Consider the following 56,578-nt stretch of genomic DNA (forward strand, 5'->3'; position numbering starts at 1 on the left):
CAGCGGCATTGCGATAGGTCTGATCGACGGGAAACTCGCAGATCACCGTCGTGCCCTTGCCGACAACCGAGTCGACATGGACCTTGCCGCCGTGCAGCTCGACGAACGAGCGGACCAGCGACAGGCCGAGCCCGGCGCCGCGATGGCGCGAGCCGTTGGCATGGCTTTCGAACCAGTCGAACACCTTGTCCCTGACCTCTTCGGGAATGCCGGGGCCAGAGTCGGAGACAGAGAAAACCACGCTTGAATCGTTGCGGCGGGCACGCAGCGTCACGGTGCTGTTCTGCGGCGAGAAGCCGACGGCGTTGGCAAGGAGATTGTAAAGCACTTGGACGATGCGGCGTTCGTCGGCAACGAAGTCACCGATCGCAGGATCGATCTCGACATCGAGGCGGATCTGTTCACGGGCGAGCCGGTCCTGAATGCCTGCGGTGGCATCCGAGACGGTCTTCTGCACATCCACCGGCCCCAGATTAAGCGTCATCGCGCCGGCGTCGATGGTGGCGAGATCGAGAATGTTGTTGATGATGGCGAGCAGGGCGTTGGTCGAGGTCGTGATGTAGCTGAGGTATTCGCTCTGTTTCAGCGTCATCGGTCCGGTCGACGGATCGCTGAGGAAATGCGCGAAGCCGATGATGGTGGTGAGCGGCGAACGCAGTTCGTAAGAGACGTGATGGACGAAATCGACCTTCATCTGGTCGGCGGCTTCCAGGGCTTCGTTGCGCTCGCGCAAGGCGCGCTCGACATTCACGGTGTCGGTGACGTCCTGGAACGTCAGCATGGTCGCACCATCGGGCAGCGGCATTGTGGTGCAATCGATCACGCTGCCGTCCTTGCGCTCGAGCTTGAGCGGAACGGAAATGCGGTCGTCGATGCCGGTAATCGCTGCGCGCAGCGTCTGCCAGGTCGCGTTATCGTCGAACAGCGGCCGGCACAATTTTTCGATGGTCTCGATATGCGGTTGCTGTGCCAGTGCTTCGGGGGACAGCTTCCACATCCGCGCGAACGGCGGATTGAACAGTTGCGCGCGGCCGTTGCTGCCGAACACCGCGACGGCCTCCGACAGGTTGTCCAGCGTTTCACGCTGGACCCGGATCAGGCCGTCGTTCTGCCGCGCCAGCTTCAGGCTTTCGGTGACATCGTCGAATAGATAGGTGACGCCGCCTTCCGGATTCGGCGTGGTGACGACGCTGAGGGCGCGTCCGTCCGGCAGATACCAGGTGTCTTTCGCCGGCTCGATGGCGCGGTAGGCTTCGAACAGCTTGTTCTTCCAGGCACGGAAGTCCGGCTGTTCGGGAATCTTGCGCGCGACGCGCAGTCGGTCGATGACGCTCGAATCGTCGGGATTGTCGTCGAGGAATGCGCGGTCGAAGTCCCAGAGCCGGCGGTATGAGTCGTTGTAGAAGGTCAGCCGCCGGGACGCGTCGAACACCGCGACGCCGGACGAGAGCTGATCGAGCATGCGGCGATGGGCTTCCGCCATCCGCTCAAGCGATGCGCGCAGATTGGCGGCTTCCGTTGCGTCGACAGCGATCCCGGCACTGCCGCCCGCAACGGTCAGCGCATGAATATCGAGGATACGGCGCTGACCGCCGGTCACGACCGGAACGCGCGCCTCGAACACGTTCTTCTCCGCGAGCGCACGCGCCATGGTGGCGCGGTCGTCATGGTCGAGCAGTTCGAGGCTGCGTTCGATGGCGTCAGGGACCGAAGCTGCATCGGTTGCCTGCGCATAGGCCGCGTTGGCGAAGCTGAGCGTGCCATTGCTCCGGCGCGCCCATACCGGCAGCGGAACAGCCGCAGCGAAGGCCCGAAGCGCCCCGGTTTCTTCCAGCAATTGATTGTGCCGGATGTTGACCTCGGCGAGTTCCATCCTCACGCCGGACAGTTCGCGAATCCGGACGATGGCCTGCCCGCCGATGGCGCGTCCCATCGCTTCGATGGTGCGGCCGGTTGCGGTGGTGAGATTGAGCTGGAAGCCTTCACCTGCCTCACGCAACTTGTCGACGGCATGATCCATCGTCAGCGCCTGCTCGGGCAGCAGCCAGCTTCCGAATGCAAGGATTCGCTGCGGACTGAAATGGTCCGCACCGTGCGGCATCAGCAGCGCGACATCGCCGCTGATGTCCGGACGATCTTCGCCCGCAGCCCACGAGATCAGAACCTGCGGCTCGGCGAACAGCAGCGCGCGGAAACGATCCGCCTCAAGCTGGAGCGCTTGGTTGTCCGACAGAAGACGGGATTCGATCCGCGCGGCGCGAAGGCGGGTGCGCATCAGCAGGATTGCCGAGACCACCGAAAATCCCAGCACCGCCGCTGCGACACTGAGCGCCGCAATTTCCTGCCGGTCGAGGGCCGGGAAGAGGGACAGTGCGCTGTCAATGAATCCGTCGCGCGCGAATGCAGGCGCAGCCCCGAACAGGGCCGTCGCGCCAAGACACGCGCCAAGGCCAATCGCCCCTCCGCGCACAATCGAAGTGCACGACAGCAAGGTCCGCCGCATCCCCTCGATCACGCCTGACATGATCTATCCCAACCGCCGCACACGAATCGAACGACAATATCCTCAAGAGGAGTCGCCGGGTAAGAGTCCAGACCGTGAACGTGAATCGCGCTGCAAAATAATGACTAGTTCAGCGATTGTGCGGTGCGATTCGCCTCTAACGAGGGATCGATTTACCGTCCGGTGGAACCAAACCCGCCGCTGCCCCGATCGGTGGACGACAGCGATGCGACAACCACCAGATTTGCCTGTGCCACCGCGGCGATGACAAGCTGGGCGATGCGTTCTCCGCGCCGGATCATGAATGGCTCGTCGCCATGATTGATCAAAAGCACTGAAACTTCGCCGCGATAGTCCGCGTCGACGGTTCCCGGCGCATTGAGAACCGTCACACCATGCTTGAATGCGAGACCGGACCGCGGCCGCACCTGTGCCTCATGGCCCGGCGGCACGGCGATCATGAGTCCGGTCGGCACGAGGGTGCGTTGCCCTGGCTGCATCGTCAGCGGCTGACTCTCGGGAACGGCCGCCAGCAGGTCGAGACCCGCGGCATGTGCTGTCTGATAGGCAGGTAGCGCCAGCCCTTCGGCATGAGGCAGGCGCTGGACCTCGACGGTGATGGCGGATGTCATTCGGGCTGATCTTTTCGTTTGGGCATGATCCTTTCCGAAAACCGGCGGCCACTTTTCGGGATCATGCCGTGGTGTCGGCGATTTTTGCCACGAGGGCGTCGGCGACTTCCTCTTTCGTCATCACCGGCCAGGAATCAACAGCAACATTCGCTTTGTCCAAGGTCAGAACGTGGACGGTGTTGCGGTCCCCGCCCATCACGCCGGAGGCGGGCGACACATCGTTGGCGACGATCCAGTCGCACCCCTTGCGCTTCAGCTTAGAGGTCGCGTTCTCGATCAGGTTTTGCGTTTCGGCCGCGAAGCCGATCACGAGGCTTGGCCGGTTTTGCTTGAGCTTCGATATGGTCGCCAGAATGTCGGGATTTTCGACCAGTTGCAGCGGCGGCATGCCCGCCGAGGTCTTCTTGATCTTCTGCGCGCCGGCGTTGGCAATGCGCCAGTCGGCCACGGCGGCGGCGAAAATCGCGATATCCGCCGGCAGCGCACGCTCCACTTCCGCCAGCATATCGCGCGCGGATTCCACGCGAATGACGCGCACGCCGGCGGGATCGTCGAGATCGACCGGGCCCGAAATGAGTGTCACCTCCGCGCCGGCCTCGGCGGCCGATACGGCAATGGCAAAGCCCTGCTTGCCGGAGGACCGGTTGGCGATATAGCGCACCGGATCGATCGGCTCATGGGTCGGGCCTGCGGTGATGAGAATCTTTTTCCCCGCGAGCGGTCCCGTGGCCGGCGGGCGCAGCATCGCATCTGCCGCGATGGCAATTTCGGTCGGCTCGGACATGCGCCCGACACCGGCCTCGTTGGCCTCGGCCATCTCGCCGGAATTCGGGCCGATGAAGGCGACGCCGTCGCGCGCAAGCTGCGCCACGTTGCGTTTGGTCGCGGCGTTGGCCCACATTAGCGGGTTCATCGCGGGCGCGACCAGAACCTGCCGGTTGGTCGCCAGCAGGATCGCAGTGGCGAGATCGTCGGCCTGGCCCTGCGCCATCTTGGCCATCAGGTCGGCGGTGGCGGGCGCGACAATAATCAGATCGGTATCGCGGGCGAGACGAATATGCCCGGCGTCGAATTCGCTCTGGGCATCGAACAAATCTGTGTAGCAGCGCTCGTCCGCCAGCGCCCCGGCGGTGAGCGGGGTCACGAACTGCTGCGCGGCGCGGGTCATCACGCAGCGGACATGGATGTCGCGTTCCTTGAGGCGGCGGATCAGGTCGAGCGCTTTGTAGGCGGCAATGCCGCCGCCGATGATGAGGGTAACGCGAGGAAGGCCTTTGACCTCCGGCGCCCGGCTGCGATGGGGCTGGTGGGTGCTGCGTACAGGACTTACGGCGGCCGCGACCGTGCCTTCTGTCGCCTCCCGCAAGATCATCCGCACCTCGTCCTCGACCGAGCGCCCGGCCTTTGCCGCGCGCAGCCGGAGGCTGGCCTTGAGGTCTTCATCGAGCTTGCGGACAGTCAGACTGGCCATGGCGGGGGTCCCTTGAGGCTGGGTGATCCTACCAAATGCTATCAATGCAATCAAATCATGACTGCAATGCAATCATTTTAGCGAATGGACCAGAGTATCCCGATAAAGGTCAGGGCAATCACCCACAGGGCCGCCGTCTGCCAGCGGTTGCGTTTGGCTTCGGCCTTGCCGATGGCGGCGACCGTTTCGGGGGACAGCACCAGCCCGTCACGGGTCATCTGGTCGAACTGGTTCAGGACGGCGACCGACCGCGCGGCAATCGCCGGCAGCCCGGCCAGCACCTTGCCGAGATCGCCGGCGCCGTGCACCGCGCCTTCGATCTGGCCGATCGGTCCGAGATTGCGCGCGATCCATTCGCGCACCACGGGATCGGCGGTGGTCCAGATGTCGAGCTTGGGGTCGAAGCCCCGTGCGACGCCTTCCACCACCACCATGGTCTTCTGCAGCATAATCAGTTCGGGGCGCGTGCGCATATCGAACAGGCCGGTGACTTCGAGCAGCAGCGACAGCAGCTTCGCCATCGAGATTTCGTCAGCCGCGCGGTTGTGGATCGGCTCGCCGATGGCGCGAATGGCCTGCGCGAAATTCTCCACCGAGTGATGCGCAGGCACATAGCCTGCTTCAAAATGCACCTCGGCGACACGGCGATAGTCGCGCGTGATGAAGCCGAGCAGAATTTCCGCAAGGAAGCGGCGCTCCTTCAGGCCGAGCCGTCCCATGATGCCGAAATCGACCGCGACCAGCCGTCCGGTGTCATCGACGAACAGGTTGCCCGGATGCATGTCGGCGTGGAAGAAACCATCGCGCAGCGCGTGGCGCAGGAAATTCTGGATCACCTTGCGGCCGAGATCGGGAAGATCGATCTGCGCGGCTTCGAGCTTGGCACGATCGTTCAGCGCGATGCCGTCGATCCATTCCATCGTCAGCACGTGATGGCTGGTGCGGTCCCAGTCCACCGAGGGCACGCGGAAATCAGGATCGTCGCGGGTGTTCTCCGCCATCTCGGAAAGCGCGGCGGCTTCCAGCCGCAGATCCATTTCCATCGCCACGGAGCGCGACAGCGTATCGACGATCTCGATCGGGCGCAGTCGCCGGGCCTCGACAGAAATCGCCTCGATCTTGCGCGCCGCGAACATGAAGTCGCTGAGGTCGTGGCGGAAACGGCCGCCGACATTGGGCCGCAGCACCTTCACCGCGACCGTCTTGCGGACGCCGTCCTTCTCCACCTCGGCGCGATGCACCTGCGCGATGGACGCTGCGGCGACCGATTCACCGAAGCTCGCAAACACCTGTGCCACAGGTTTCTCGAAGGCATCGGCAACCACGGCCTCGGCCTGCGCTTGCGGAAACGGCGGCAGACGATCCTGCAGATTCTCAAGATCGCGCGCCATCGTCACGCCGACGACGTCGGGACGAGTGGCGAGAAACTGGCCGAGCTTGACGTAAGTCGGACCGAGCCGTGTCAGTGCGCGGGACAGCCGCCCGCTGGTGGCCGCGCCGCGGCGCTCGATCAAGCGCGCCATGCGGACCGCGAACTGCGCCTGCGGCGGCATGGTGGATGGATCAGCGAAGCCGAACACACCTTCGCGCGCGAACACATAACCCGCGCGGGCCAGTCTCAGGGTATGAGTGATGGCAGAAATCACAAACGCCAGCCTGAATGGAGCGCGACGATGCCACCGGACATGATGTCGTATTTGACGCGGGAAAAACCTGCGGCGCGGATCATGTCGGCGAAGGCGTTCGGTTTCGGAAACTGTCGGATGGATTCGACCAGATAGCGATAGGATTCAGCGTCGCCAGTGACAGCGCGGCCGAGCTGCGGGATCACGTTGAACGAGAACAGGTCGTAGATCCGGTCGAGGCCGGGCACATCGACCGACGAGAATTCCAGACACAGGAATCGCGAGCCGGGCTTGAGCACGCGATACGCTTCGCCCAGCGCGGTCGGAATGCGCGGCACATTTCGGATGCCGAATGCGATGGTGTACGCATCAAAGCTCCTGTCGGGAAACGCGAGCGCTTCAGCATTGCCTTCGACAAACGAGACCTGATGATCGAGATGCTGGGCGGCCGCGCGTTCGCGGCCGACGGCAAGCATCTCGCCGTTGATGTCGCAGACGGTGGCCTGAAATCCATGACCCGCAGCCTTGGCGGCGCGGAAGGAAATGTCACCGGTGCCGCCGGCGACATCGAGCAGCGCGAACGGCGCATCGGAGCGCGGCGGGTTGAGCGCGGTAATCATCGCCTCTTTCCAGAGCCGGTGCATGCCGCCTGACATCAGGTCGTTCATCAGGTCATAGCGTTTCGCCACGCTGTGAAACACCTCGTTCACCAGCGTCTGCTTCTCGCCAAGCTCCACATCCCGGAAGCCGAAATGCGTCGTTCCGTCAGGCCGTTCCATACTCTTCCAATCCAGGCGGCTTTTCGCGGCGGGACCATAGCCTGCCGCGCGGCAGTAAGCTACATACCATGCGCATGCACGCGCGGACCGAAAGCCGCGGACTCAGGGTTAACACGCAGGCCGTCGAGGAAGGTGCCGATGCCGATCGAATTCAACCGCGTCATTCCGTCCTTAAGGATATTCGACGTCCGCAAGGCGCGCGAATTCTATCTCGACTATCTCGGCTTTCAGGTCGATTTCGAGCACCGCTTCGAGCCGGACCTGCCGTTGTTCATGGCCATCTCGCGCGGCGCGATCCAGCTCTATCTGACCGAACATCATGGCGGCGGTTCGCCGGGAGTTCATATCAACGTCGAGACGATAGGCCTTGCCGACTATCACGCCGAACTGGCCGCCAAAGGCTACAACTACATGCGCCCGGGCCTCGAGAAGCAGCCTTGGGGCGCTACCACCATGACGGTGTACGATCCGTTCTCCAATCACATCATCTTCAGCGAAGAAGACAAGGCCTTGGCATGAGAGCAGCCGATGCCTGAATTACCCGAGGTTGAAACCGTCCGGCGCGGCTTGCAGCCGGTGATGGAGGGGCAGCGGATCGCGCGCGTCGAGACCCGTCGCGACGGCCTGCGATTTCCGTTCCAGAAGGATTTTGTCGCGCGCCTGGAGGGCAAAGTGGTGAGCGGCCTTGGCCGCCGTGCGAAGTACCTCATGGCCGACATGGAGAGCGGCGACGTGCTGCTGATGCATCTCGGCATGTCGGGATCGTTTCGCGTCATGCTGCCGGAAGGCGAAAACACGCCGGGCGACTTTCACTATCCGCGCAGCGAGAACCGGACGCACGATCACGTGGTGTTTCACATGGCGTCAGGTGCGACGATTTCGTTCAACGATCCGCGCCGCTTCGGCTACATGAAAATCGTGCCGCGCACGGACATGGAGGCCGAGCCGCTGCTGCGCGGTCTGGGACCGGAGCCGCTCGGCAACGAATTCGACGCGGCCATGCTGGCGCGGTCCTGCGCCGGCAAGAAGACGTCACTGAAAGCTGCGCTGCTCGATCAGCGCGTGGTCGCAGGCCTTGGCAATATCTATGTCTGCGAGGCGTTGTTTCGCTCACATCTGTCGCCGAAACGGCAGGCGTCTACCCTCGCCGATCGCAAGGATGCGCCGACCGATCATGCCAAGCGGCTGGTGAATTCAATTCACACTGTGCTGAACGCGGCCATCAAGGCGGGCGGTTCGTCGCTGCGCGATCACCGCCAGACCGACGGCGAACTTGGCTATTTCCAGCATTCGTTTCTGGTCTACGACCGCGAGGGCGAACCCTGCAAGACTCCGAAATGCAAGGGCACGGTGAAGCGGTTCACGCAGAACGGACGCTCGACGTTCTGGTGTCCAACCTGTCAGAAGTGATGCCGCCGCGACCATGAATTGAGTTCGGAATCGCCGCGCGGACGAAATGTCAAAACGGTGACGAACTTCGGCGCATAAGGCGAGACTGTGACGCAGCCGCGCATGGCCCCGGTTTGAGCCGAGAGACCCAGTGATGCATTGCAATCGCAGGTCTGTAACCGGATTACTTCCGCACACACACCAGCCGCAGCACTGACGTCTTGGCGTCGGATGGGCCTGATGCAACCGTCACGCCCTTGGCCTTCAGAAAATCGCGCACCGAATCGGCGGAGACCAGCAGCGCCTGCGCGGGCAGCGGCGTGCCCGCTGGTCCGGCCACGGCTGCGGGCTTGAGCCGCGCGATGCCGGCGAACCTGCCGCCACTGTCGATGGCCGCCGCGCCGGAGAAACCAACGGCGGGCTCGGGCGACAGCGTCACGTCGGTGCCCATGGGCGCGGCAACGGCGGCGGCGCTGGTCACGGCATTGCGTCCGCCCTGGTTTTGCGGATCGGAGATGCCGGTAAGGCTGACGTTGGGGTTCGTTGCGCCATTGCCTGCCATCGCCAGCGGTTTCAAACCGGTCGCTCCGTAGATGCGCAGCAGCGCCAGTTCGCGCGCCTCGTCGTCGGCGATGCGGGTGGCGTTGCCGTAACCCGGCACCGCGATGGTTATGCAGCCGTCGGTCGCCTGACGATCGGCAACGATGGCGCCATCCGCGCTGGCGATGATGCCGGTGGAGTATTCGACCTTCTTGCGCGGCGGCGGGCTGGCCTGCGCGACGCCATTGCCGGGGAACGGATTGTAGGCGCTCGACATCGCCACCGTCACCGGGATCATGGTGCCTTCGGTGGCCTGATCGTACAGAATGGTGAGAACGCGCACTTCGTCATTCCGCGTCTGGCCGCGGATATAGAACTTCTTCAGGCCCTGCGATCCGGACAAGACAAAAAAATCAGGCTTCACCACGCTGTAGTCCGCCTTGCGTGCGTTCAGCTTCTTCTCGCTGGCGGCAACCGTCGCGGTGGTTGCGCCGGGTTCCTTGCGGCGTGCGTATTCGATCTGGATGGTGCCGGTGGCGGATGACCATTTGGTGCCGCTCACGTCGCTGACGATCAGCGGCACCAGCTTCGACGGCAGGCCGATGCGCGCGCCGCTGGTCGCATCGCTGACGATCTTCCAGCCGACATTGTCCTGCAATTTTTTCGCGGCGGCGCTGAGTGCACTGCGCTCCTGTGCGTTCAGCACACCGGTTTCCTTGGCGCCGTGATCCTTCTGGAAGGCCTTGATGGCGGCGACCATCCGGTCGCTGGCCTCGCCGTTGATGACGCCGTTGTAGAGGCTGACCCAGGCCAGATCCGACTGGATGGCAAGACGCTCGGCCTGCTCCATGGCCTTGGCGGTATCGAGCGGAGCCTGCACGGCCGGACGGATCGGCACCGTCGTCACCGGCTTCGGCTTGATCTGCGTTGGCGCCTGCTTGGCCTGCGGCTGCTGTTTGGCCGGGGCCTGCGCGACGGCGGAGCTGGGCAGGGCCGCCAATATTGCGGCAATGACGAGCGGCAATTTCATGATTGGTCTCGTAGCTGGTAATAAGCCCACTCAAGCATAGAGCATGATCCCGAAAAGTGGACACCGGTTTTCGGATCATGCTCCAGTATAATGATCTTTGTCCGCGACAGCGCCGCCGCGGTTCGATCTGTTCGGCAAAAATATCTGGAAGCGGCGGCTGACGTGGATACAGGGATGCTGACATCTGAAGAACTGGAGCGCTACGCGCGCCATATCGTGTTGCGCGAGGTCGGCGGCCCCGGCCAAGCCGCGCTGAAAGCCGCCCGGGTGCTGGTGATCGGTGCGGGCGGGCTCGGAGCCCCGGCGCTGATGTATCTGGCCGCGGCGGGCATCGGCACCCTCGGGGTGGTCGATGATGATGCGGTGTCGCTGTCCAATCTGCAGCGCCAGATCATTCATGCGACGCCGGATGTGGGACGTCCGAAGGTCGAGAGCGCGGCGGACAGGATTCGCGCGCTCAATCCGCACGTCGGGCTGCGCACCCATGCAGTGCGCCTCAATGCGGCCAATGCTCTCGACATTCTCGGTGACTACGATGTGGTGGTCGACGGCTCCGACAATTTTTCCACGCGCTATCTGGTGTCGGACGCCTGCTATCTGGCGAAGAAGACGCTGGTCGCAGGCGCGCTCGGTGTGTTCGATGCCTCGCTGACCACGATCCGCGCGCATGGAACGGATGCGAACGGCAATCTCAATCCAACCTATCGCTGCCTGTTTCCGGAAGCGCCGCCGCCGGGCACCACGCCGACCTGCGAGGAAGCGGGCGTGCTTGGCGCGCTGGCCGGTGTGCTCGGGTCGATGATGGCGCTGGAGGCGATCCGCGAGATCGTCGGTTTCGGCGAGAGTCTCGTCGGGCGGCTGGTGATGATCGATGCGCGCGCGATGCGGTTCGAGACGCTGCGTTATGCGCGCGATCCGTCAAACCCGCTGAACGGCGACAAGCCGACCATCGTGGATTTGAGCGGGCATAAGTAGCTTCTGCGTTTCAGACACTAGGTCCGTTTCAAGCACCATGTCGTCCCCGCCTTCGCGGGGACGACGAGATAAAACCCGATCGGTTGCAGACCAGACGCGTAACTACGCCACACCCGGCAGCACGCGGTCCGGCGGCTTGTGGCCGTCGAGGAAGGTGCGGATGTTGATCATCACCTTCTCGCCCATCTCGACGCGGCCCTCGAGGGTGGCCGAGCCCATATGCGGCAGCAGCACGACCTTGCCTGCCTTGGCCAGCCGCACCAGTTTCGGATTCACCGCCGGCTCGTTCTCGAACACATCGAGCGCGGCACCCGCGATCTCGCCGTCCTCGATCAGTTTGGTCAGCGTCGCCTCGTCGATCACCTCGCCGCGCGCGGTGTTGATGACGTAGGCATCCTTGCGGATCAGCTTGAGCCGCCGCGCCGACAACAGGTGGAACGTCGCCGGCGTGTGCGGGCAGTTCACCGAGATGAAATCCATCCGCGCCAGCATCTGATCGAGGCTGTCCCAGTAGGTCGCGCCCAATTCTTCCTCGATCTGCGGCGCCACCGGGCGGCGATTGTGATAGTGAATCTGCAGCCCGAAGGCGTGGGCGCGGCGCGCCAGCGCCTGACCGATGCGGCCCATGCCGATGATGCCGAGCCGTTTGCCGCCGATGCGGTGGCCGAGCATCCAGGTCGGCGACCAGCCCGGCCAGTCCTTGCCTTCGGTCAGGACCGATGCGCCCTCGATCAGACGGCGCGGCACGGCGAGCAGCAGCGCCATGGTCATGTCGGCGGTGTCTTCGGTCAGAACCTTCGGCGTGTTGGTCACCATGATGCCGCGCGCAATCGCCGCAGCCACATCGATGTTGTCGACGCCGTTGCCGAAGTTCGCAATCAGCTTGAGGCGAATGTCCGGCTGGCTGAGAAGCTCGGCGGTGATCTCGTCGGACACCGTCGGCACCAGGATATCGGCGGTGCGGATGGCTTCGGCGAGCTGCTCCGTCGTCATCGGGGTATCGTCGAGATTGAGACGGGTGTCGAAAAGCTCGCGCATGCGCGTTTCGGTGCTGTCAGGCAGCTTGCGCGTGACCACCACCAGAGGCTTTTTCTTACCCGCAACCATTCTTCCAGAGGCCCTTCGATATTGAGCGGAGTCACCGTTTCCGGACAGTTTGGTCCGGCCGTTCAGTTCACATTAACCGGCCTGTTCGAAGGTAGAAATTCGTTGTCGGTCCGGTAAGCTTTTCGCAGCTTTTCAGGCGCTTGGCCCGTGGTCCCTCTCTAGCAGAAGACCGCGCCAAGACAAGAACCCCAGGGGGCGCGTGGCGGGTCTTCAAGGCTCCCCGCAGACCCTTCAGAGGTTCCTGAAAGTGCGGTCGCGGTGCTCGGGGATGCCGCTGGCGCGACGGACGGCGGGGACGCGGCATTGGGGGCCGCACGAAGGAACGTTGCTATGGGATTTGCTCGGAATTTTGCGTTGCTTGCGGGGATTTGTGCGCTCTGGCTCGCGTCGTCCGCGACCGGTTTCGCGGCGAAGGACAAGGATGCCGTGGCGACCGCCAGCGGTCTGCCGGTGCCGCGCTATGTCAGCCTCAAATCAGACCACGTCAATGTCCGTGCCGGACCGACCAAGGACCAGGATGTGACCTGGATCTACACGCGCTCCGGCCTGCCGGTGGAGATCACCGCCGAGTTCGAGAACTGGCGGCGCGTGCGCGATTCGGAAGGCGCGGAAGGCTGGGTCTATCATTCGCTGCTGTCGGGCAAGCGCACCGCGGTCGTCACCATGAAGAAGAAGGACGATCTGGCGCCGATCTATGACAGCGCCGATGCCAGCAGCGCCGTCGCGGCGAAGCTTCAGGCCGGCGTGGTCGTGACCGTCAAGCGCTGCAACAACGGCTGGTGCCGCGTTGCCGGCAGCGGTTTCGACGGCTGGATCGAACAGCAGCGGCTGTGGGGCGTCTATGCCGACGAGAAGGTGAACTGACGTCCAAAAGCAGATCGCCGGGCAGGGCCCGGCGATTTTGTATTCAAGACAATGAAGAGCGGCTTAGCGCTTCTTGCGCAGGCGCACGACCATGTCGATACGGCTGATCTCGTAGCCTTCCGGCACGTCCGGCATCTTCTGCAGCACGAGGTTCGGGTCGGGAATATCGACCAGCTCGTGGTTGCCTTCCATGTAGAAGTGATGATGCGCGCTGGTGTTGGTGTCGAAATAGGTCTTGGTGCCGTCGACACTGACCTGACGCAGCAGACCGGCTTCGGTGAGCTGGTTGAGCGTGTTGTAGACGGTGGCCAGCGACACCGGCACCTTGGCGTGGGTCGCTTCCTCGTAGAGCATTTCGGCGGTCAGGTGGCGCCCGCCCTTGCCGAACAGCAGCCAGCCCAGCGCCATGCGCTGACGGGTCGGACGCAGCCCGACCGATTGCAACATTTCGTTGACGTCATGCCACGGACATCCGGTGAGCGCCGGCGCATGCCCATGGTGGGCGCGCTCGTCGTGCTTGGTCTCGTTGGTTACAACGTCATCCATCAGAACACTCGTACGCATTGGAGCAGCCGGTGACCGCCCGCTGAAAAGGCTTGTTGCCCCCAGTTATAGGAAAGGATGCAGTTACATGCAAGTTTTTCGCAACTGGCGGGGGGCGTTTTAGGTTAAAAACGGCCTCGAATCGGGCTGTTCCAGCCACTTTGACCCTCGGTGGGCCTATGTTAGAGGTCCCGCGGAGTTGCCGCAGAACCGGCATGTCAAAATAAGGGATCCAGATGAAAGACCGCCGGAACAGCTACGCCTATGAAGAGCTCCTGGCCTGTGGCCGGGGCGAGCTGTTCGGAGCGGGCAATGCCCAACTCCCGCTGCCGCCGATGCTGATGTTCGACCGGATCACGGAGATCACCGATACCGGCGGTGAGTACGGCAAAGGTCTCGTTCGCGCCGAACTCGATGTGAAATCAGACCTGTGGTTCTTCGGATGCCATTTCAAGGGAGACCCGGTGATGCCGGGCTGCCTCGGGCTCGATGCGCTGTGGCAAATGGTCGGCTTTTTTCTCGGCTGGTCCGGCGGGCCGGGGCGAGGCCGCGCGCTGGGACTGAGCGAACTCAAGTTCACCGGTCAGGTTCTGCCGGGCGTCACCAAGGTCGTGTACACTATCGATGTGAAACGCGTGATGCGCTCCAAGCTCTGGCTGGGCATTGCCGACGGCACGCTGTCGGCCGATGGCGAGATCATCTATCGCGCCAAGGATTTGAAAGTTGGCCTGCTGCCGCGTGATGCCGCATTGCAGCCGGGAACATAATGCAGGATCGATAGGCTCACGCAAATTGAGCTTCGGAATTGCCGGTTACAGAACCGGCGCGGGCAATAGAAGGCGCAAGTTTCAAGGCGCAGCAACTAAAGGCGAGGAATTATGAGGCGAGTTGTGGTCACGGGGATGGGCATTGTCTCTTCCATCGGAAACAACACTCAGGAAGTGCTTGCGAGCCTCTACGAAGCCAAGCCAGGCATCACCCATTCGGAAGACTATGCCAAGCTCGGCTTCCGGTCGCAGGTGTTCGGCAAGCCGACGCTGAATCCAGCGGATGTTGTCGATCGCCGTGCGATGCGTTTTCTCGGCGAGGGCGCTGCGTGGAATCACGTCGCCATGGAGCAGGCGATCCGCGACTCAGGCCTGGAAGAAACCGACATCGTCAATCCGCGCACCGGCATCATCATGGGCTCGGGCGGTCCGTCCGCGCGCGCCATCGTCGATGCCGCCGACATCACCCGCACCAAGGGACCGAAGCGTGTCGGTCCGTTCGCGGTGCCGAAAGCGATGTCGTCGACCGCGTCCGCGACATTGGCCACCTGGTTCAAGATCAAGGGCGTCAACTATTCGATCTCGTCGGCCTGCGCCACGTCCAACCATTGCATCGGCAATGCCTATGAGACGATCCAGGTCGGCAAGCAGGACATCATCTTCGCCGGCGGCTGCGAGGATCTCGACTGGACCATGTCCGTGCTGTTCGATGCGATGGGCGCGATGTCGTCGAAATACAACGACACGCCGGCGACCGCGTCGCGCGCCTATGACGTCAGCCGCGATGGCTTCGTCATCGCGGGCGGCGCTGGCGTCCTCGTGCTTGAGGAGCTTGAACACGCCAAGGCGCGCGGCGCGCGGATTTACGGCGAGATCGTCGGCTACGGCGCGACCTCGGACGGCTACGACATGGTTGCGCCATCGGGCGAGGGCGCCGAGCGCTGCATGAAAATGGCGATGTCGACCGTGAACGTCCCGATCGATTACATCAATCCGCATGCGACTTCGACGCCGGCCGGCGACCCGCCGGAAATCGGCGCCATCCGCGCGGTGTTCGGCACCGGCGACAAGTGCCCGCCGATCGCGGCGACCAAATCGCTGACCGGCCATTCGCTGGGCGCGACCGGCGTGCAGGAGGCGATCTATTCGCTCCTGATGATGAACAACGGTTTCATCTGTGAGAGCGCCAACATCACCGAACTCGATCCGGCGTTCGCCGACATGCCGATCGTGCGCAAGCGCATCGACAACGCCAAGATCGGCGCGGTGCTGTCGAACTCGTTCGGCTTTGGCGGCACCAATGCGACGCTCGTGTTCAAGCGGCTGGATGCGTAATATCATTTTGCCTCTCCCGCGCGTGATGGAGAGGCTGGCAGAACAATTGCAACGATTTGAAATGGGGTGGGCATGATTATCGAACCGCGCGTGCGAGGCTTCATCTGCACGACGGCACATCCCGAAGGTTGCGCCAGAAACGTTCGCGAGCAAATCGACTACGTTCTCAAGCAGGGCGCGCTTGCTCAAAGTCCCAAGCGCGTTGCCGTGCTGGGCTGCTCGACGGGTTACGGCCTTGCGAGCCGCATCGTCGCGACCTTCGCCGGCGGCGCGGACACCATCGGCGTGTCGCTGGAGCGGGAGCCTACGGCGACCAGGACGGGCAGCGCCGGGTGGTACAACAATCGTGCGTTTGAAATCGAAGCTAAAAAAATTGGCCGAGATCCTGTCACGCTGGAAGGCGATGCCTTCTCCAACGAATTGAAGGATGCCTTTATCGAGCGTGTGCGCGAAAAATTCGGACAGCTCGACCTTCTGGTCTACAGCATGGCCGCCCCGGTGCGGACGGACCCCGACACGGGCATCACGTATCGTTCGGCGATCAAGCCGCTCGGCGCCCCTGTCGAGATCAAGACCCTCAACACGGAAAGCGGCGAGGTTTACGAGACCGTCATTGCGCCTGCCACGGAAGATGAGGCGACGGCGACGGTCGCGGTGATGGGCGGCGATGACTGGAAGCGCTGGATTGACCGGCTCGCGGATGCAGGCGTTCTGGCGCCCGGCTTCCGCACGCTCAATTACACCTATATCGGCAGCGAACTGACCTGGCCGATCTACTGGAAGGGCACGCTCGGCCGCGCCAAGGTCGATCTCGACCGCAAGGCGGACGACATCCGCAGCCGCCTCGGGCGCGACGCAGCGCGCGTGGTGGCGCTGAAGGCCGTGGTCACACAGGCAAGTTCAGCCATTCCGGTGGTGCCGCTTTATGGGACGGTGCTGTTCAAGGTCATGAAGCAGCTCGGACTTCATGAAGGATGTATCGAACAGATCGATCGCCTGTTCCGGACCAGCCTCGGCCCCGATGCCAAGGTCGATGACGCGCTGCGTCTTCGGCTCGACGACTGGGAGCTCTCGGACAATGTTCAGAAAGAGGTGCTGCGCCGCTGGCCGCTGCTGACCACCGAAACCCTCGGCGAACTGGCGGACCTGCCGGAATACAAGAGTCAGTTCCTGCGCCTGTTCGGGTTTGGCCTCGACGGCGTTGACTATGCCAAGGACGTCGATCCGCGCGTCGTGCCCGGCTAGTCGGTCTGAAGTCTTCTGGACCTCACCCCGCGGCAAGTTCCTGCGCACGCTGGAACGCGGGACGTTCGGCGCAGCGATCGAGATAGCGATCAAACGCCGGACGCGCCGGCACCATCTTGAACGAACGCACGGCGAAGTTCAGGCCCGAGCCGATGGCGATATCGGCGGCGGAGAAATTCTCGCCGAGAATCCACGGACCTTCTTCCAGCGCAGCTTCCAGCACGTCGAATACGCGCTGCGCATCGCCCCATCCGGCGGCGACCGGATTCAATTCCATCTTGGTGGCGATCTGGGCGATGGCGGGTTCGATGCAGCCCGGCGCGAAAAACAGCCAATACAGATATTTCGCGCGATGCGAGTCACCGAGGTCCGGCGCGAGCTTCGCCTGCGGATAACGTTCGGCGACATACGCGCAGATCGCAGCGGCTTCCGCCAGCGTCGCATCGCCATCCGCAAGAGCCGGAACCTTGCCCATCGGATTGACGGCAAGAAACTCGAGCGTGCGCTGCGAGCCCTTGTGAATGTCGATCAGAACACGCTCATACGGAACGCCGGTCTCCTCCATCAGCCACAGCGTGGTGAACGACCGCGTGCGCGGTGACCAGTAGAGTTTCATCATGGTCATGCCTCCCGGAGGAATATTTTTCCCCTTTGTGCGGGGATTCGAGGCATGGCGCAAGCGCGCGAGATCAAAGGAAAACCCCGCGACATTGTCGCGGGGTTTTTGTTTTCGCAATGCGGCCTTTGCTTATTCCGCAGCCTGCAGAGCGGGCTTCGATGCAAGATCGAAGCGGTCGGCGTTCATCACCTTGGTCCACGCCTTCACGAAGTCCTTGACGAACTTCTCCTTCGCATCCGTGCTGGCGTAGACCTCGGCCAGCGCACGCAACACAGAGTTCGAGCCGAACACGAGATCGACGCGGGTGCCGGTCCACTTGACGTCGCCGGTCTTGCGGTCGCGTCCTTCGAACAGGCTCTGATCGTCGGAGATCGACTTCCACTGGGTGCTCATGTCGAGCAGGTTGGCGAAGAAGTCGTTGGTCAGGGCACCCGGCTTGTCGGTGAGGACGCCGTGCTTGACGCCGCCCGTGTTGATGTTGATGGCGCGCAGGCCGCCAATCAGCACGGTCATTTCCGGCGCGGTCAGTGTCAGCAACTGCGCCTTGTCGATCAGGGCGACTTCACCGAGAGCGGCTCCCGCCTTGTGGTAGTTGCGGAAGCCGTCCGCGAGAGGCTCCATGACGGAGAAGGCATGAACATCCGTCTGGTCCTGCGTGGCGTCGGTGCGGCCGGGCGTGAACGGCACCGCCACGCTGTGGCCGGCCGCCTTCGCCGCCTGTTCGACACCGACATTGCCGGCGAGCACGATCAGGTCCGCAAGCGAGACCTGCTTGCCGCCGTAGTTCGCGACATTGAACTCCTTCTGGACCGCTTCGAGAGCGGCGATGACCTTGGCAAGCTGCACCGGGTCATTGACCTCCCAGTCCTTCTGCGGGCTGAGGCGAACGCGCGCGCCGTTGGCGCCGCCACGCTTGTCTCCGCCGCGGAAGGTCGAGGCCGAAGCCCACGCCGTGCCGACCAGTTCGGACACCGAGAGGCCAGAAGCTGCGATCTTGCTCTTCAGCGCCGCGACATCGGCGTCGTCGATCAACGGGTGGTTCACGGCCGGCACCGGGTCCTGCCAGACCAGCACTTCCTTCGGCACTTCGGGGCCGAGATAGCGCGAGCGCGGGCCAAGGTCCCGATGAGTCAGCTTGAACCATGCGCGCGCGAAGGCTTCCGCGAAGGCCTGCGGGTTTTCGAGGAAGCGGCGCGAGATCTTTTCGTAGATCGGATCGACGCGCAGCGACAGGTCGGTGGTCAGCATGGTCGGCTTGCGCTTCTTCGACGGATCGTGCGCGTCCGGGATGACGGCTTCGGCGTCCTTGGCTTCCCACTGGATTGCGCCGCCGGGGCTGCGGGTCTGCACCCATTCGTACTTGAACAGGTTTTCGAAGAAGAAGTTGCTCCACTGGGCCGGCGTCTGGGTCCAGGTGACTTCGATGCCGCTGCCGACAGCGTCCGCGCCGAAGCCGGTGCCGAAGTTGCTGGTCCAGCCGAGGCCCTGCTCTTCGAGGCCCGCGGCTTCCGGATTCGGTCCCTTGTGGGATTCGGGGGCAGCGCCGTGAGTCTTGCCGAAGGTGTGGCCGCCGGCGATCAGCGCAACGGTTTCCTCGTCGTTCATGGCCATGCGGGCAAAGGTCTCGCGGATGAACGCAGCGGCCGACAGCGGATCGCCGTTGGCGCCCGGACCTTCCGGATTGACGTAGATCAGGCCCATTTCAGTGGCGCCGAGCGGCGCCGGAAACTTGTCGAGAGTCCGGTGCTTCAGCCACTCGGTTTCAGCGCCCCAGTTCACGTCGAGATCCGGCTCCCAGACGTCCTCGCGACCTGCGGCAAAACCGAAGGTGCGGAAACCCATGGTCTCAAGTGCGACGTTGCCGGTGAGGATCAGCAGATCCGCCCATGAAATCTTCTGGCCGTACTTCTGCTTGATCGGCCACAGCAGGCGGCGCGACTTGTCGATGTTGACGTTATCGGGCCACGAGTTGAGCGGAGCGAAGCGCTGCTGGCCACGGCCACCGCCGCCACGGCCATCGGCCAGCCGGTAGGTGCCGGCTGCGTGCCACGACATGCGGACGAACTGCGGGCCATAGTGGCCGAAGTCGGCGGGCCACCAGCTCTGCGAGTCGGTCATCAGCTTGCGCAGGTCGTTCTTGAGCGCCTCGTAGTCAAGCTTGCCGAACTCTTCGCGATAGCTGAAGGCCTGTCCCAGCGGATCGGACTTTGACGAATGCTGGTTCAGGAGATCGACGCGCAACTGATTGGGCCACCAGGCACTGCTCTGGGTGCCACCGCCTGCGCCATGGTTGACCGGGCACTTGCCCAGGCCTTTGTCGTCAGTCTTTGCGTCCATGTTCTTCTCCGATCATTCTTTGATTTTTCGTTCGCCGGTTTGATCCGATGTGCCGCCCAGGACCCGATTGCTCTCAGGTCTCTGAAATGCGCTCGCTGTTGCTGGGGCGTTTCGCCATGGGCGACGGTACAATCAAAACCGTTCCGGCAGGACATTGGAAGAATTCCAGCATCAGGTCCAGTCGGTTTTTCTTTCCCCTCAGATAAGTAATTCTGATCGATAAAGCCTGCGGGATACGAGATGCCGCAACCTACGGTCTTTCCATGATGGGCGCATGAATCGAAAAAGGGCGGCTAAAAAGCCGCCCTTTTGTCTTTTCCCGATACAGACGTCAGATGGTCAGCGTTCCGGCCTTCGCCGCCGCATAGCGCTCGGAAACCTTCGCCCAGTTCACCGTGTTCCACCACGCCTTGAGATAATCGGGGCGGCGGTTCTGGTAGTTCAGATAATAGGCGTGCTCCCAGACGTCGTTGCCCATCAGCACGCGCTTGCCGTCCATGATGGGCGAGTCCTGATTGGGACGCGTCTCGATGGCGAGCTTGCCGTCCTTGGTAACGGTGACGAACACCCAGCCCGAGCCGAACTGGCGTCCACCGGCCGCATTGAAATCGGTCTGGAATTTTTCGAGACCGCCGAGGTCCTTGTCGATCGCGGCGAGCACCTCGCCCTCCGGCTTGCCGCCGTTCGGGCCCATGATGCTCCAGAACATGGTGTGGTTGGCGTGGCCGCCGAGGTTGTTGCGCACGGTGAACTTGATCGAGTCATCCAGCGCGTTGAGGTTGCCGAGGATGTTCTCGATCGGCATCGTCCCGAGTTGCGGATTGGTCTTGGCGACGTTGTTCATGTTGGCGACGTAGGCTGCGTGGTGCCTGTCGTGGTGGATTTCCATCGTCTTGGCATCGATATGCGGCTCAAGCGCGTTGGCAGCGTAAGTCAGTGGCGGCAGCGTGAAGGGGCCGGTGGCGGGCGCGGCGGCTGGAGCAGCGGGAGCCGGCGCAGCCTGTGCGAACACGAAGCGCGGGGCGGCGGCTGAGACCGCGACCCCGGCGGCAGCGGTGACGAGATGGCGTCGGGATATCGATGTCATGGTGGTCTCCCTGATGTGGCAGCGTGATGCGATCCGGTACGAATGCAGCCGAGCCATGACAGGGCTACGCTGCGGGCACAAAACGAGTTTCGCATGAGGCAAACAAAAAGGGGCGGCAAAATGCCGCCCCTTCGGGTCGTCACACGGGTTTGTGAGACAATTACTCGGCGGCGGAAACGCCCTCGGCCTTCTGCTTGGCCTCGAGGTCCTCGCCGGTTTCCTGATCGACCACCTTCATCGACAGGCGCACCTTGCCGCGATCGTCCAGCCCGAGCAGCTTGACCTTGACCTTGTCGCCTTCCTTGACGACGTCGGAGGTCTTCTGCACGCGGTTGGCGGCGAGCTGGCTGATGTGAACCAGACCGTCCTTCGGCCCGAAGAAGTTCACGAACGCGCCGAACTCCATCACCTTGACCACGGTGCCGTCGTAGATCTGGCCGACTTCCGGATCGGACGCGATCGACTTGATCCACTTGATCGCCGCGCGGATCGATTCGCCGTTGGCGGATGCGACCTTCACGGTGCCGTCGTCCTCGATGTTGACCTTGGCGCCGGTCTTTTCGACGATCTCGCGGATCACCTTGCCGCCGGTGCCGATCACTTCGCGGATCTTGTCGGTCGGGATCTGCAGCACCTCGATGCGCGGCGCATGTTCGCCGAGCTCGGCGCGGGCGTTGGTGAGCGCCTTGGCCATTTCGCCGAGGATGTGGATACGGCCGTCCTTCGCCTGCGCGAGGGCCTGCTTCATGATCGCTTCGGTGATGCCGGCGATCTTGATGTCCATCTGCAGCGAGGTGATGCCGTTTTCAGTGCCGGCCACCTTGAAGTCCATGTCGCCGAGATGATCCTCGTCGCCGAGAATGTCGGACAGCACGGCAAAACGGTCGCCCTCGAGAATGAGGCCCATCGCGATACCCGCGGTCGGCCGCTTCAGGGGAACGCCTGCGTCCATCAGCGCCAGCGAAGCGCCGCAGACCGAGGCCATCGAGGATGAGCCGTTCGACTCGGTGATCTCCGAGACGACGCGCAGCGTGTACGGGAATTCATGGTGAGCCGGGAGCACCGGATGGATCGCGCGCCAGGCGAGCTTGCCGTGGCCGATTTCGCGGCGCTTGGTGCCGCCGAGGCGGCCGGTCTCGCCAACCGAGTAGGGAGGGAAGTTGTAATGGAGCAGGAAGCGCTCCTTGTACGTTCCCGACAGCGAGTCGATGTACTGCTCGTCTTCGCCGGTGCCGAGCGTGGTGACAACCATCGCCTGGGTCTCACCGCGGGTGAACAGCGCCGAGCCGTGAGCGCGGGGCAGCACGCCGACTTCGGCGACGATCGGACGAACCGTCTTCACGTCGCGGCCGTCGATGCGCTTGCCGGTGTCGAGGATGTTGTTGCGAACGACGTCCGCTTCCAGCTCCTTGAACACGCCGGCGACGCGCAGCTTGTCGTACTTCGGCTCCTGACCTTCCGGGAAGAAGTGGTCCATGACCTTCTTCTTCACTTCGCCAACGGCCGCGTAACGATCCTGCTTGACCGGGATGGCGTAGGCCTTGCGCAGTTCGGCCTCGCCGACGCTGCGCATGTCCTTCTCGATAGCGCTGTTGTCCACGGAGGAAACCTCGCGCGGCTCCTTCGCGGCTTTCTCTGCCAGTTCGATAATCGCCTTGATCACCGGCTGGAAATGCCGATGACCGAACATCACGGCGCCGAGCATGACCTCTTCGTTCAGTTCCTTGGCTTCCGATTCCACCATCAGAACGGCGTCGGCAGTGCCGGCGACGACCAGATCGAGATTGGTGTCGGTCATTTCGTCGAGGGTCGGGTTGAGAACGTATTCGTCGTTGATGAAGCCGACGCGGGCTGCGCCGATCGGGCCCTGGAACGGTGCGCCGGAGAGGGTCAGCGCAGCGGAGGAAGCCACCAGCGCGAGAATGTCCGGATCGTTTTCCATGTCGTGCGACAGAACCGTCACGATGACCTGGGTTTCGTTGCGCCAGCCGTCAACGAACAGCGGACGGATCGGACGGTCGATCAGGCGGGAAACCAGTGTTTCCTTTTCGGTGGGCCGGCCTTCGCGCTTGAAGTAGCCGCCGGGAATGCGGCCGGCCGCGTAGGTCTTTTCCTGATAGTCCACAGTGAGCGGCAGGAAGTCGACACCTTCACGCGGCGCCTTGGCGGCGACGACGGTGGCAAGCACGATGGTCTCGCCATAGGTGGCGACAACGGCGCCGTCGGCCTGACGCGCGATCTTGCCGGTTTCGAGTTTGAGTGGACGTCCACCCCAGTCGATCTCGACTGAATGAGCATTAAACATTGTCTTCGTCTTTCATGGGTTCACGAAAGAACGGACGCCTGAAACACAAAAACCATGCGCAAGATTGCGGGACGCTGATTGCGCGAATGCGCGTCAGCGTCCGGCGATCCTGCCATGGTCCTTGAATTTCGAATGGCGTCCATCCTTTCGATGGTACGGGCATGTCACCCGTTATCGCCCAGCCGCCGGATTGCTGCTGGACACGCCGCGTGGACATTTCAGAGGTCCACGCGTTGGAAATGCGTGGCGTATTCCCACGCCACACAAAAACGCGCGCAAACCTGCGCGCGTGTATTTCTTAGCGGCGAATGTTGTGCTTCTCGAGCAGCGCCTTGTAACGCGCCTCGTCCTTCTTCTTGACGTAGTCCAGAAGGGAACGGCGCGTGGAGACGAGCTTCAAAAGGCCGCGGCGGGAATGGTTGTCCTTGCCGTGGGTCTTGAAATGCTCGGTGAGGTTGGCGATGCGTTCCGACAGGATCGCGACCTGGACCTCAGGCGAACCGGTATCACCGGCCTTGGTTGCATTCGTCTTGATGACTTCCGCTTTGCGTTCTGCGGCAATCGACATCGTCAAACACCTTCTTTGCGGCCGGGATGAGCTGTCAGCCCGGTCAGGTTGAACACACGCTTGGGGATGAGTTCGCCATTGCCAATCTCGGCGAGGGCCAGAAGCCTTCCTCCGACGGTGGCATAGACTGTGCCGTTTGAAATTGGCGCATCCCGTCCGCGCAACAAAACCGCCTGGCCCCGGTGGAGCCTTGCGGCATCCGCCCGTGTGACGGCCAGTGCCGGGATGTCGTCCAGCGCGGTCTCAACGGGCAAAAGCGCGTCGGCGAGGCTGCCCTCGCCAGACGCGGCTCTATCGCACAAAGCCTCCAGATCTGCCAGCGGAATCATGTCTTCTTCGGTAAAAGGCCCGCAAATCGTGCGCCGGAGCGCGCAAATATGGCCAAAACACCCCAGAATCCGGCCCATATCGCGGGCCAGCGCCCGGACATAGGTCCCTTTGCCGCATTCGGCCTCGAACACCGAGCGGTCGCCATCTAGTTGTTCGACAAGGATTAATTCGTGAATTTCGACCGGCCGGGGCTGCAGGGGAACCACCTCGCCATCGCGGGCCATGTCATAGGCCCGCTCGCCCTGGATCTTGATCGCCGAATACTGCGGCGGGATCTGTTCGATGGTGCCGGTGAACTGCGGTAGCAAGGCCCGGATCGCCTCGACGGAAGGCCGGGCCGGGCTGGTCTCCGTCACACGGCCCTCGGTGTCGTCGGTGTCCCGCTCCTCGCCCCACTGCACCGTGAAGCGGTAGCGCTTGCGGCCGTCCATCACGAACGGAACGGTCTTGGTGGCTTCGCCGAGCGCAATCGGCAGTCCGCCGGAGGCGAGCGGATCGAGGGTGCCGGCGTGGCCCGCGCGCTTGGCATTGAACAGGCGCTTGAGCACGGCGACGGCGTGGGTCGATGTCATGCCGATCGGCTTGTCGAGAATCACCCATCCATGAACGTCGCGGCGATCACGCTTCTGCTGACCGCCCTGCTGACGTTGCTTTCCGCCTTGCTGGCGCGGATCGTTATGCCGCGTGCGGGCATCAGAAAATTTATTTTCGGCAGGCGCGTTCGAATCGGCTGTTTGCTGTTCGATCACGCGGTCTGGGGTCATCACATTCATCAGTCTTGGTCCGAATCTGTCTTGAGGTCTTTTTGAACCGCGGGTGTTCTCAGTAATTTCTCGATCCGTTCTGCTTCGTCGAATCGTTCGTCAACGCGGAAGCGAAGATCAGGCGCAAATTTTAAGTTAACGCGATGCGCGACCTCGCCGCGGAGAAACTTCTTGTTGCGATCGAGCGCTGCGATCACGTCCTCGATGCCGCGGCCGCCGAGCGGCATTACATAGATGGTCGCGAGCTTGAGGTCCGGCGACATCCGCACCTCGGGCACAGTGATGATGTGACCCTCGAGCGCGGGATCGTGCACGCTGCCCTGTGAAAGGAGATCGGAGATGGCGTGGCGCACAAGCTCGCCGACCCGCAACTGCCGCTGCGATGCGCCGGACGATGAGCCTTGTGACTTGCCGCGTTGTTGGCGGGGCATGAAACAGTCCTGAAAAATTCAGACGACATGGCCGGGCTTGGCCCGCCATGGACATCCTTGCTGTGAACTTAATGAAGACGTGGATGCCCGCGAGATCCCCGGTCACGCCGGGGACAGGCTCGCGGGCATGACGTCCCGTCTTAATTCAACGCGCCCTGAAGACTTGGACTTACAGGGAGCGCTGAATGGTCTCTATGCGATAGCACTCGATAACGTCGCCGACACGCATATCCTGGTAGTTCTCGAAGGCCATGCCGCATTCCTGGCCGGACTGGACTTCCTTCACTTCGTCCTTGAAGCGCTTCAGTGTCGACAACTTGCCCTCGTGCACGACGACGTTGTCGCGGATCAGGCGCACATTGGCGCCGCGTTCCACGCTGCCGTCGGTGACGCGGCAACCGGCGATCTTGCCGACCTTCGAGATGTTGAACACCTCGAGGATCTGCGCATTGCCGAGCATGGTTTCGCGCAAGGTCGGCGCCAGCAGGCCGGACATCGCCTTTTTCACGTCATCCACGAGATCGTAGATGATGTTGTAGTAGCGGATTTCGATGCCGTTGCGCTTGGCGAGAGCGGCCGCTTCCTTGTTGGCGCGGACGCTGAAGCCGATGATCGCAGCGTTGAAACCTTCCGCCAGCGTCACGTCGGATTCCGAGATGCCGCCGACACCCGCGTGGAGGATGCGCGCAGCAACTTCGTCGGTGCCGAGCTTCTCAAGAGAGCCGAGAATGGCTTCCAGCGAGCCCTGCACGTCAGCCTTGATGACCAGCGGGAAGTCCTTGCGGCCCGTGGTCTTGAGCTGCGACATCATCTGCTCGAGCGAACCGCGCATGCCGGCGCTGCTGGCCGCGGATTTCTCGCGCTTCTGATGCGCGCGGTAATCGGTGACCTGACGGGCGCGGGCTTCGTTCTCGACGACAGCAAGGCGGTCGCCGGCTTCCGGCGGACCATTGAAGCCGAGAACCTCAACCGGAACCGACGGACCTGCTTCCTGTACGGTCTCGCCCTGATCGTTGATCAGCGCGCGGACGCGGCCCATTTCAGCACCGGCCACGATAATGTCGCCGACCCGCAGGGTGCCGCGCTGAACCAGCACGGTCGCCACCGGACCGCGGCCGCGATCGAGCTTGGCTTCGATCACGGTGCCTTCAGCCGGACGATCCGGGTTGGTCTTCAGGTCGAGCAGTTCGGCCTGCAGCGCGATCATTTCGAGCAGTTTGTCGAGATTGGTCTTGTTCTTGGCGGACACTTCGACGTCGACGACGTCGCCGCCGAAGGATTCGACCTGCACTTCATACTGTAGCAGTTCGGTGCGCACGCGCTCTGCTTTGGCGTCCGGCTTGTCGATCTTGTTGATCGCAACGATCATCGGAACCTTCGCCGCCTTGGCGTGATTGATCGCCTCGATCGTCTGCGGCATGACGCCGTCGTCGGCGGCCACGACAAGGATCACGATGTCGGTGACCTTGGCGCCGCGCGCGCGCATCGCGGTGAACGCGGCGTGGCCGGGGGTGTCGATGAAGGTGATCTTCTTGCCGCTTTCCGGCGAAGTCACCTGATAGGCGCCGATGTGCTGGGTGATGCCGCCGGCTTCGCCGCTGACCACATTGGCGTGGCGCAGCGCGTCGAGCAGCGAGGTCTTGCCGTGGTCGACGTGGCCCATGACGGTCACGACCGGCGGACGCGGTGTGGTGTCCGAGGCATGATCTTCTGCGACGTCGAAAAGGCCTTCTTCCACGTCCGACGCGGCGACGCGCTTGACGGTGTGGCCCATTTCCTCGGCGATCAGCTGCGCGGTGTCGGCGTCGATCACGTCGGTGATCTTGTGCATCGCGCCCTGCTTCATCAGCAGGCGGATGATATCGACGGCACGCTCGGCCATGCGGTTGGCGAGTTCCTGAATCGTGATGGCTTCGGGAATCGTGACTTCGCGGATCAGCTTTTCCTTCGGCTCGTTGGACGCGTGGCCCTTGAGGCGCTGGGTGCGGCGGCGGAACGAGGCGATCGAACGCTCGCGCACGTCGTCGGCATTGAGCGCGGTCGCAATGGTCAGACGGCCGCGCTGCTTCGCAGGACCGGGCTTCGCGGCAGGCTTCGCCGCGACGACCGGACGCGCCGGTCCGCCGCCGGGACGGCGCACCATGCGCGGTGCTTCATCATCGTCTGAGCCGTCGGCGGCCACGGGCGCCGGACGGGTCGGAGCGGCCGGGGCCTTCGCTGCGGCAGCGGCGGCCTTTGCGGCAGCTTCGGTGCGCTTGTTGGCTTCACGCTCGGCGCGGGCCTTGGCTTCTTCCTCGGCGCGATGGCGTTCTTCCTCAGCCTTCTTGCGGGCTTCGGCGGCTTCACGCTCCTGCTGTTCCTTGAATTCCTTGGTGTTGCGGCGTGCAGCCTCGGCTTCCGCCGCGCGGCGCTCTTCTTCTTCGCGAACACGCGCATCGGCCAGCGCGGTTGCGCGTGCGCTCTGCTCGTCTTCGGTCAGGGTGCGCAGCACGACGCCGGAGGGGCGTGAAGCCGGACGCGGCGCGGGTGCCTGCGTGCGCGGCGCAGGTGCAGCAACAGGTGCCGGAGCAGGCGCGGCGGGCGCAGCTTCAGGCGCCGGCGCGGGATCGCCGGCGAGGCGGCGCTTGGTTTTCTTCTCGACCACCACCTGCTTGGTGCGGCCGTGACTGAAACTCTGGCGCACGACGCCGGTCTCTGTGCGCGGTTTCAGCGACAGAGTTTTAGAACCGACGCTCAGCGTCTTATCGCCAGGATTTTTCGTATCAGCCATTCAACAGTCCCAATCTCGTTCGTTGCTCGCATGCCGTATCAGACGGCCATGCCCTAGTTATTCTGATCAATCCCGCCATCGTGACCGCCACCCGTCCCCCGAAACCGGGAGAGCGTCTGGCAACGTGCGAGGAAGGTCTTGCTTGCCGGGCCCGCGAGCAGGGCAGCATGTACCACATTTGCCCGCCCGAGTGCCAAATCCAATTCATCGGTGGTCAGGACGCCGATCACGGGGAAATCCGCTGATTTCGCACCGTTTTCCCGCATTACGGCGGCAAGTCTGGCATTCAGCTTGCGGATTCCGTCCGGAGCGCCGTCCGTGGCGTGGATCAGGGCGACCGCCTGCCGCCCCTCGATGGCGCCTTCAACCTTGGAAAAACCCGACACCACCTGGCCGGCCTTCGCGGCCATGGCGAGGGCTTCGGAGGCCCCCCGGACCATCATGCGGTCGACGTCGTCGGCCAGGGTCTTCGACACCCGGACGTCGCGCTTGAAGCTGCGTGCAAACACGTTGCGCTTCGCGGCTTCCGTCACGGCGGCATGCGACAGCGAAACCCATAGCCCGCGTCCCGGCAGCTTGCGCTTCAGGTCGGGAACGGTTTCGCCGGTCGGGGAGAGGACGAAGCGGATCAGGTCATCGATCGGCGCGACTTGCCGCGTGACCGCGCACATCCGCTCGGTCCCGGATTTTGTCCGGGGTCCGTTGTCGAGATCTGCGTGATCAGCGATGGCAAGCATGCGCGGGTCATTTCCTTCAACTCTTGCGGAACATGATGTTGTCCGTACGTCGCTTCATCGGCTTCGTTCTGCTTAGGCCGGGTTTTCTTCGGAAGCCGCGGCTTCCTCGGACGGCTTGGCAAGATCGGCTTCGGTGATCCAGCCGGCGACGACGCGCGCCTGCATGATCAGGGCTTCGGCGTCTTCGCGCGAAATCTCGTTGGCGTCGAGAATGCCTGCGTGCTTGGTGGTCTCGCCGTCCTTGCGCTCCACCCAGCCGACCAGATCGTCGGTGGCGCAGCCGGCCAGATCCTCGACGGTCTTGATGTCGTTCTCGCCGAATTTCACAAGCATCTTGGCGGTTACGCCCGGCACAGTCGTCAAAGCGTCTTCCACGCCCAGTTCCTTTCGCTTCGCTTCGAGTTCTGCCTCGAGCTGTTCAAGATATTCGCGGGCACGGCTTTGCAGCTCGTTGGCAGTTTCCTCGTCGAAGCCCTCGATGCTGGTGAGTTCCCGCGGGTCCACCAGCGCCAGATCCTCGACCGAACCGAAACCTTCGGACGCCAGCAACTGGCCGACGACTTCGTCGACATTGAGGGCTTCCATGAAGACGCGGGTCGAATTCTCGAAGTCGGCCTGACGGCGCTCCGATTCTTCCTGCTCGGTCAGAATGTCGATGTCCCAGCCGGTGAGCTGCGAGGCGAGGCGCACGTTCTGTCCGCGGCGGCCGATCGCAAGGGATAGCTGGGTATCGGGCACCACGACTTCAATGCGCTCGCGGTCTTCATCGATCACGACTTTCGCGACTTCGGCAGGCGCCAGCGCGTTGACCACGAAGGTGGCGATATCCGGCGACCACGGAATGATGTCGATCTTTTCGCCCTGCAGTTCGTTCACCACGGCCTGCACGCGCGAGCCGCGCATGCCGACGCAGGCGCCGACCGGATCGACCGAGGAATCCCGAGAGATCACGCCGATCTTCGCGCGCGAGCCCGGATCGCGGGCCACCGCCTTGATCTCGACGATGCCGTCATAGATTTCGGGAACTTCCTGCGCGAACAGCTTCGCCATGAACTGCGGATGGGTGCGCGACAGGAAAATCTGCGGCCCGCGGGTTTCGCGGCGGACATCGAAGATATAGGAGCGGACGCGGTCGCCGTTGCGGAACACCTCGCGCGGCAGCATTTCGTCGCGCCGCACGATGGCTTCGCCGCGGCCGAGATCGACGATGACACTGCCGTATTCGACGCGTTTGACCACGCCGTTGACGATCTCGCCGATGCGGTCCTTGAATTCCTGATACTGCCGGTCGCGCTCGGCCTCGCGCACCTTCTGCACGATCACCTGCTTGGCGCTCTGTGCGGCGATGCGGCCGTATTCCAGCGGCGGCAGCGTGTCGGCGATGGTGTCGCCGATCTGGGCGCCGGGGTTGGCGCGCTGCGCGTCCTTCAGCGAAATCTGGTTCGAGGAATTCTCGACCTGCTCGACAACGAGCATGTGGCGCGACAGCCGCAACTCGCCCTTCTTGGCGTCGATCTCGGCATGCACGTCGGTCTCGGAGCCGTAGCGGGCGCGGGCCGCCTTGGCGATGGCGTCCTCCATTGCGGCGATCACGATCGAGCGGTCGATCGACTTTTCGCGTGCGACGGCGTCGGCGATCTGCAGCAATTCGAGTTTATTGGCGCTGACAGCGGCCATGGCTCAGTCTCCTTCGTGGTGGTCCGGTTTGCCTGCGCGCTTTTTCGCTTCGGCGGCGAGGCGGTGAGCTTTCGTATTCTTCGGAGGGGCTTTGGCCGAAGCTTTCGGCTTCGGCTTGTTGCTTTTGGTCAGGTCGCGCTTTTCACGCGCGCGGCGGGCATGTTCCGGGGGCTGCGGCAGTGCGCCGGATTGCTCGAGCTGCTCGCGCTCGACGTCGCGGCCGCGACGCATCGATTCCGCGATCAGGGCGTTTGTCAGAACGAGATTTGCTCCGGCAATATCCTCGATCGGAAGCAGCACGTCCTGTTCCTGCGCGCCCTTGTGATCCGGCTTGGCGTCTTCGCGCACGATGCGGACGGCGTTGCCTTCGAGGCCCTGGATCAAGCCACGGAAACGTTTGCGTCCATCATGCGGATTGGCCATCTCTATTTTGACGAGATGGCCGATGTAACGCTCGAAGTCGGAACGCCGCACCAGCGGCCGGTCGATGCCGGGAGACGAAATCTCAAGGCGGTAGGCGCGCTGGATCGGATCGGCGATATCCATCACCGGCGACAGCGCTTTCGAGATTGCTTCGCAATCCTCGATCAGCATGGTGCCGTCGGGCTTCTCTGCCATGATCTGCACAGTGCAGCCTGCTTCGGCCGTGACCTTGATCCGCACCAGCCGGTAGCCCATGCCCTGCAATACAGGCGTGGCAACCGCGGCCACGCGCGCGCCGACGCCCGGCTCGACCACGAGGCGCGGTTCGGCAAGCAGTTCGGCGTCAATGGCAACGTCGGCAGGATCGCTCATGTCCAGGGTCAAAAGTGCTCTTATGGTTATCGGTCCGCCGCTGCATGCGGCACGGGCCATCAAGTAATAAAAAAGAGCGGGTCCCGGGGGGCCCACTCTCCTACGTGTGCGTATGAGAATTTATCAGTTGCTGCGGATATAGACGTTTTTGGCCTGTGCGGCAAGGGCTTCCCGCGCGAGCGGACCGCCTGCGGAACCCGTTTTAAGGCCGCCAGGGTGCCGATTTGCCGAACGGGCGTAGGTCTTGCGGTCAAACTCCCGGCATCCGGACGCCAGCGCGGCCGCATTTCAGGCATCTGTCCTCAAAGTGACCTTTCCGGCTAACCGTTCATTCATCTGGCGTGACCTACAGTCCCGAACGCTTCGAGGCCTGCGGTAAAACCGCAGTGCCAGCGGCGACCAGAGACGCTTATGGCAGCTGCCCTTTCCCTGATTCCCGAACTTGATGACATCGTCAAAAACGGCACCGCTGAAAGGCGGGCGGCGGCGATCGAGCGGATTTCCGACCTTTTTCTTCAGGGCGCCGCGCACTTCGAGACCCGGCATGTCGCGCTGTTCGACGACATTCTGGTCGGGCTTGTGCCGGCAACCGAAATCGAGACACGCGTGGAACTGGCGGAGCGGCTGTCCAAGCTGGACAACGCCCCGCCGACGCTGGTCAAGCAACTGGCGCACGAAAACGAAATCAAGATTGCCGGTCCGATCCTGAGCCGGTCGCCGCTGCTCGACGATCCGACACTCATCGAAATCGCGCGCGCCAAGGGTCAGGAACACCTGGCGGCGATCTCAGGGCGCCCGGCACTGTCTCCGTCCGTGACCGATGTGATCGTCCGCCGCGGCGACCGCGATGTGGTGCGCCATGTCGCGGCCAATACCGGTGCGGAATTTTCCGAGTACGGCTATTCGGGGCTGGTCAAGCGCGCCATCGACGACGGCATGCTGGCGCTCACCGTCGGCCAGCGCGAGGATCTCCCCGCAGCGTCGTTGAAGCAGCTGCTGGCAAAGTCCGTCGATCTTGTCCGCCGCCGGATGTTCGATACGGCGAAGCCGAAGCAGAAGGCGGCGATCAATCAGGCGATGATCGAGATTTCCGGCGCGCCGAAGACGCAGCCACAGGTGCGCGATTTCGAGCCGGCCCAGCGCGCCATCCTGGCGCTGCATCAGGCGGGAGAACTCAACGAGGCAGCCTTGCTTGGTTTCGCCAAGCCGCACAAGTACGAGGAATCGATCGCGGCGCTCGCAGCGCTGACAGGCATGCGGCTGTCGGTGGTGCACCAGTTGATGCTCGGCGATCGCTACGATCCCATTCTGCTGCTCGGAAAATCGATCGGGCTGGAATGGGCGACGGTGAGGGCCCTGGTGGTGCTGCGGCTGGGACCGGGACGCGTGCCTGCCGGCCCGGACATCGAAGAAGCCCGCATCAACTATGAGCGTTTGTCGCCCGCGACGGCGCTGCGGGTGCTGACGTTCTGGCGCCTGCGCGACAAGGGTTTGCCGGCCTAAGAACGCGCATGCCGGAAGATGAGATAGGCCGCCTTGCGTCCTTCGCGGTCGGCCTTTCTGCCGTAACGCGTCATGGTGTAGTTCGGCCATGGCAGCCGCCAGTCGTCGGCGCGCTCCGCTGTCCAGATGAAATCCGCAGAGCGCTGCATGTGCATCAAGGTCCATGCACAGTAATCGTCGATGTCGCAGACAAAGCGAAATTCGCCGTTCTGTTTGAGGATGCGCGACATCCCGGCGATGGTGGCGTCCTGAACGAAGCGCCGCTTCCAGTGCCGCCGCTTCGGCCACGGATCGGGATGAATGAGGTCGATGCGTGCAAAGCTCGACGGCTGCGCCCACGCGAGCAATTCGGCGGCGTCGCCCGCGAACAGACGGATGTTGGCGATGTTGTGCGCTTCGATCTGCGCGAGAATTTTCGCCATGCCGTTGACGTAAGGCTCGCAGCCGATGAAGCCGGTTCGCGGAAATGCGAGTGCTTCTGCGATCAGGTGTTCACCGCCGCCGAATCCGATCTCAAGGCGCATCTCGTCGACGGGCGCCTGGAACAGCGCGCCCGGATCGGAGGCGTCCGCGCGATCGAGGTCGAGCGCGAGATGCGGCAGCAGATTTTCGATCAGGTCGGCCTGATGATTGCGGAGCTTGTGCCCCTTGCGCCTGCCGAAAAACGAGCCCTGCCCGTGCTCGGCATTCTGCCGGTGTGAAGAAGTTGGGTCGTTCGCGGTCATCGTAATTACCGGCTGGGGCGATCCATCGCTCACGCGGAACGATCTGGGTGAAGTCGATCATGGGCACGTCCGGCGATCCTGCCAGATCCGCACGCCCGTCGGTGCGTTCAGGTTATGAAGGGTCGGACTGTTCGCGCGCCGCCATCTGCTCGACGAGTTCCACAATGCTGCGGCGGAGCTTGGCATCCGTAATCCGTGTAAAGGCCCGCGTCAGCGCGAGTCCTTCGGAGGTCGCGAGAAAATCTGAAACATAGGCGGGGGACTGCGCTTCGCTCAATCCCGCCAGCGCGTTCGGACCGGCCGGGCCGCCTTCGAACAGAAACGAGACGGGAACCTGAAGAATGTCCGAGATCTGCTGCAGCCGACTCGCACCGATGCGGTTGGTGCCCTTCTCGTATTTCTGCACCTGCTGAAATGTCAGGCCGAGCGCTTCGCCGAGCTTTTCCTGGCTCATGCCAAGCATGATCCGGCGCATGCGCACGCGGCTGCCAACATACTTGTCAACAGGATTGGGCGCCTTGGTCGTCATCTACAAGCTCCGCGTCATCGGCAAAAAATGGAAAACGATGGTGAACCTGTTGGCGATGACCAGTCCGGAATACGCTTCTTGCGCCAGCATCGTCAAATCCTTGTCGCGTCCGTGATGAAGAATTTAGGTTAAACCCTGTGACCGCATTGAGGCCAATTGAACCCCTCGAATAGCGATGGACGATCTGGACACATGTCCAGAATACCGCGCATCAGAAGAGTTACGGCGATGTCAGGGCTTTTGTTTCGTGCGGCGGCGAATAACGATAACTGTCGACAATGCTACCGCCAGCGCCACCGGGATATCGCGAACGCGCGAGAACAGCGTCGGAGAGGCTGGCTTGGGCAAGGCTGAATCGAGCACGCCTTCGGTGCCAAGCCCCAATCGCGCGATGATGCGACCGAACGGATCGATCACCGCGGAGATGCCTGTGTTCGCAGAGCGGACTATGGGCAGGCCCTCTTCAACAGCGCGCAGGCGAGCCTGTTGCAGATGCTGATAGGGGCCGGTCGAAATGCCGAACCATCCGTCGTTGGTCAGGTTGACGATCCAGCCGGGACGATCGTCGCCGGGAACAATGTCGCCCGGGAAGATCGCCTCGTAGCAGATCAGGGGCAGCATGCGCGGGGCGTTCGGCACCGTCATCGTCCGGCGCCGGTCCCCCGGAATGAAGCCGCCGCGCACCTTGGTGATCTGCACGAAGCCGAGTTTTTCCATCGCGGACTGAAACGGCAGGTACTCGCCGAATGGAACCAGATGCAGCTTGTCGTACATCGACAGGATCGTTCCATCGTGATCGATGACGTAGATCGAATTGTAGGCGCGCGTGATCTGCGTTCCGGCAGGCTGGTCCGGCGGGCGGATCGCACCGGTGACCAGCACCGTTCCCGGCGGCAGCAGGTTCGCGATCTGCGCCATCGCGTCGGCTTCGCGCGTCAGGAAAAATGGAAACGCGGATTCCGGCCAGATCAGGATGGTGGAGTCGCGCACGCCGCTCGATTGCGGGCCGGTCGCGCGATCCGACAGCGACAGATACTTGTCCATCACCATCTGCTTTGCGGCGTAGTTGAACTTCACATCCTGCTGCAGGTTCGGCTGCATCAGCCGCAGCTTGACCTTGTCGGCGAATTGAGTCGGCTGCCGCGCAAGCCTGCTTGCGCCATAGCCGCCCATCACCGCAAGCACGAGAAGAGAGGCAACAAGCGGAATCCATGGACGGGGCGTGACGTGCCGGTCGTCGATCAGCACGGCGGGAGATGCAAATACGGCGACTGCGATAAACGTCAAACCCCACAGGCCGATGAGCGAGGCGCTCTGCGCGAGCGCCAGCGGTTCGGTCAGGGCGTAGCCGAACGCATTCCAAGGGAAACCGGTCAGGATATGTCCGCGCAGCCATTCACTGACGGTGAGCGCACAGGCGAGGCTCAGGATGCGAAACGAATCCGGCGTCCAGATCAGCCGCGCAAGCGCGAAGCCGAACGCCATAAACAGCGCGAGGCCTGCCGGCAGGCCCATGACCGCGAACGGGAGCAGCCACGCAAAAGTCTGGGCGTCGACGAGGAAGGCGTAGCCCACCCAATAAAGTCCCGCGACGAAATAGCCGAAGCCGAACCACCAGCCGCTCATCGCCGCAGCGGGAATGCCGCCGAGACGTCCCGCGCCCGCGCCGTCGATCAGCCAGACCGCGACCGGTACCGTCAGAAAGAGAATCGGCCACGCATTGAATGGCGCCATCGCCAGCGCGGACAGGGCGCCCGCGGTGAGCGCGATCATCGCGCGCTTCCATCCCCATGACAGGATGATGCCGGAGCTGAGCGCGCGGAAGGATTTCATCGATTGCCGGCACCGTCGCTGGATGAAGCCGGATTGGTGTTGTCGTTGGCCTGGGCCTGCGCGGCATCGTTCGCGGCTTCCCTGCGGCGCAACTCGCGATGACGCAGATTGGAGCGGTCCTTCTGCGTTCCAATGCGCACACGTTTGACGCGGCGAGGATCGGCGTCGAGCACTTCGATCTCGAACTCCCCCGGTCCGGAAATGATTTCACCGCGCACCGGCAGGCGGCCGACCTGCGTAACGAGATAGCCGCCGAGCGTATCGACATCCTCGCCCGCTTCGCCGGTGTCGAACTCCTCTCCGACCACGGATTGCACGTCTTCGAGGCTGGCGCGCGCATCGGCGATGAAGGACCCGTCGGATTGCCGGACCACGGACGGTGTCTCGTCGCTGTCGTGCTCGTCGTCGATCTCGCCGACCACCTGCTCGACAATGTCCTCGATCGAGACCAGACCGTCGGTCCCGCCGTACTCGTCGACCACCAGCGCCAGATGGATGCGCGTCGCCTGCATCTGCGCGAGCAGATCGATGGCCGGCATCGACGGCGGAACATAGATCAGCTTGCGCATGATGCTGGCGTCGGACAGCTTCATGCGCAGATCAACCGAACGCAGATCGAGTCCCGCGGGAAACGGCTTCTTGCGCTTGGCGTTGACCTCGTCCGCAACCTTCGCCTTCGCTGTGATGAAGGCGAGCAGGTCGCGGATATGAACGAAGCCTTCCGGATCGTCGAGGGTGTCGTTGTAGACCACGAGGCGCGAATGAGCGGCGCTCTCGAACAGGCTCATCAATTCGCCGAGCGAAATATCCCGCTTGACCGCGACGATGTCGCCGCGCGGCACCATGACGTCGGCGATCCGCCGCTCATGCAGCCCCAGGATGTTGCGCAGCATGGTGCGTTCGATCGTGGTGAAGCTGGTTTCGTCCGGCGCGGTAGCATCAAGCACGACCTGGAGGTCGGCGCGGGCGGATCCCGCCTTCCATCCGAACAGCGTGCGCAGCGCGCGCATCAGCCAAAGTTCCGACGATGGCCGGAGCACCTCGACCTGCTGAACCGGCACCGGCAGATTGCCCGGTCCCGCCGTTTCGGAAGGATCGCTGTCGGACTTGTCGGCGAGAGAGCTGGGCACTTAGTTCACCTGGTCGTCGTGCGCGTAAGGATCGGGAATTCCGAGCTGCGCAAGAATATCACGCTCGAGACCTTCCATGATCTCGGCGTCGTTATCGTTTTCGTGATCGTAGCCGATCAAATGGAGAAAACCATGCACCGCCAGATGGCTGAGATGGTGCTCGAACGGCTTGTGCTCGGCATCGGCCTCGGAGCGTGTGGTTTCATAGGCAATTGCAATATCGCCGAGCATGCGCGGGGTGTCGTCGTCGGCGCGCTCCGATTGCTGCGCGGGAAACGACAGCACGTTGGTCGGCTTGTCGATGCCGCGCCAGTTCTTGTTGAGCGTGCGGATGCCTGCATCGTCGGTCAGCATGATCGCCAGTTCGGCATCGGCGGTGTCGGCGTCGACCATGACGGCGGCCGTTTCGATGGCGCGATGAATCGTCGTCTCCGCGTCGCTTTCGCTGTTCCAGCAGTCGGCGGTGACGAGGACTTCGGTCGCGGGTATGTCGGCGGACGTCATGTCAAAGATCTTGGTTGCAACTGGCGCTCTGTTTCATCGATGCATCAAGGGGTGCCTGCGCCGGGCTGCTTCGGCACGCCTTCATATGCGGCAACGATCCGCGCCACCAGTTCATGGCGGATGACGTCCTGCGCCTGGAATCTCACCTGGGCGATGCCTTCGACGCCGTCGAGCAGCTTGGCGGCTTCCGCCAGCCCCGACGGCTGGCCATTGGGCAGATCGACCTGGCTCGGATCGCCGGTGATGATCATGCGGCTGTTCTCGCCAAGACGCGTCAGGAACATCTTCATCTGCATCGATGTGGTGTTCTGCGCCTCATCCAGAATGATCGCGGCATTGGTCAGGGTACGGCCGCGCATGAAGGCCAGCGGTGCGATTTCGATTTCGCCGCTCTGCAGGCCGCGCTCGACGATGCGCGAGTCCATCAGGTCATACAGCGCGTCGTAGATCGGCCTCAGATACGGATCGACCTTCTCGCGCATATCGCCGGGCAGGAATCCAAGCCGCTCGCCCGCTTCAACGGCGGGGCGTGAGAGGATGATGCGGTCGACTTCCTTGCGTTCGAACAACTGACAGGCCTGCGCCACCGCGAGCCATGTCTTGCCGGTGCCGGCGGGGCCGATGCCGAACACCAGTTCGTGCCGCTTCAACGCGCGAATGTATGAATCCTGCGCGGCGGTGCGCGCGCGCACCGGGCGCTTGCGCAGATTGATTTCCTCGAACTGCGATTTCGCGGCTTTCGGATCGAATTCAAACAGCGAGCCCTGCGCGATCACGGCGCGGATCGCGCCTTCGACATCGCCCTGGGCAATGTCCTGGCTGCGCACAGCCTGCTCATAGAGCATTTCAAGTACGCGCCGCGCGGCATCGCAGCCGTCGCGCGAGCCGGCGACGGTGATGTGATTGCCCCGCGAGTCGGCGACAACGCCAAGGCGGCGCTCGATCAAGGCGAGGTTTTGTCCGTAGGGACCGACCAGTGCGGAGGCTGCGCCGTTGTCATCGAAGGCGACGACGATCTGGGCTTCGTGCGGTGTTGGAACGTCTCGGTCGTTTTTGCGGCCAGGGGCGAGTGTCGGCGAATCCGATGCGCTTTTTGGCAAGGGTTCAGGCTCCGGTGGTCATGGCGGACTGGGAAAGTGACGAGACGGGAGAAGCGGCTGGACCTGCGAGTACGCCGATCAGGCTGTAACGCTCGAGGCTGTCGACGGCGACGGGCAGCACCTGGCCGATGATGTCGGGCGGCGCCATGACGTGAGCGGGTTGCAGGTAAGCAGTGCGGCCGACGATCTGACCGGGATTGCGCGCGGCGCGCTCGAACAGCACATCGACCGTCTTGCCGATCACTGCCGCGTTGAAGGCAGCCTGCTGGCTGTCGATCAACTCCTGGAGCCGCGCCAATCGCTCGTCCATCACAGTGGTCGTAACCGTCTCCCGCATGTCCGCGGCCGGTGTCCCGGGCCGGGGCGAATACTTGAACGAATAGGCGCCAGCGTAGCCGATTTGGCGAACCAGCGCGAGTGTTGCGGAAAAATCTTCCTCGGTTTCACCCGGAAAACCGACAATAAAATCCGATGAAAAGGCGATGTCTTCGCGCACCTTGCGGAACCGCTCCACGGTTCTCGCATAGTCGGCGGCGGTATGTTTGCGGTTCATCGCCTCCAGGATCCGGTCGGAGCCGGACTGCACCGGCAGATGCACGAACGGCATCACGGCCGGAATGTCCCGGTGGGCTTCGATCAGTGCCTCATCGACGTCGCGGGGATGGCTGGTCGAGTAACGCAGGCGAGCGATGCCCGGAATGTCCGCGAGCCGATGCAGAAGCTGGCCGAGCGACCATGGCTTGCCGTCGCTGCCCTCGCCGTGAAACGCGTTGACGTTCTGGCCGATCAGCGTGATCTCGCGCACGCCGTTGTCGGCGAGGCGCTTCACATCGTCAATGATGCGCGCCACCGGACGCGACACTTCCATGCCGCGCGTGTAAGGCACCACGCAGAAGGTGCAGAACTTGTCGCAGCCTTCCTGCACCGTGACGAAAGACGAGATGCCGCGCGCGCGGATCATCGCCGGTTTCGGATCGGGCAGCGAGGCGAACTTGTCCTCGACCGGAAACTCGGTCTCGATCGCACGTCCGCCGGTCTGTGCCTTTGCCAGCAGTTGCGGCAGATGATGATAGCTCTGCGGCCCGACCACGACGTCAACGACGGGCGCGCGGCGAATGATCTCGCTGCCTTCGGCCTGCGCGACGCAGCCTGCCACGGCGATCTTCATCTCGCGTCCGTTACGGGCCGCTTCGTCCTTGGCGGTGCGCAGGCGTCCGAGTTCCGAGTAAACTTTCTCCGATGCCTTCTCGCGGATGTGACAGGTGTTGAGGATCACAAGATCGGCGTCGTCGGCGTTTGCCGTTTCGACGAATCCCTCAGGCGCGAGCGTGTCCACCATGCGCTGCGCATCGTAGACATTCATCTGACAGCCGTATGACTTGATGTGCAGCTTCCGCGGCGCGGTCATCGAAACCTTGGGTCTGGCGGCGCTCCGGGCCGCTCTCTCTGGCGCTTCAAATATAGATAAAGGGCGGCGAAATCCAGCGACCGGGTGGTATTCAGAATGTTCCAAATAGAGTCTATCTATTTGTTCTGTTGGGGGTTTTCAGGGGCGAACCTAATCGCGTCCCTAAATGGCGCTTATTTCAGCGTGGTCGAGGCTTGGTTCGATCAGGCCGGGCAATGCGCGCATATCGCCGATGACAATGCTCGCGCCGGCCGCCCGCAGGCGGTCGGCATCGCCGGGCCGGCAGTGGCTGCCGCCGGTAAATCCGATCACGGTCATTCCCGCGGCATGCGCGGCGGTCACGCCGGGCACGCTGTCCTCGATCACGACGCATCGCCTTGGCGGCGTATCCATCTGTGCGGCGGCAAACAGAAACAAATCCGGCGCAGGCTTGCCGCGTTCGACCTGCATCGCAGAGAACAGATGCGGGTCGAAGCGATTGAGAAGCCCGGTGGTGCCGAGGCTGCTGCGAATGCGCGTCGGGGTGCCGGACGATGCCACGCAGATGCGCCGGGACAATCGATCCAGCGCCTCGAAGATGTGCGGAACGGGCTGCAACTGCGCGCCGAACACCCGGTCAATCGTCGCTCGCAACTGCGCGGTGTAGGTGTCGGGGAAGGCGCGGCCAAGTTCGCTCTCGACCTCAAGCCGTGCCTCGCGTGCGGAGCGTCCAAGGAAGCGCTCGTGCACCTGTTCGGCGGAGATGGCGTAACCATATTCCGTCAGCACCTCGGCATGAACGACGCAGGCCAGCGCTTCGCTGTCGACGAGCACGCCGTCGCAATCGAAGATAATGAGATCGTAAGGGGAGGACGTGCTCAAGTCTTGTCGTCGTCCCGAGTCTTTTCGTCCAACGGCACGCAATAAAGCTCCAGCCGGTGGTCGACCAGCTTGTAACCAAGCTTGCGCGCGATTTCGGTCTGGAGCTTTTCGATTTCCTCGGAGGTGAATTCGATCACCTTGCCGTCGCGCAGATTGATGAGATGGTCGTGATGACTCTCCGGCACCTGCTCGTAGCGGGCGCGGCCCTCGCGGAAATCGTGGCGTTCGATGATGCCGGCGTCCTCGAACAGCTTGACGGTGCGGTAGACGGTCGAAATCGAAATCTTGTCGTCGACTGCGACACAGCGCCGGTAAAGTTCCTCGACGTCGGGATGGTCCATGGCTTCGGCGAGCACGCGCGCAATGACGCGGCGCTGCTCGGTCATGCGCATGCCGGCTGCGGCGCAGCGCTTCTCGATATCCGTATGCTTGCCTGTGGGCACGGGCTTCAAGGACGACATCTTGCGAGGTTCCGGTGGATAGAGCGGTGTTTTGCCACCGGGGGCAGCTTACGACAAGTCTCGTTGCATCACCACGGCGTTCAATTGTTCGCCGCTGGCGTCCTTGTAGTACCGTTCGCGGCGTCCGACGACGCGAAATCCGGCGCGTTCATACAAGGCGCGGGCAGGGCGGTTGTTTTCCTCGACTTCCAGAAAAACGGTTTTCAGGCCATGTCCCGCGAGATGTCCGATATGGGTGCGCAGCAGGTCGCGCGAGAAGCCGCGCCCGCGATGCTTCTGTGCAACCGCAACGGAGAGGATCTCGGCCTCGTCGGCGGCGGTTCGGGACACGATAAATCCGATGGTTGATCCGCCGAGCCGCAGCCGGTGCGCGAGGGTGTTGCGCTCGATCAGGATCTGCTCGAATTCCTCCGTGCCCCAGCCGCGATGAAACGACGCGCGATGGAGTTGCGAGAGACGCGGCGCATCGCGAAGGCTCGCCGGCTCGACCGTGGCATCGACGCGTCCGAACAGTTTCGGGAACAGATTGGAAAGAAATGCAGGAGCGCGCGCCATGGTTATGTCCGCGTGTCCGGAAGCGCGTAACCGGCCTTCGGCTTGGCGTCGGGCGCGCGCAGATAAAACGGTTTCGCCGGCGCTGCACTCGGGTCGGTCGCCGCTCCGATCCATGCGACCCAGGTAATATCGGGGCCGGGTTTCGGGTCGACCAGCACCGGTGCAGCGACGTTTCGCGGCCAGCGGTCCGCCAGCAATTTTGCGGCGTTACCGACCATGCGCAACGCGCCAAAGCGCGATGCCGCGAACGTCTCCTCGATCGGCATGACCGCCGGACGCATCAGGACCGATCCGTTGCCGGCGACGACCTGGAAATAAACATGATCATGCCGGGCATCGATCGCAGCGATGATCGGATTCTCCTGCTTCTCGGCGACCAACGGCGCGGCATAGGCCGCAAGGGTGGTGAGGCCGATCACCGGCTTGTCGGCGGCGAGGCCGATGCCGCGCGCGGCGGAGATGCCGACGCGCAGACCGGTAAAGCTGCCGGGGCCAGTGGTGACGGCGATACGGTCGAGTTCGAGATAGCTCAGGCCTGATGCGGTCATGACGCGCGCGATCAGCGGCATCAGCGCTTCGGCATGGCCGCGCTTCATCTCCAGCGTTTCCTGCGCGATCACGGCTTTGGTGGCCGCATCCAGCACGGCGGCGGAGCAGTAATCCAGCGCGGTATCGATGGCGAGAACGATCATTCAGGGACCGGTAAGATGGCAAAGGTGGCGGCAACGTGCCGCCGAAAAAGCAAAGGGGCAAGCGGTTCGGCGCTTGCCCCAAGGCCTTTTTGGAAAATTTCGGTAATTTACATCGGCCGGACTTCGACCACATCCGGGATGAAGTGCTTCAACAGGTTCTGAATGCCGTGCTTCAGCGTCGCCGTCGACGACGGGCAGCCGGCGCAGGAGCCCTTCATGTCGAGATAGACGATGCCGTCCTTGAAGCCGCGGAAGGTGATGTCGCCGCCGTCGCTGGCGACAGCTGGGCGAATCCGGGTCTCGAGCAGATCCTTGATGACCGCGACCGTCTCGGTGTCGGCCTCGCTGAAGAACTCCTCGGCATGCGGCGCATCGCCGTCCGGCTGCTGGCCGTCGGCGAGCAGCGGCGCGCCGGACATATAGTGTTCCATGATGACACCGAGGATCGCCGGCTTGAGGTGCTGCCAGTCGCTGTCGTCCTTGGTGACGGTCACGAAGTCCGAGCCGTAGAACACGCCGGTGACGCCCGGCACGCTGAACAGCCGTTCGGCGAGCGGGGAGCGGGTGGCGCTGTCGCGGTCGGTGAATTCCATGGTGCCGCTGTCGAGCACGGCGCGGCCGGGAATGAACTTCAGGGTCGCGGGATTGGGGGTCGCTTCGGTCTGGATAAACATTTGATTCTCCGGCGCATCGCCGGTTCAAGGCCGGCGCGAACGGGTTAGGTGAGCGGTTCCTATAGCACAGATGGCGCCTGAAACAGCCCGATCAAGGGTGCATGGCGGGTGTTCCGGGAAGCCGCCCGGCCGCCGCAGGACGCCGTTTTGAGGGGAAAATCCGTCTATGACAGCGCGTCGATATCGAGGTCGCTGAGATTGCCCGGCACGATCGTAATCGGGATCGGAAAAGTGCCGGCGGTTTTCGCCAGCATGGTGATGATCGGACCGGGGCCTTCCGCACCGGCGCTGGCCGCAAGCACCAGCATGGCAATGTCGACATCGTTATCGATGACGTCGAGGATCTGCTCGCCGGGATCGCCCTCGCGGATGACACGCTCCGGCGTGATGGCGGCGATGCCGTTGGCGCGGCCCGAGGCGCGGTCGAGCGCCGCATTCGCGATCTCCTCGGCTTCCGCGCGCATGATATCTGCGACACCGAGCCATTGCTGGTTGCGGTCTTCCGTCTCGATGACACGCAGCATCACCACGCCGCCGCCGACGCGAACCGCCCAGCGGCTTGCGTAGTACACCGCGCGGTCGCCTTCTGCGGTGTCGTCAACGATGACGAGGCATTTCGGCTTGTGGCCCTGTTCGTAGCTTCGTCGCTGGTTGCTCATGCATGTCCCTCGCGCGTATTCCGCAAAAGTGGGCACGGTTTTGCGAGCAGAATACGCGCAATTTATTGATGGGAGCATTTTCTTGCGGCTAACCGGTTTCCACTTAGCCGGAAAATGCTCCATCGACGAACTGGCATCATGCTGCCACGCGCGAGGCCGCGCCGACAAGGCGAGAAGAGGCTTGACGGAACTTGATTCGCGCGTTCGTGGCGCGGCTACTTCTTGCGGATAAAGCCGACGATGTCCTTCACCGCATTCATGGTTTCGGCGGCGATGACGCGCGCGCGATCGGCGCCGTCGGCCAGAACCGAATCCACATAGGCTGCGTCCTGCGTCAGCTTCTTCATCTCCGCGCCGATCGGCCCGAGCTTTGAGACCGCAAGGTCGACCAGCGTCGCCTTGAAGCCGGAGAACTGCCCGCCGCCGAATTCACGCAGCACGTCCGGCCGCGACTGGCCTGACAGCGCCGCGTAGATGCCGACCAGATTGTCGGCTTCGGGACGGTTCTTCAGGCCTTCTTCCTCGCTCGGCAGCGGCTCCGGATCGGTCTTCGCCTTGCGGATCTTCTGCGCGATCCCATCGGCATCGTCGGTGAGATTGATGCGCGAATAATCGGAAGGGTCCGACTTCGACATCTTCTTGGTGCCGTCGCGCAGCGACATCACCCGCGTCGCTGGGCCAGTAATCAGCGGCTCCGGCTGCGGGAAGAATTTCTCGCCGAAATTGTGCGCGCGGATGGAATCCGAAAAGTCGTTGTTGAACTTCTGTGCGATGTCGCGCGCCAGTTCGAGATGCTGCTTCTGGTCCTCTCCGACCGGAACATGGGTCGCGCGATAGACCAGAATGTCAGCCGCCATCAGATTCGGATAGGCGTACAGACCCACCGACGCGTTCTCGCGATCCTTGCCGGCCTTCTCCTTGAACTGGGTCATGCGGTTCAGCCAGCCGAGGCGCGCAACGCAGTTGAATACCCAGGCGAGTTCGGCGTGCTCGGACACCTGGCTCTGGTTGAACACGATGTGCTTCTTCGGATCGATGCCCGCGGCGATGAACGCCGCTGTCACCTCGCGGATGTTGCGGGTCAGCTCGGCAGGGTCCTGCCAGACGGTAATGGCATGCAGATCCACCACGCAGTAGATGCAGTTGTGGGTGTTCTGGAGTTTCACGAAGTTGACGATGGCGCCGAGATAATTGCCGAGGTGCAGATTGCCCGTCGGCTGGACGCCCGAAAAAACCAGTTCTTTTGCAGCCATCTTGTTGTTCCTGTGCCGCCGTCCGGCAGCCGATCCGTGTACGCGCGTCTTTAGCCATGCAGGCGCTACTCGCGCAAGCGGCCATCGCGCAAATTGCTGATCGCCTCGCCCCAGTTGACGACGCGGAGCAGGTCCAGCAGCAGGCCGTAGAACGAAACGCCCGCCGCGACCAGACCGCCGAGGATGGTAATCTGGGCCGCGAAGCCGGCCGCTTCCGTGACCGGCGCCACGAAGGACTCGGCGAGAAACAGCATCGCGCCCATCACGGCGGCGCAGATCGCGATCCGCGGCAGCCGGCGCTGCGCAATGGCGTCGATGGAAAATCCGAATGTCGTCGCGCCTCGCCAGCCCAGCACCGCGGCGCAGAACCACGCGCCGAGGGAGATGCTGGCCGCGACACCACTGGCGCCGTAGGCGTGCCCGAAGACCAGTCCGCAGACCACGGCGACCACGATGCCCGACAGCGTCGCCGCCAGCGGCGTCTTGGTGTCCTCGCGAGCGAAGAAGGCCGGGGCCAGCACTTTCACCAGGACATGCGCGGGCAGGCCGAGCGCGAGGACCGACAGCGCCTGCGCAGTGGCGACGGTATCCGCCGCGGTGAATGCACCGTGCTCGAACAGCACGCGGATGATCGGCTGGCTCAGGACGATCAGGCCGATGGTCGCCGGCATGACCAGTGCGGTCGCAAGTTCGAGGCCGCGGGATTCGGCCTGCATCAGGGCTGCGTGATCGCCACTGCGGATCGCGCGGGTCATCTCCGGCACGAGAACCGTGCCCATCGCCACGCCGACCATGCCGAGCGGCAGTTCGATCAGGCGGTTGGCGAAATAGAGCCAAGACACAGCGGCCGGTGAATTCGACGCAATGATCGCGCCGCCGACAATCAGGAATTGCGGCCCGGCATTGGCGACCATGCCGGGAATTCCCTGGCGCAGAAACCCCCGGATCTGCGGGTCGAATGAAATCCGTATCGGGGTGGCGATGCCGTCGCGCCAGGGCCTGCGCTGTATCAGGATCAGCATTTGCAGACACCCGGCGACACCGACCGCGCCCGCGATCACGGTGGCCGAGAACAGCGGATCGTGCCGCCAGACCAGCAGCACGACCAGCACGATGATCATGGTGATGTTGAACAGCACCGGCGAGAACGCGGTCAGCATGAAGCGATGCTCGGCGTTCAGCACGCCGATCATCACGATGGACGGTCCGACGAAGGCAAAGTACGGCATCATCAGCCGGGCGTTGTCGACGGCGAGTTGCAGTGTCTCTCGGCCGACGAAGCCGGGTGCAAGCACTGCGATGACGAGGGGCATCAGCAATGTCAGAACAAGCGCGATGCCGATCAGGATCAGGCTGACGCTGCCGAGCAGGCGCCCGGCGAAGGCCGCGGCGGCGACTGTGCCTTCGGTTTCCCGAACGCGCAGATAATGCGGGATCAGGGCTGCGTTCAGCGCGCCTTCCGCGAAGGACCGGCGTGTCACGTTGATGAACTGGAATGCCACCAGGACCGCGTCTGCGACCGATCCGGCGCCCAGCAGCGCGGCCACCAGGGCATCGCGGATGAAGCCCAGCGTTCGCGACGCCAGCGTTCCGGTCGAGATGGTCAGGATATGACGGATCATCGAGCTATTCTGCGGATCACATGCTTGCTGGCGGGCGCGTTGTCGTGATAGGTCGCCGGTTGCTTCCAAGACCCTGGAACCGGCCTTCCAGTCCCTCCCTGAAATACCAGCTTTTGCCGGTTTGGCTTTCTCCCATCAGGAATATCATTAATGACCGCAGCGACATACGACGTTCTCGGGATCGGGAATGCCATCTTCGATATTCTGGTTCGCACCGACGATGCGTTTCTCGCTCAGCACGGCATGGCCAAGGGATCGATGGCGCTGATCGACGAGGCTCGCGCCGCTGCAGTTTACCAGGCCATGGGCCCGGCGACCGAGATGTCCGGCGGTTCCGCGGCGAATACGATTTTCGGCGTGGCAGGCTTCGGTGCCAAGGCGGCGTATGTCGGCAAGGTCAAGGACGACCAGATCGGCCGCATGTACACCCACGACATTCGCGCGGCGCATGTGGCGTTCACCACCGCGGCTGCGACCGACGGTCCCGCGACCGGATGCTCCTACATTCTGGTGACGCCGGACGGTGAGCGCACCATGAACACGTATCTCGGCGCGGCGCAGGATCTCTCCCCCGCCGATATCGATCCCGCCCAGATCGCGGCGTCCTCGATCGTTTATCTGGAAGGCTATCTGTGGGATCCGGCCAATGCGAAGGAAGCATTCCTGAAGGCCTCGAAGATCGCGCACGACAACAGGCGCAGCGTCGCGCTGACTCTCTCGGACGCATTCTGCGTCGGCCGTTATCGCGATGAATTTCTCGATCTGATCCGGACCGGGACGGTCGATCTGGTGTTTGCCAATGAAGCCGAACTGGCATCGCTCTACCAGACCGAGGATTTCGACAAGGCGCTGGCGCAACTGCGCGGCGACGCGCAACTCGCTGTTGTCACGCGCAGCGAAAAGGGCTGCGTGGTCGTTGCGAAGGACAAGGTGACGCCGGTTCCCGCGTCTCCGGTGAAACAGGTGGTGGATACCACGGGCGCGGGCGATCTGTTCGCGGCGGGTTTCCTGTTCGGTCTGGTGCGCGGTTTTGGCCATGAACAGTGCGGACAGCTTGGGGCGCTCGCCGCCGCCGAGGTGATCCAGCATATCGGCGCGCGTCCGCAGACTTCGTTGAAGGCGCTGGCCCAGGCCGCCGGGTTGCCGGTCTAGCGGTTAACTATTCACGATCGAGTGACTTCCGGTTAACCGCGTTTGTCCTTGAAGGGCTCGCGGCCTGCATCCATATGACGAAAGACGATTTTCGGCGGGAACCATTGCCTGTTGCGTTCGTTGGAACTTTTCCCGCTATGCGGGCAGACATGTTTTGTAAGAGTAGCGCGCAGGGCGCGGCGGAAGGTCACCATGATTTCAACTTGGAGCGAGTGGAAACGTTATCCGAAGGCCGCGCGCGGCGAAAAACTCGAAGCGCCGATCGGGCCGGGGATTTTCGAAGTCAGGCACACCTCGTCCGGCGCTCTGTTCGCCTTCGACTCTGCTGACAACCTCGCTCTCGCGCTGTCGTCGATTACATCTGGGTCGAAATCATTCGCATCCTGGTTCGGCAAGCGCGACCCCGCGACGTCGCTCGATCTCGAATATCGCACTTACGCAACTTCAACGCGCGAAGACGCAAAGGTTGCAGCGGAGCGCATGATCGGCCGCCGCGAAGCCTTCATGAGTCACGTTGCCTGACGCCTAGCGGCGCAGTACGCCGATCATGCGGCTGGCGAAGGTGAGCCGTTCGGCCAGGACGGACATGAAGTAGGTCAGGAGTTTCTGGCCGAGCGCCGGATTGCTGGCGGTGATTGCGTCGAACGCTTCGGCGCGCAGCACGTAAAGGACGCTGTCAGCCTCCGCGCGAATCGTGGCGCTGCGTGGCTGGCGCGCCACAAGCCCCATTTCCCCAACCGTTGTATGACGGCCGAGGCTGCGGACCCGTGTGGTGTGGCCCCCGCCCGCGTCCACGATGACACCGACCCGGCCGTTGAGAATAAAGAGCATCGAATCTGCCGGTTCGCCCGCGCGCGCGATGGTCTCGAACGCACGGACTTCAAGGCGTTCGCAGTGCCGCGCCAGTTCGGTGGCGTCATGGTCGCTGCCGAGAATGCCGGCGAACCAGCCGTGCAGGTCGCCTTCCTCCTGCTCCAGCCCGCGGTGCCGCGCGATAAGTTCGTTCTCGCACCACTCGAGCGCGTGATCGAGGTCCGGCATGACCAGGATGTCGCCGGACAGGAATTCTCCCGACCGCAGCATCTTTTCTGTTTTGCGCGGCAGGTTGACGAGAACGAGCTTCACGTCGCTTTCGATCGCCGCCCGCCTGATCTGGGCGAAGCTGTAGGCGGCCGATGAATCGATGCCGGTCACCAGCTTGAAATCGAAAACCAGATAGCGGCACTCGGGATGATGGTCGAGCAGTGTCTTCACATGCTGATAGAGACGATTGGCCGAACCGAAGAACAGGTAGCTTTGCAGGTTGAGCCCGTGGATTTCCTTGCCATGGGCGGCGAGCAGCGCCAGATCCTGCCGCGAGCGATCGAGCGAACTGCGATACTCCGCGCCGTTGAAACCGAATTTGATCGAACTGATCCGCGACACGCTCAGGGCGAATGTCGCGCAGCCGATGATGGTTCCGATCAGGACGCCGGCGATAAAACCCCACTTCACGATGATGAAAATGATTGCAAGCAGCGACAGGTATTCGATGGTGGACAGCCGTTGCCGCGATTCGACGATCCAGCGGTTGAGCTGATCGACGCCGAGATAGATCAGCAGGCCGCCGAGAATGAACTTCGGCATGAAACTGAGCAGCGCCGGATCGGCCACCAGCATCAGCACCGCAATGAAGGCGACCGCCAGCCCGGAAAGACGTCCGGTAGCTCCGCCGTTGCTGTTGAGCAGCGAGCGGCTCAGCGAGATACAGCCCGCGTAGCCGCCGAAAAGTCCCGACAGGATGTTGGCCGCTCCCGCGACATTGAGTTCGCGCTCGAGATTCGCTTCGCGGCTGGTCGCCACCTCAAGGCCCGTGGTGTTGAACAGCGTGCTGATCGCGGTCACGAAGATCACCGCAATCAGGTTGCCGATCAGTCCCGGCGCGGCACGCCACGGGTAGTTTTCGATATCGCCGAGATGCCACGGCATCGAAATCGTCGCGCGCGGCAGCGACTGAAATGTCCAGCCGAGAGCCTGCGCCTGCTCCACCGAAATGCCCGCGAAGTTGAAAACGATGTGGGTCGCCACCACGCCGGCGATCAGCAGCGCCGGCAGCGCCAGTGGATTGCGCGAGCGATGCCAAGTCAGATAGATCGTGAATGCGAGCGCGACGCCGGCGAGCAATTCGTACATCGTCATGGGGTTCGCGAACGCGGCGAGATTATCGAACCTCGGAGACTCGTTCGTGATGACCCGGACGCCGCCGAGCGCAATCAGCAGCGCGGTCGCGCCGAGAAATCCGCCGATCACTGGATAGGGCACGTAGCGGATTGCGCGGCCAATCCGGGTCAGGCCCAGACTGCACAATGCGAGGCCGGTGATGATGGTTGCGGCAGACAGTGTCAGCAGCACGGGGCCAAGCAGGTGTGCAGACGAATCGCTTGCCGTGATGTGCTCGACCACCGACGTCGCCAAAATGGCGGTGACCGCCGCCGTGGATGTCTCGGGGCCTCCGACCGCGGTGGGAAAGGTGCTGCCCAGCGCAACGACCACTGCGATGATGGCGGTGGCCGTGAAGGTCGCCGCGATTCCATAAGGCAGATATTGGGCCAGCGGACCGGAGAAGATCAGAACCGAATATGACAGTCCAAAGGACACCGTCAGGACCGCGGGCGCCGCGCTGGCAAAGATGTCATTCAGCCAGGCGCGAAGTTTCACACTCGGGCTTTGAACTGGGCTGACGGAAGGGAAGGCCACGCAGGACGTCCATCGATGGAGGCCCGCCAGTCCTAGACGACGGCAACGCGAACGTAAAAGAGATTTTTGTGACAGTTACTGTCGCTTTGCGCGAAATGAGATATGCCCCCCGGTGTGCAGCGATGATCGCAAAAAGGGCTGCGCCGTTTCCGGCGCAGCCCTTCGTACAATTCCGTGACTGCGGATCAGCGGCCCTTGAATTTCGCGGGGCGCTTTTCGAGGAACGCGCCGACGCCTTCCTTGAAATCTTCACTGCGTCCGGCGATGCGCTGCGAGCTTTGTTCCAGATCGAGCTGTTCCTCGAATGAATTGTTCTCGCTCTCCCAGTAAAGTTTGCGGATCAGCGACAGCGCCACGGTCGGGCCGTTGGCCAGATCATGGGCAAGCTTTTTGGTTTCCTCGGCCAGTGCCGCATCGTCCACCACGCGGTTGACGAGGCCCCATTCCAGCGCCTTCTCGGCAGGCAGCCGTTCGCCCAGCAGCGACAGTTCGACGGAGCGGGCCTTGCCGATCAGGCGCGGGAGAATCCAGGTCGATCCGCAGTCCGGCACGAGGCCGATCCGCCGGAAGGCCTGCAGGAAGTAAGATGAGCGGGCGCACACGATGATGTCGCCCATCAGTGCGAAGCTCATGCCCGCTCCGGCCGCCGGTCCGTTGACCGAAGTGACGATCGGGCAGTGCAGGTCGCGCAGACGGCGCAGGAACGGATGAAACGCCGTTTCCAGTGTGGTCCCCGCGCTCTGGCGCTTGCCGCTCTGGTTGTTGCGGCCCTGAAGATTGGCGCCGGTGCAGAACGCCTTGCCCGCGCCGGTGATGACGAGGCAGCGGACTTCCGCGCGCTTCTCCTCGAGAGTTTCCATCGCTTCCGAGAGACCCGCGAGCATGTCGACAGAGACCGCGTTCATGACCTCCTGATGATCGAGCACAAGGGTTGCGACCGGTCCGTCGAATTCCAGCCGGCAATGATTGAACTGCATCTCTTCCTCGCTTGATGGGGTTGACTGATCGTCACGCCCGGCCAGCCGCCGCGTGCGTTTCATCGCGACTATTCCGGAAACCGAATCGGCTGTAAACGGCGCGATTCGGCACACGAAGTCTGACCTGCCATGCGTTGCGAACTTTAATTTCGCATGGCGAAAGAGCGCAGCGTGGCCGTTCGCCGTTTGATTTTGCGTGGCCGATTGGCCAATGTCGCCTCCAAACAAGATCAGCGGGAGATCAAGCGATCATGAGCATTTTCGATCTGAGCGGCCGCGTTGCGGTGGTCACTGGCGGCAACGGCGGCATCGGCCTCGGTATCGCGCAGGCACTGGCGGAAGCTGGCGCAACGGTTTCGATCTGGGGCCGCAACGCCGAGAAGAATGCGAAAGCGCTCGCATCGATCACCGCCAAAGGCGGCAAGGCCGAAGCGCGCGTTTGCGACGTCACCGACGCGGCGTCCGTGAAGGCTGCGATGCAGGGCACGCTCGACACATTCGGCCGGGTCGATGGCTGCTTCGCCAATGCAGGCATTGGCGGCGGCGGACGGCAGTCCTTCATCGATCGTACCGAGGAAGACTGGCGCAAGATGTTCGCCACCAATCTCGATGGCGTGTTCCATGTCTTCCAGGCCGCGGCACGGCACATGACGGAACGTGCGGCAAAGGGCGATGCCTTCGGGCGGCTGGTGGCGACGTCCAGCATGGCGTCGCTGTTCGGCACCGCGCGCAACGAGCACTATGCGGCGACCAAGGCTGCGATCAATGCGCTGATCCGCGCGCTCGCGGTCGAGCAGGCGCGCTACGGCATCACGGCCAACGCGATCCTGCCGGGCTGGATCAAGAGCGACATGACGCAGGGGCTGATGGCGAACGACAAATTCGTCGACAACGTGATGCCGCGGATTCCGATGCGGCGGTTCGGCGAACCGTCGGACTTCGGCGGCATCGCGGTCTACCTGATGAGCAAGGCCTCGTCGTATCACACCGCCGACATGATCGTGATTGACGGCGGCTACACCGTCTTTTGATCTTTAATGCCTGGATCGGGGTGGCCGTATTTCTTGCGGAAAGCCTCCCCATCGCCGAAGTCGGCGAAGCCGATATAGTGCTGGTGTGCCGTGATCGCCTTGCGGGCGTGCTTGATAGGACACCAGTACTGTTCGGTGCGTCCGGCAATCTCACTGGCATAGGCCATCAGGCCGTTGCCGTACGAGCAATAGGCGCAGTTGATCGCCTCCAGGATGTTCAGGTAAGCGAGGTGATAGCGGTCGAAGTAATCGCTGCGCTTCACCTTCTCGATGCCGTACACCGGAAAACAGATCCATTGATAGATCGTGATGGTGATGTCGAGGATCACGAACGGAATGATCATCGCATAGATCACAGGCGCGGTGATGATCGTCAGCAGGTTCGCGTTGAAGATGTACTTGGCCAGCCCGACGCGCAGTTCGCGATGGGCGCGGAGAATTTCTTCTTCGAAGACGACGCGGGTGCCTTGCAGGGTATAGCGTAGTTTCGCCCGGCGGATCGCGAACTCGGCCTCAAGCTCGCCTTCAAGCAGCCTGATCTGTGCGATCAGCCGGTCGATGTTTTCGCTCATGGACTATCCATTGGAATGAGGGGTTCCGGTGCCGCCGCGCTTCCGTACCGTCACTCCGGCAGCGGAATGAATTCGTGCTCGTTGGGCACATGGGCGAAGCGGCCAGCCTTCCAGTCGGCCTTCGCCTCTTCGATGCGCTCCTTGCTCGACGAGACGAAATTCCACCAGACGTGGCGCGGTCCTTCCAGCGCGGTGCCGCCGAGGAACATCATCCGCGTCGGGCGCACGGCCTTCACGGTGATGCGGTCGCCGGGGCGGAAGATCAGCAGCTTCGGACCTTCATACTTTTCGTTCGTGATTTCGATCTCGCCGTCGACAATATAGATCGCGCGCTCCTCATGATCGGCATCGAGCGGCACGCGCATGCCCTCGTCCAGCGCCACTTCGGTGTAGAACCACTCCGAGACCATATCGACGGGCGATTTCTTGCCGAACGACGAGCCGGCGATGATGCGTGCCTTGAATCCGGTGTCCTGCACCGTCGGCAGGACGTCGGCGCCGAAATGCTGGAACGACGGCGCGATCTCCTCCTTGCCGGCCGGCAGCGCGATCCAGCTTTGCAGGCCGAGCATCTTCTGGCCGTTGGCGCGCTGCACGTCCGGCGTGCGCTCGGAATGCGCGATGCCGCGGCCGGCGGTCATCAGGTTCATGGCGCCGGGCTGGATTTCCTGGATGTTGCCCTCGCTGTCACGGTGCATGATGCTGCCGTCGAAGAGGTAGGTGACGGTGGCGAGCCCGATATGCGGATGCGGGCGCACGTCCATGCCCTTGCCGGCGACGAACTGCACCGGGCCGAAGTGATCGAAGAAGATGAAGGGGCCGACCATCTGCCGCTTGCCGTGCGGCAGCGCGCGGCGGACGGCGAAGCCGTCGCCGAGATCGCGGGTGCGCGGCACGATGATGAGATCGAGCGCGTCACAGGTTTGCGGATCGCCGAGGATCGGATCGTTCGAGGGCATCCAGCTCATGATGTCGCTCCTTTTTTAGCAATGTCTCCGCCGGACCTGATCCGGCAAATCCATCTTCCAGGAAATTTGATTCTCGATGGATACGCGGGTCAAGCCCGCGCATGGACAGTTGAGATTGTTGCGCCTTCGGCGGCTCTACGCGCTCGCCGATGTCTCCGCGAGCGCGCGCGCTGGCAGCAGCTTGCGAACGGCGGACGACGATGCAATCTGGCCCTTTTCGGCGAACGCCTCGTGGTTCGCTTCGATCTGGTCGAGTGCATAGAGATAGTTGACCATCAGCCCGTGCGACTGCTGCATGCCCTTCTCGGAGCGGTCGCCGAGGAAGTTCAGCCGCTCCAGCCGTGCGCCGTTGCCGAGATGGAAGCGAGCGACGGGATCGAGCGGATGCCCGCGGGTGCCCTTGGCCTCGATGAAGTAGTACGCCGCCAGCGGCAGCAGTTCGGCCTTGACCTGCTCGGCGGTGTCGGGATCGTTGGCCCAGTTCGGCGTATCGAGGGCATTGAGGGTGGCGCGCGAGGCTGCATCGAGCAGCGGCGAGGTTTCGGAGGCGCGTTCGCGCGCGAGCCAAGCGGCGAAGCCGGGCACGGGCGAGAGCGTCACGAAGGTCTGCACGTTCGGCAGTTCGCGCTTGATCTCCTCGACCACCTGCTTGATCAGGAAGTTGCCGAAGGAAATGCCGCCGAGCCCGCGCTGCGTGTTCGAGATCGAGTAGAACACCGCCGTTGTGGCATCGGTCGCCGCGATCGGTGCGCGCGTGAGATCGAGCAGGGGCGCGATGGCCGCCGGACTTTCGCGCGTCAGCGCCACCTCGACGAAGATCAGCGGCTCGTCCACGAGCTGCGGATGGAAGAAGCCGTAGCAGCGGCGATCCGACGGCGCGAGACGGCTGCGCAAATCGTCCCAGTTGGAGATGGCGTGCACCTGCTCGTAGCGGATGATCTTTTCCAGAATGTTCGCGGGCGTGGTCCAGTCGATCCGTTGCAGCACGAGAAAACCCCTGTTGAACCACGACGCGAACAGATGAACGAAATCGCTGTCGACATGCTTGAGCGCGGGATGATCCTTGATATGGGTCAGCAGCGCTTCGCGCATGCGCACAAGTGATGCAGTGCCACCGGGTGCAAGATTAAGGCGCCGGATCAGTTCCTGGCGCCGCGGCTCGGCGGCTTTGAGAAGTTTGCTAATAGCATCGGGCGACGTGCCTTTATCGCGCACCACGGCCAGCGCGGCGTTCAGTTCGTCCATGTCCGGACCGAACAGATCGGCCAGCGCATTGAGGAAGGCCAGTTGGTCGGCCTCGCTTGCGGCGGAGTAACCCGCGAGCAGGGTGTTGGCGAGCGCGACGCCGGTGGCTTCGCCGCGCCGCGACAGCAGGGTTTCGCCCAGCCCGATCAGTTCGACCTGCGACATTGCGCGGGCGCCGTTCGACAGGCCAAGCAGGCTGCGTCCCCGCGCGGTCAGCGTGGTGAGCAGGTTGCTCAAGGAGGCCCGATCAAGTCCCAGCGTCGCCATTCGTCAGCTTGCTCCTGCGCAGTCGGACATCATCCGCAGATGATAGACAGCGAATGCGACCGATTCCAGACGGTCCGGCCCCGACTTTCGTTTGGGAATGCCCGATCCGCAGGCCGCCTGATGCGACTCAAAGCCGCGCGAGCGACGTGACGCGGTCGATGCGGTCGAACTTGTCGAGCGACAGGATCGCGTCCGCGAAACGGTCGGCGCGCTCGTTGAGCACCGGACGCGCGAGTTGCAGGAATTTCTGCTGCATCGCCGCTGCATCCGGAAACGACGACGGCTCGCCCGACGGGTCAGGGATCAGCCGTTCCAGCGTGCCTTCGCCGCTTTCGATGCTGACGCGCGCGCCAAACGGATGGCTCTTGCCCTCCAGCCGTGCGTCCTGCACGACCTCGATCCTGTCGGCGAGCGCCTCGATCGCAGGATCGCCGAGCCGCTTATAATCGTCCCAGCCGAACGAGCCCTGATCGAGCGCCAGCGCGCCGGTGAAGAACATCGAGAACTGTCCGCCGACCACACTGCGGGCATGGCGCTTGGTTGCGGCATCGCCGGTGAGTGTGATGCCGTTGCGATGCAGGCCGATCTCGACGCTCTTGATGTTTTCTGGCGTGAGATTGTGCTCGCGGCGCATGGCGATCAGGGCGTCGATGGCGGCGTGGGTGTAGCGGCAACTCGGATAGGGCTTTACGCCGATCTTCATGGTCTCGTAGATTTTGCCGAGCCCGGCGGTCGCCTTGTCCGGATGCGCGTCATCGCTGTAGCCGACTAAGAGGCCGTGCTTGCCTTCAACCGATTCCGTCGCGCCGATGAATCCCTCGCGTGCCAGCGAGGCGGCAACGACGCCGTTCATCGCGGCGGCGCCGACCTGATAGCGCTTGTTCCACGCGCCGTTG

At 63.1% G+C, this 56,578-nt stretch carries 53 protein-coding genes (2 of these 53 running past the window's edge); 12 read left to right on the top strand and 41 right to left on the bottom strand.

Features of this window, described 5'->3' with window-relative positions; all coding sequences use genetic code 11:
* The 5 genes from I554_RS0111230 to ubiE form a co-directional block, all read right to left on the bottom strand.
* Nucleotides 1–2,524, bottom strand: partial view of a PAS-domain containing protein gene (locus I554_RS0111230; RefSeq protein WP_024575641.1) — the 5' portion only. Its footprint begins 5 nt before the window's first position; only the first 2,524 of its 2,529 coding nucleotides appear in the window; the start codon lies at nucleotides 2,522–2,524; the stop codon falls past the left edge of the window.
* 152 nt (nucleotides 2,525–2,676) lie between these two features.
* A complete protein-coding gene (dut, locus tag I554_RS0111235) occupies nucleotides 2,677–3,135 on the bottom strand; it encodes a dUTP diphosphatase (RefSeq protein ID WP_024575642.1) in 459 nt (152 codons plus the stop codon).
* Between the two features lie 61 nt (nucleotides 3,136–3,196).
* Complete coding sequence (coaBC, locus tag I554_RS0111240) at nucleotides 3,197–4,606, bottom strand: bifunctional phosphopantothenoylcysteine decarboxylase/phosphopantothenate--cysteine ligase CoaBC (protein ID WP_024575643.1); 1,410 nt, start codon at nucleotides 4,604–4,606, stop codon at nucleotides 3,197–3,199.
* Between the two features lie 77 nt (nucleotides 4,607–4,683).
* Nucleotides 4,684–6,252 (bottom strand): 2-polyprenylphenol 6-hydroxylase, encoded by a 1,569-nt coding sequence (gene ubiB / locus I554_RS0111245; protein WP_024575644.1) that lies wholly within the window; start codon nucleotides 6,250–6,252, stop codon nucleotides 4,684–4,686.
* A complete protein-coding gene (gene ubiE, locus I554_RS0111250; RefSeq protein ID WP_024575645.1) occupies nucleotides 6,249–7,010 on the bottom strand; it encodes a bifunctional demethylmenaquinone methyltransferase/2-methoxy-6-polyprenyl-1,4-benzoquinol methylase UbiE in 762 nt (253 codons plus the stop codon). The genes ubiB and ubiE overlap by 4 nt, the downstream gene beginning before the upstream one ends.
* 138 nt (nucleotides 7,011–7,148) lie before the next feature.
* Between ubiE and I554_RS0111255 the strand changes: the two genes are divergently transcribed.
* Nucleotides 7,149–7,529, top strand: a complete 381-nt coding sequence (locus tag I554_RS0111255; RefSeq protein WP_024575646.1) for a glyoxalase/bleomycin resistance/extradiol dioxygenase family protein — start codon at nucleotides 7,149–7,151, stop codon at nucleotides 7,527–7,529.
* A gap of 9 nt (nucleotides 7,530–7,538) precedes the next feature.
* Complete coding sequence (gene mutM / locus I554_RS0111260) at nucleotides 7,539–8,420, top strand: bifunctional DNA-formamidopyrimidine glycosylase/DNA-(apurinic or apyrimidinic site) lyase (protein ID WP_024575647.1); 882 nt, start codon at nucleotides 7,539–7,541, stop codon at nucleotides 8,418–8,420.
* 163 nt (nucleotides 8,421–8,583) lie between these two features.
* Here mutM and I554_RS0111270 read toward each other — a convergent pair whose 3' ends face one another.
* Entirely contained in the window at nucleotides 8,584–9,969 is a 1,386-nt protein-coding gene (locus I554_RS0111270; RefSeq protein WP_024575648.1) for a peptidoglycan-binding domain-containing protein, read from the bottom strand.
* Nucleotides 9,970–10,143: 174 nt separating this feature from the next.
* On the opposite strand from I554_RS0111270, the gene moeB reads away from it, so the two are divergent.
* Nucleotides 10,144–10,944 carry a molybdopterin-synthase adenylyltransferase MoeB gene (moeB, locus tag I554_RS0111275; RefSeq protein ID WP_024575649.1) on the top strand — a complete coding sequence of 267 codons (801 nt, stop codon included), beginning with the start codon at nucleotides 10,144–10,146 and terminating at the stop codon, nucleotides 10,942–10,944.
* 102 nt (nucleotides 10,945–11,046) lie between these two features.
* Here moeB and I554_RS0111280 read toward each other — a convergent pair whose 3' ends face one another.
* Entirely contained in the window at nucleotides 11,047–12,051 is a 1,005-nt protein-coding gene (locus tag I554_RS0111280) for a D-glycerate dehydrogenase (RefSeq protein WP_024575650.1), read from the bottom strand.
* A gap of 330 nt (nucleotides 12,052–12,381) precedes the next feature.
* Here I554_RS0111280 and I554_RS0111285 point away from each other — a divergent pair, with 330 nt between their 5' ends.
* Nucleotides 12,382–12,915, top strand: a complete 534-nt coding sequence (locus tag I554_RS0111285) for an SH3 domain-containing protein (protein ID WP_024575651.1) — start codon at nucleotides 12,382–12,384, stop codon at nucleotides 12,913–12,915.
* Between the two features lie 63 nt (nucleotides 12,916–12,978).
* Here the strand turns inward: I554_RS0111285 and irrA are convergent, their stop codons facing one another.
* Complete coding sequence (gene irrA, locus I554_RS0111290) at nucleotides 12,979–13,461, bottom strand: iron response transcriptional regulator IrrA (protein WP_024575652.1); 483 nt, start codon at nucleotides 13,459–13,461, stop codon at nucleotides 12,979–12,981.
* Nucleotides 13,462–13,694: 233 nt separating this feature from the next.
* On the opposite strand from irrA, the gene fabA reads away from it, so the two are divergent.
* The 3 genes from fabA to fabV all read left to right on the top strand — a co-directional run bounded on the left by fabA (nucleotide 13,695) and on the right by fabV (nucleotide 16,805).
* Nucleotides 13,695–14,225 (top strand): 3-hydroxyacyl-[acyl-carrier-protein] dehydratase FabA, encoded by a 531-nt coding sequence (fabA, locus tag I554_RS0111295; RefSeq protein ID WP_024575653.1) that lies wholly within the window; start codon nucleotides 13,695–13,697, stop codon nucleotides 14,223–14,225.
* Nucleotides 14,226–14,336: 111 nt separating this feature from the next.
* Nucleotides 14,337–15,560 (top strand): beta-ketoacyl-ACP synthase I, encoded by a 1,224-nt coding sequence (gene fabB / locus I554_RS0111300; RefSeq protein WP_024575654.1) that lies wholly within the window; start codon nucleotides 14,337–14,339, stop codon nucleotides 15,558–15,560.
* 72 nt (nucleotides 15,561–15,632) lie between these two features.
* Nucleotides 15,633–16,805, top strand: coding sequence for an enoyl-ACP reductase FabV (gene fabV, locus I554_RS0111305; protein WP_024575655.1), 1,173 nt, complete (start codon nucleotides 15,633–15,635; stop codon nucleotides 16,803–16,805).
* 22 nt (nucleotides 16,806–16,827) lie between these two features.
* Here the strand turns inward: fabV and I554_RS0111310 are convergent, their stop codons facing one another.
* The 11 genes from I554_RS0111310 to rimP all read right to left on the bottom strand — a co-directional run bounded on the left by I554_RS0111310 (nucleotide 16,828) and on the right by rimP (nucleotide 31,225).
* On the bottom strand, nucleotides 16,828–17,424 hold the full coding sequence (locus tag I554_RS0111310) for a glutathione S-transferase family protein (protein ID WP_024575656.1): 597 nt from the start codon (nucleotides 17,422–17,424) through the stop codon (nucleotides 16,828–16,830).
* Nucleotides 17,425–17,553: 129 nt separating this feature from the next.
* Nucleotides 17,554–19,761 carry a catalase/peroxidase HPI gene (gene katG, locus I554_RS0111315; protein WP_024575657.1) on the bottom strand — a complete coding sequence of 736 codons (2,208 nt, stop codon included), beginning with the start codon at nucleotides 19,759–19,761 and terminating at the stop codon, nucleotides 17,554–17,556.
* Between the two features lie 331 nt (nucleotides 19,762–20,092).
* Nucleotides 20,093–20,848: a superoxide dismutase gene (locus tag I554_RS0111320; RefSeq protein WP_024575658.1), complete on the bottom strand. Its 756-nt coding sequence runs from the start codon at nucleotides 20,846–20,848 to the stop codon at nucleotides 20,093–20,095.
* Between the two features lie 160 nt (nucleotides 20,849–21,008).
* Nucleotides 21,009–23,153 (bottom strand): polyribonucleotide nucleotidyltransferase, encoded by a 2,145-nt coding sequence (pnp, locus tag I554_RS0111325; RefSeq protein WP_024575659.1) that lies wholly within the window; start codon nucleotides 23,151–23,153, stop codon nucleotides 21,009–21,011.
* A gap of 298 nt (nucleotides 23,154–23,451) precedes the next feature.
* On the bottom strand, nucleotides 23,452–23,721 hold the full coding sequence (gene rpsO / locus I554_RS0111335; protein ID WP_024575660.1) for a 30S ribosomal protein S15: 270 nt from the start codon (nucleotides 23,719–23,721) through the stop codon (nucleotides 23,452–23,454).
* A 2-nt stretch (nucleotides 23,722–23,723) separates the two neighbouring features.
* Nucleotides 23,724–24,824 (bottom strand): tRNA pseudouridine(55) synthase TruB, encoded by a 1,101-nt coding sequence (truB, locus tag I554_RS0111340; protein WP_024575661.1) that lies wholly within the window; start codon nucleotides 24,822–24,824, stop codon nucleotides 23,724–23,726.
* Nucleotides 24,824–25,246 (bottom strand): 30S ribosome-binding factor RbfA, encoded by a 423-nt coding sequence (rbfA, locus tag I554_RS0111345; RefSeq protein WP_024575662.1) that lies wholly within the window; start codon nucleotides 25,244–25,246, stop codon nucleotides 24,824–24,826. Before rbfA ends, truB begins: the two co-directional genes overlap by 1 nt.
* A gap of 169 nt (nucleotides 25,247–25,415) precedes the next feature.
* Nucleotides 25,416–28,016 carry a translation initiation factor IF-2 gene (gene infB, locus I554_RS0111350; protein WP_024575663.1) on the bottom strand — a complete coding sequence of 867 codons (2,601 nt, stop codon included), beginning with the start codon at nucleotides 28,014–28,016 and terminating at the stop codon, nucleotides 25,416–25,418.
* A gap of 53 nt (nucleotides 28,017–28,069) precedes the next feature.
* Entirely contained in the window at nucleotides 28,070–28,753 is a 684-nt protein-coding gene (locus tag I554_RS0111355; protein WP_024575664.1) for an RNA-binding protein, read from the bottom strand.
* Nucleotides 28,754–28,825: 72 nt separating this feature from the next.
* Nucleotides 28,826–30,430 carry a transcription termination factor NusA gene (gene nusA / locus I554_RS0111360; protein ID WP_024575665.1) on the bottom strand — a complete coding sequence of 535 codons (1,605 nt, stop codon included), beginning with the start codon at nucleotides 30,428–30,430 and terminating at the stop codon, nucleotides 28,826–28,828.
* A 3-nt stretch (nucleotides 30,431–30,433) separates the two neighbouring features.
* A complete protein-coding gene (gene rimP / locus I554_RS0111365) occupies nucleotides 30,434–31,225 on the bottom strand; it encodes a ribosome maturation factor RimP (RefSeq protein WP_024575666.1) in 792 nt (263 codons plus the stop codon).
* Between the two features lie 411 nt (nucleotides 31,226–31,636).
* On the opposite strand from rimP, the gene I554_RS0111370 reads away from it, so the two are divergent.
* Entirely contained in the window at nucleotides 31,637–32,728 is a 1,092-nt protein-coding gene (locus I554_RS0111370; protein WP_024575667.1) for a DUF2336 domain-containing protein, read from the top strand.
* Here I554_RS0111370 and I554_RS0111375 read toward each other — a convergent pair.
* Together I554_RS0111375 and I554_RS0111380 are read right to left on the bottom strand one after the other, a co-directional pair.
* Nucleotides 32,725–33,453 carry a tRNA (guanine(46)-N(7))-methyltransferase TrmB gene (locus I554_RS0111375; RefSeq protein WP_029659413.1) on the bottom strand — a complete coding sequence of 243 codons (729 nt, stop codon included), beginning with the start codon at nucleotides 33,451–33,453 and terminating at the stop codon, nucleotides 32,725–32,727. The genes I554_RS0111370 and I554_RS0111375 overlap by 4 nt on opposite strands.
* A 112-nt stretch (nucleotides 33,454–33,565) precedes the next feature.
* Complete coding sequence (locus I554_RS0111380) at nucleotides 33,566–33,982, bottom strand: helix-turn-helix transcriptional regulator (protein ID WP_024575669.1); 417 nt, start codon at nucleotides 33,980–33,982, stop codon at nucleotides 33,566–33,568.
* On the opposite strand from I554_RS0111380, the gene I554_RS27720 reads away from it, so the two are divergent.
* On the top strand, nucleotides 33,972–34,097 hold the full coding sequence (locus I554_RS27720) for a hypothetical protein (protein WP_275450905.1): 126 nt from the start codon (nucleotides 33,972–33,974) through the stop codon (nucleotides 34,095–34,097). The two genes, I554_RS0111380 and I554_RS27720, sit on opposite strands and share 11 nt — an antisense overlap.
* A gap of 116 nt (nucleotides 34,098–34,213) precedes the next feature.
* On the opposite strand, the gene lnt is transcribed toward I554_RS27720, so the two are convergent.
* From lnt to murJ, 13 genes are all read right to left on the bottom strand, one after another.
* Entirely contained in the window at nucleotides 34,214–35,815 is a 1,602-nt protein-coding gene (gene lnt, locus I554_RS0111390) for an apolipoprotein N-acyltransferase (RefSeq protein WP_024575670.1), read from the bottom strand.
* Nucleotides 35,812–36,945 carry a hemolysin family protein gene (locus I554_RS0111395; protein WP_024575671.1) on the bottom strand — a complete coding sequence of 378 codons (1,134 nt, stop codon included), beginning with the start codon at nucleotides 36,943–36,945 and terminating at the stop codon, nucleotides 35,812–35,814. The genes lnt and I554_RS0111395 overlap by 4 nt, the downstream gene beginning before the upstream one ends.
* Nucleotides 36,946–37,449 (bottom strand): rRNA maturation RNase YbeY, encoded by a 504-nt coding sequence (ybeY, locus tag I554_RS0111400; RefSeq protein ID WP_024575672.1) that lies wholly within the window; start codon nucleotides 37,447–37,449, stop codon nucleotides 36,946–36,948.
* A 44-nt stretch (nucleotides 37,450–37,493) separates the two neighbouring features.
* Entirely contained in the window at nucleotides 37,494–38,549 is a 1,056-nt protein-coding gene (locus tag I554_RS0111405) for a PhoH family protein (protein WP_024575673.1), read from the bottom strand.
* Between the two features lie 4 nt (nucleotides 38,550–38,553).
* Nucleotides 38,554–39,957, bottom strand: coding sequence for a tRNA (N6-isopentenyl adenosine(37)-C2)-methylthiotransferase MiaB (gene miaB / locus I554_RS0111410; protein ID WP_024575674.1), 1,404 nt, complete (start codon nucleotides 39,955–39,957; stop codon nucleotides 38,554–38,556).
* A 162-nt stretch (nucleotides 39,958–40,119) separates the two neighbouring features.
* Nucleotides 40,120–40,818 (bottom strand): HAD family hydrolase, encoded by a 699-nt coding sequence (locus I554_RS0111415; RefSeq protein ID WP_024575675.1) that lies wholly within the window; start codon nucleotides 40,816–40,818, stop codon nucleotides 40,120–40,122.
* The gene (locus I554_RS0111420) at nucleotides 40,815–41,279 is read right to left on the bottom strand and encodes a Fur family transcriptional regulator (protein WP_024575676.1); all 465 of its coding nucleotides are present in this window, start codon (nucleotides 41,277–41,279) and stop codon (nucleotides 40,815–40,817) included. Before I554_RS0111420 ends, I554_RS0111415 begins: the two co-directional genes overlap by 4 nt.
* A 48-nt stretch (nucleotides 41,280–41,327) precedes the next feature.
* Nucleotides 41,328–41,834: a ribosomal protein S18-alanine N-acetyltransferase gene (gene rimI, locus I554_RS0111425; protein ID WP_024575677.1), complete on the bottom strand. Its 507-nt coding sequence runs from the start codon at nucleotides 41,832–41,834 to the stop codon at nucleotides 41,328–41,330.
* 2 nt (nucleotides 41,835–41,836) lie between these two features.
* Nucleotides 41,837–42,526 carry a tRNA (adenosine(37)-N6)-threonylcarbamoyltransferase complex dimerization subunit type 1 TsaB gene (gene tsaB, locus I554_RS0111430; protein WP_024575678.1) on the bottom strand — a complete coding sequence of 230 codons (690 nt, stop codon included), beginning with the start codon at nucleotides 42,524–42,526 and terminating at the stop codon, nucleotides 41,837–41,839.
* Between the two features lie 107 nt (nucleotides 42,527–42,633).
* Nucleotides 42,634–43,200, bottom strand: coding sequence for a NifU family protein (locus I554_RS0111435; RefSeq protein WP_024575679.1), 567 nt, complete (start codon nucleotides 43,198–43,200; stop codon nucleotides 42,634–42,636).
* Nucleotides 43,201–43,364: 164 nt separating this feature from the next.
* Nucleotides 43,365–43,859 (bottom strand): universal stress protein, encoded by a 495-nt coding sequence (locus I554_RS0111440; protein WP_024575680.1) that lies wholly within the window; start codon nucleotides 43,857–43,859, stop codon nucleotides 43,365–43,367.
* 215 nt (nucleotides 43,860–44,074) lie between these two features.
* Nucleotides 44,075–45,112, bottom strand: coding sequence for a tryptophan--tRNA ligase (gene trpS, locus I554_RS0111445; protein ID WP_024575681.1), 1,038 nt, complete (start codon nucleotides 45,110–45,112; stop codon nucleotides 44,075–44,077).
* A gap of 65 nt (nucleotides 45,113–45,177) precedes the next feature.
* Nucleotides 45,178–46,734, bottom strand: a complete 1,557-nt coding sequence (murJ, locus tag I554_RS0111450; RefSeq protein WP_024575682.1) for a murein biosynthesis integral membrane protein MurJ — start codon at nucleotides 46,732–46,734, stop codon at nucleotides 45,178–45,180.
* A 150-nt stretch (nucleotides 46,735–46,884) separates the two neighbouring features.
* Between murJ and I554_RS0111455 the strand changes: the two genes are divergently transcribed.
* Nucleotides 46,885–47,886 (top strand): adenosine kinase, encoded by a 1,002-nt coding sequence (locus tag I554_RS0111455; protein ID WP_024575683.1) that lies wholly within the window; start codon nucleotides 46,885–46,887, stop codon nucleotides 47,884–47,886.
* 32 nt (nucleotides 47,887–47,918) lie between these two features.
* On the opposite strand, the gene I554_RS27480 is transcribed toward I554_RS0111455, so the two are convergent.
* Nucleotides 47,919–48,080, bottom strand: a complete 162-nt coding sequence (locus I554_RS27480) for a hypothetical protein (RefSeq protein ID WP_204366236.1) — start codon at nucleotides 48,078–48,080, stop codon at nucleotides 47,919–47,921.
* Between I554_RS27480 and I554_RS0111460 the strand changes: the two genes are divergently transcribed.
* The gene (locus I554_RS0111460) at nucleotides 48,079–48,408 is read left to right on the top strand and encodes a hypothetical protein (protein WP_024575684.1); all 330 of its coding nucleotides are present in this window, start codon (nucleotides 48,079–48,081) and stop codon (nucleotides 48,406–48,408) included. The two genes, I554_RS27480 and I554_RS0111460, sit on opposite strands and share 2 nt — an antisense overlap.
* A 3-nt stretch (nucleotides 48,409–48,411) precedes the next feature.
* On the opposite strand, the gene I554_RS0111465 is transcribed toward I554_RS0111460, so the two are convergent.
* Nucleotides 48,412–50,583, bottom strand: coding sequence for a SulP family inorganic anion transporter (locus I554_RS0111465; RefSeq protein WP_152527684.1), 2,172 nt, complete (start codon nucleotides 50,581–50,583; stop codon nucleotides 48,412–48,414).
* A 224-nt stretch (nucleotides 50,584–50,807) separates the two neighbouring features.
* Nucleotides 50,808–51,599, bottom strand: a complete 792-nt coding sequence (locus I554_RS0111470) for an enoyl-CoA hydratase/isomerase (protein ID WP_024575686.1) — start codon at nucleotides 51,597–51,599, stop codon at nucleotides 50,808–50,810.
* Between the two features lie 251 nt (nucleotides 51,600–51,850).
* On the opposite strand from I554_RS0111470, the gene I554_RS0111475 reads away from it, so the two are divergent.
* Complete coding sequence (locus tag I554_RS0111475; RefSeq protein ID WP_024575687.1) at nucleotides 51,851–52,630, top strand: SDR family NAD(P)-dependent oxidoreductase; 780 nt, start codon at nucleotides 51,851–51,853, stop codon at nucleotides 52,628–52,630.
* Here the strand turns inward: I554_RS0111475 and I554_RS0111480 are convergent.
* The 4 genes from I554_RS0111480 to I554_RS0111495 form a co-directional block, all read right to left on the bottom strand.
* A complete protein-coding gene (locus tag I554_RS0111480; RefSeq protein ID WP_024575688.1) occupies nucleotides 52,615–53,202 on the bottom strand; it encodes a hypothetical protein in 588 nt (195 codons plus the stop codon). The two genes, I554_RS0111475 and I554_RS0111480, sit on opposite strands and share 16 nt — an antisense overlap.
* A 50-nt stretch (nucleotides 53,203–53,252) precedes the next feature.
* Nucleotides 53,253–54,170, bottom strand: coding sequence for a pirin family protein (locus I554_RS0111485; RefSeq protein WP_024575689.1), 918 nt, complete (start codon nucleotides 54,168–54,170; stop codon nucleotides 53,253–53,255).
* Between the two features lie 135 nt (nucleotides 54,171–54,305).
* Nucleotides 54,306–55,682: a malonyl-CoA decarboxylase gene (locus I554_RS0111490; RefSeq protein WP_024575690.1), complete on the bottom strand. Its 1,377-nt coding sequence runs from the start codon at nucleotides 55,680–55,682 to the stop codon at nucleotides 54,306–54,308.
* 127 nt (nucleotides 55,683–55,809) lie between these two features.
* A protein-coding gene (locus I554_RS0111495; protein WP_024575691.1) for an MmgE/PrpD family protein crosses the window boundary here: on the bottom strand, nucleotides 55,810–56,578 show its 3' portion. Its footprint extends 599 nt past the window's final position; only the last 769 of its 1,368 coding nucleotides appear in the window; its start codon lies beyond the right edge, outside the window; the stop codon is at nucleotides 55,810–55,812.

The sequence above is a fragment of the Afipia sp. OHSU_II-C1 genome (assembly GCF_000497575.1).
GTDB lineage: Bacteria > Pseudomonadota > Alphaproteobacteria > Rhizobiales > Xanthobacteraceae > Afipia.

Excerpts from the sequence above, each read along its gene's own strand:
- I554_RS0111460 (WP_024575684.1), top strand. The coding sequence starts at position 48,079 with ATGATTTCAACTTGGAGCGAGTGGAAACGTTATCCGAAGGCCGCGCGC.
- I554_RS0111255 (WP_024575646.1), top strand. The coding sequence starts at position 7,149 with ATGCCGATCGAATTCAACCGCGTCATTCCGTCCTTAAGGATATTCGAC.
- I554_RS0111480 (WP_024575688.1), bottom strand. The coding sequence starts at position 53,202 with ATGAGCGAAAACATCGACCGGCTGATCGCACAGATCAGGCTGCTTGAA.
- I554_RS0111310 (WP_024575656.1), bottom strand. The coding sequence starts at position 17,424 with ATGATGAAACTCTACTGGTCACCGCGCACGCGGTCGTTCACCACGCTG.
- I554_RS0111320 (WP_024575658.1), bottom strand. The coding sequence starts at position 20,848 with ATGACATCGATATCCCGACGCCATCTCGTCACCGCTGCCGCCGGGGTC.
- rimI (WP_024575677.1), bottom strand. The coding sequence starts at position 41,834 with ATGGCGCGCGCTCCTGCATTTCTTTCCAATCTGTTCCCGAAACTGTTC.
- I554_RS0111440 (WP_024575680.1), bottom strand. The coding sequence starts at position 43,859 with ATGAGCAACCAGCGACGAAGCTACGAACAGGGCCACAAGCCGAAATGC.
- katG (WP_024575657.1), bottom strand. The coding sequence starts at position 19,761 with ATGGACGCAAAGACTGACGACAAAGGCCTGGGCAAGTGCCCGGTCAAC.
- rimP (WP_024575666.1), bottom strand. The coding sequence starts at position 31,225 with ATGAGCGATCCTGCCGACGTTGCCATTGACGCCGAACTGCTTGCCGAA.
- I554_RS0111380 (WP_024575669.1), bottom strand. The coding sequence starts at position 33,982 with ATGACGACCAAGGCGCCCAATCCTGTTGACAAGTATGTTGGCAGCCGC.
- I554_RS0111370 (WP_024575667.1), top strand. The coding sequence starts at position 31,637 with ATGGCAGCTGCCCTTTCCCTGATTCCCGAACTTGATGACATCGTCAAA.
- infB (WP_024575663.1), bottom strand. The coding sequence starts at position 28,016 with ATGGCTGATACGAAAAATCCTGGCGATAAGACGCTGAGCGTCGGTTCT.
- I554_RS0111470 (WP_024575686.1), bottom strand. The coding sequence starts at position 51,599 with ATGCAGTTCAATCATTGCCGGCTGGAATTCGACGGACCGGTCGCAACC.
- I554_RS0111475 (WP_024575687.1), top strand. The coding sequence starts at position 51,851 with ATGAGCATTTTCGATCTGAGCGGCCGCGTTGCGGTGGTCACTGGCGGC.
- ubiE (WP_024575645.1), bottom strand. The coding sequence starts at position 7,010 with ATGGAACGGCCTGACGGAACGACGCATTTCGGCTTCCGGGATGTGGAG.
- moeB (WP_024575649.1), top strand. The coding sequence starts at position 10,144 with ATGCTGACATCTGAAGAACTGGAGCGCTACGCGCGCCATATCGTGTTG.
- coaBC (WP_024575643.1), bottom strand. The coding sequence starts at position 4,606 with ATGGCCAGTCTGACTGTCCGCAAGCTCGATGAAGACCTCAAGGCCAGC.
- truB (WP_024575661.1), bottom strand. The coding sequence starts at position 24,824 with ATGAATGTGATGACCCCAGACCGCGTGATCGAACAGCAAACAGCCGAT.
- lnt (WP_024575670.1), bottom strand. The coding sequence starts at position 35,815 with ATGAAATCCTTCCGCGCGCTCAGCTCCGGCATCATCCTGTCATGGGGA.
- rpsO (WP_024575660.1), bottom strand. The coding sequence starts at position 23,721 with ATGTCGATTGCCGCAGAACGCAAAGCGGAAGTCATCAAGACGAATGCA.
- fabV (WP_024575655.1), top strand. The coding sequence starts at position 15,633 with ATGATTATCGAACCGCGCGTGCGAGGCTTCATCTGCACGACGGCACAT.
- dut (WP_024575642.1), bottom strand. The coding sequence starts at position 3,135 with ATGACATCCGCCATCACCGTCGAGGTCCAGCGCCTGCCTCATGCCGAA.
- murJ (WP_024575682.1), bottom strand. The coding sequence starts at position 46,734 with ATGATCCGTCATATCCTGACCATCTCGACCGGAACGCTGGCGTCGCGA.
- rbfA (WP_024575662.1), bottom strand. The coding sequence starts at position 25,246 with ATGCCCCGCCAACAACGCGGCAAGTCACAAGGCTCATCGTCCGGCGCA.
- mutM (WP_024575647.1), top strand. The coding sequence starts at position 7,539 with ATGCCTGAATTACCCGAGGTTGAAACCGTCCGGCGCGGCTTGCAGCCG.
- irrA (WP_024575652.1), bottom strand. The coding sequence starts at position 13,461 with ATGGATGACGTTGTAACCAACGAGACCAAGCACGACGAGCGCGCCCAC.
- trpS (WP_024575681.1), bottom strand. The coding sequence starts at position 45,112 with ATGGCTGCAAAAGAACTGGTTTTTTCGGGCGTCCAGCCGACGGGCAAT.
- nusA (WP_024575665.1), bottom strand. The coding sequence starts at position 30,430 with ATGGCCGCTGTCAGCGCCAATAAACTCGAATTGCTGCAGATCGCCGAC.
- fabA (WP_024575653.1), top strand. The coding sequence starts at position 13,695 with ATGAAAGACCGCCGGAACAGCTACGCCTATGAAGAGCTCCTGGCCTGT.
- tsaB (WP_024575678.1), bottom strand. The coding sequence starts at position 42,526 with ATGATCGTTCTCGCCATCGATACCGCGCTGGATTACTGCTCCGCCGCC.
- I554_RS27480 (WP_204366236.1), bottom strand. The coding sequence starts at position 48,080 with ATGGTGACCTTCCGCCGCGCCCTGCGCGCTACTCTTACAAAACATGTC.
- I554_RS0111285 (WP_024575651.1), top strand. The coding sequence starts at position 12,382 with ATGGGATTTGCTCGGAATTTTGCGTTGCTTGCGGGGATTTGTGCGCTC.
- I554_RS0111485 (WP_024575689.1), bottom strand. The coding sequence starts at position 54,170 with ATGAGCTGGATGCCCTCGAACGATCCGATCCTCGGCGATCCGCAAACC.
- I554_RS0111270 (WP_024575648.1), bottom strand. The coding sequence starts at position 9,969 with ATGAAATTGCCGCTCGTCATTGCCGCAATATTGGCGGCCCTGCCCAGC.
- I554_RS0111420 (WP_024575676.1), bottom strand. The coding sequence starts at position 41,279 with ATGTCGTCCTTGAAGCCCGTGCCCACAGGCAAGCATACGGATATCGAG.
- I554_RS0111375 (WP_029659413.1), bottom strand. The coding sequence starts at position 33,453 with ATGACCGCGAACGACCCAACTTCTTCACACCGGCAGAATGCCGAGCAC.
- ybeY (WP_024575672.1), bottom strand. The coding sequence starts at position 37,449 with ATGACGTCCGCCGACATACCCGCGACCGAAGTCCTCGTCACCGCCGAC.
- I554_RS0111435 (WP_024575679.1), bottom strand. The coding sequence starts at position 43,200 with ATGTTTATCCAGACCGAAGCGACCCCCAATCCCGCGACCCTGAAGTTC.
- I554_RS0111490 (WP_024575690.1), bottom strand. The coding sequence starts at position 55,682 with ATGGCGACGCTGGGACTTGATCGGGCCTCCTTGAGCAACCTGCTCACC.
- miaB (WP_024575674.1), bottom strand. The coding sequence starts at position 39,957 with ATGACCGCGCCGCGGAAGCTGCACATCAAGTCATACGGCTGTCAGATG.
- fabB (WP_024575654.1), top strand. The coding sequence starts at position 14,337 with ATGAGGCGAGTTGTGGTCACGGGGATGGGCATTGTCTCTTCCATCGGA.
- I554_RS0111455 (WP_024575683.1), top strand. The coding sequence starts at position 46,885 with ATGACCGCAGCGACATACGACGTTCTCGGGATCGGGAATGCCATCTTC.
- I554_RS0111280 (WP_024575650.1), bottom strand. The coding sequence starts at position 12,051 with ATGGTTGCGGGTAAGAAAAAGCCTCTGGTGGTGGTCACGCGCAAGCTG.
- pnp (WP_024575659.1), bottom strand. The coding sequence starts at position 23,153 with ATGTTTAATGCTCATTCAGTCGAGATCGACTGGGGTGGACGTCCACTC.
- I554_RS0111355 (WP_024575664.1), bottom strand. The coding sequence starts at position 28,753 with ATGCTTGCCATCGCTGATCACGCAGATCTCGACAACGGACCCCGGACA.